Source organism: Paenibacillus sp. NPDC057934, from assembly GCF_042887565.1.
In the GTDB taxonomy this organism is placed as follows: domain Bacteria; phylum Bacillota; class Bacilli; order Paenibacillales; family Paenibacillaceae; genus Paenibacillus_AQ.
Map to the genome: position 1 here is coordinate 1 of NZ_JBHVPB010000022.1, position 45,311 is coordinate 45,311.

A 45,311-nucleotide genomic window follows, 5' to 3' on the forward strand; every position below is an offset into this window, starting at 1 on the left:
ACGCGTACCCATCCCGAACACGACCGTTAAGCCCTCCAGCGCCGATGGTACTTGGACCGAAGGGTCCTGGGAGAGTAGGACGCCGCCAAGCACATGAGCCCTTGTTGATTTAATCAACAAGGGCTTTTTTGTGTTTTAAGAATAAAATAAATAAGAAATGATAAAGGTTATTTTTGTTAAATACAGGTTGTATTACCTTTTCGACGTGTTTGAAGGGTGGATAGAACCGCTATCTTTGTCCGCCTACTGTGGACTTTTGTCCAAGAATTCGCTTACCGGTACAGGCAAATTTTAATCCTATATTTGATGATGTAATATTCTTGACAGTGCAAATGCCCTTTGCTAAGATAGGCAATAATATATTTTTGGACATGCATCTCAAACCTATACTGAAGATACGATTTCGTACAACTTTTGTTGCTGTACTTTTGTCTGTCGTGAATGGACTCGATCGAGTTTTTCTTCATTTATAAAGTTTGCGGGCGGGTAGAATAAATACAACTATCAAGGAGGAATGACCCAGGTGTGGGAAGACAAGTTTGGTAAAGAGGGCTTGACGTTTGATGATGTGCTGCTGGTTCCGCGTAAATCCGAGGTGCTACCTAAGGAAGTAGACTTGACGACTGTTCTGAGCAAGAATGTAAAGCTGAATATACCGCTTATCAGTGCAGGAATGGATACAGTTACTGAAGCGGCTATGGCGATCGCTATCGCACGTGAGGGCGGTATAGGTATCATTCACAAGAATATGTCCGTAGAGCAACAGGCGGAAGAAGTAGACCGTGTAAAGCGCTCTGAGAGTGGAGTTATTACTAACCCGTTCTCGCGTACTCCGGACCACTGGGTCTCTGACGCAGAGCATCTGATGGGTAAATACCGCATATCCGGTGTACCTATCGTCGATGAGAACAAAAAACTGGTAGGTATCCTTACCAACCGGGATCTGCGCTTTATCCACGATTATAACATTCAGATTAAAGAAGTAATGACTCGTGAGAATCTTGTGACCGCTTCTGTGGGCACAACGCTTCAGGAAGCTGAAGGCATTCTCCAGCGTCATAAGATCGAGAAGCTGCCGCTTGTCGATGAGAACAATATCCTTAAAGGTCTAATCACCATCAAGGATATTGAGAAAGCGATCCAGTTCCCCAACGGTGCGAAAGATGCGCAGGGCCGTTTATTGGTAGGGGCGGCAATCGGAATTTCCAAAGATACTTTTGAGCGTGCTGAAGCACTGGTCAATGTTGGTGTCGATCTGATTACGGTCGATTCTGCACATGGCCATCACATCAACATTATTGATGCAGTTCGTAAATTGCGTGAATTGTATCCTGAACTGACCATTGTTGCAGGTAACGTGGCTACAGGCGATGCAACACGTGAGTTAATCGAAGCTGGGGCTTCTGTCGTTAAGGTCGGTATTGGTCCAGGTTCGATCTGTACGACGCGGGTTATCGCCGGTATCGGCGTTCCGCAAATTACAGCGATTTATGACTGTGCGACAGTTGCCCGTGAGTATGGTATTCCAATCATTGCTGATGGAGGTATCAAGTACTCCGGAGAGATTACCAAGGCGATTTCCTCTGGTGCTCACGCGGTTATGATGGGTAGTCTTTTCGCAGGAACAGAAGAAAGCCCTGGCGAATCGGAGCTCTATCAAGGACGCAAGTTCAAAGTATATCGTGGTATGGGCAGTATGAGTGCTATGAAACAAGGCAGTAAGGATCGTTACTTCCAAGACGACGATAAGAAGCTCGTTCCAGAGGGCATCGAAGGGCGTGTAGCTTTTAAAGGACCTCTTTCTGACACCATTCACCAATTGATTGGCGGTCTCCGCTCGGGTATGGGCTACTGCGGAACGAAGAATCTCGATGAGCTTCGTAATGACACTTCATTCATCCGGATCACAGGTGCTGGATTGCGGGAAAGTCACCCACATGATGTACAGATTACAAAAGAAGCGCCGAACTATTCCTTATAATGGAATGGAATGACTAAATAATGGACAGACCGGGCGATTTTCGCCGGGTCTGTCTTTTTTTGCAGGTACCCCTGTGTTAGAATAGAACAAGCATTGAAATGAGTTTCAAAGGAGAGTAGTAATCATTGAAGCACAAGAAAAAACAATTCAGCGGTAAACAATTCGTGATTAAGACAGCAACGGTAGGTTTGCTTTTAAATATGCTTTTGGCACCTTCGATTCCGGCTGCTTTGGCCGAAGCGGCGAAGACGCCAGCTACATCAGATTCGGGTAAAGCGCCCACCACGAAAGCTGTAACGAGTACAGCCTCCAAAATTCCTTCTGTAGATTCCCTAGGTCTAAATGTACGGTCGGCCGTTCTAATGGAACCTACTACAGGTGAAATCCTAATGTCTCTAAATGCCGATGTTCCACTTCCTCCGGCAAGTATGACTAAGATGATGACGGAGTATTTGGTTGCTGATGCTGTGAAGAATGGGCAACTGTCCTGGGATCAAAAGGTTGTCGTGCAGGAGAACGCTTCCAAACAAGTCGGTTCCCGCATTTTCCTCGCTCAAGGTGATGAGCATACAGTTGAAGAGCTGTATATAGCGATGGCAGTTGGTTCGGCCAACGATGCTACCGTGGCTTTGGCTGAACTGGTATCCGGTTCGGAGCAGCAATTTGTAGAGTTAATGAACCAGACGGCACAAAAAATGGGCATGAAGACGGCGTATTTTATCAACTCTACAGGCCTTAGCCGGGCGGATATGCCAGCGAAATTCCGTCCAGAAAGTGACCGTGAGACTGTAATGTCTGCTATGGATGCTGCGATTCTTGCTAGATATATTGTTACCGATCACCCGGATTTTAATAAGTTCACAACCATTCAATCTTATAAATTCCGCGAGCGTGATAAGAAGCCGATCGTTAACTACAACTGGATGCTAGAATCCAATAAGGATATCGCCAACTTCAAGGCTTATGCTTATCCTGGTCTTGACGGACTTAAGACAGGTCATACTGCCAGCGCTGGAAACTGCTTTACTGGTACGGCTGTCCGTGATGGCATGCGCTTGATCAGTGTGGTTATGGGAGCGAATACTGAAGCGCATCGTTTCACTGAGACGAAGAAGGTCCTTGACTATGGATTTAACAATTTTGAGATTAAGCAGGTTATTGCACCAAAGGCCGTGATTCAAGGTACTGAAACAGTGCCAGTGTTAAAAGGGAAGAATAAAGAAGTACCGGTAGTTACAGATCAAGGTGTAACATTTATCGTACCTAAAGGAACGACTTCTCCGAAAATTGAATCCATTGCTCAGACTAATGATCCGGCGACTCTGGTTGCTCCTATTGCTACCTCCTCCAAGGTCGGCAAGGTGACGTATACTTACAAGGTAGACGGCATGGATCTTGTTCAACAAAAGACTGTGAATCTGATTACGGCAGAGGAAGCTGAGAAAGCGGGCTGGTTCAAGTTATTTCTTAGAGCAATCGGCGAATTTTTCGGGGACCTCTTTAGCGGAATCAAGAACTTGTTCTAACGAATTTTTTGTCTAATGAAGTAGATAATCCGAGTTAACGGGTTGTATATTTACGCTTCATGCAGTAAAATTACAAGTTAGATTAATGATAGTCAATCGGGAGGCATGGACATGGAAACAGGAACATCGCGAGTGAAACGAGGCATGGCAGAAATGCAAAAAGGCGGCGTCATTATGGACGTCATGAATGCAGAACAAGCAAAGATTGCCGAGGCCGCGGGTGCAGTTGCCGTTATGGCTCTGGAACGCGTACCTTCCGATATTCGTGCAGCAGGTGGCGTAGCGCGGATGGCTGATCCTACTATTGTTGAAGAAGTTCTCAAAGTGGTAAGCATCCCTGTTATGGCAAAAGCGCGGATCGGTCATTATGTTGAAGCGAAGGTCCTGGAGTCCTTGGGCGTGGACTATCTTGACGAGAGTGAAGTGCTGACTCCGGCTGATGAAGTGTTCCATATTGATAAACGTGAATTTACCGTTCCATTCGTTTGTGGCGCGAAGGATCTGGGTGAAGCTCTTCGACGTATTAATGAAGGAGCATCCATGATTCGGACTAAGGGTGAACCAGGAACAGGAAATATTGTTGAAGCGGTGCGTCATATGCGCTTTATCAATAGCCAAATCCGTAAAGTGACTAACCTTTCCAAAGATGAGCTTTATAATGAAGCAAAAACACTTGGTGTTCCTTATGAGCTGCTGCTTGAAGTTCATGAACTGGGCAAGCTTCCGGTGGTTAACTTCGCCGCAGGCGGTGTAGCTACGCCGGCTGATGCTGCTTTGATGATGCACCTGGGTGCTGATGGTGTGTTCGTCGGCTCCGGTATTTTCAAATCGGACAACCCTGAGAAATTCGCCCGTGCTATTGTGGAAGCTACTACACACTACACTGACTACAAATTAATTGCCGAAGTGTCCAAGAACCTTGGTGCACCGATGAAGGGTATCGATATTGCGACGCTGACACCGGCTGAGCGTATGTCGGAGCGTGGCCGTTAATAGAGAGAGGGTTCAGGATGAAAATAGGAGTGCTGGCGCTTCAGGGCGCAGTAACAGAACATATTGTCAGTATTGAGAAGACTGGTGCAGTAGGCTTACCGATTAAACGGGTAGAACAGCTGGAAGAGGTTGAGGGGCTTATCATCCCTGGCGGTGAGAGTACTACGATTGGAAAGCTGATGCGTAAGTACGGCTTCATTGAAGCGATCCGTGACTTTTCTAGCCAAGGCAAGCCCATATTTGGAACCTGTGCCGGTCTGATCTTACTCGCAAAACGCATTGCCAGTGGTGAGCCTGGGCATTTGGAGCTGATGGACATTACCGTAGCTCGGAATGCATTTGGTCGCCAGCGGGAAAGCTTTGAATGTGATCTGGAGGTCAAAGGGATTAATGAAGCGGTTCGTGCCGTATTCATTCGTGCCCCTCTTATTACTGAGGTGGGGCCTGAGGTCGAGGTTCTTACTGTCTATAACAATGAGATTGTAACTGCACGCCAGGGCAATCTGCTGGTCTCCTCTTTTCACCCGGAATTAACTGACGATTACAGGCTGCATCAATACTTTGCAGATATGGTTCAGGCCGTCGGTATAGCTAATAAATAGAACTGCATATAAGAACATCTTGACTCTTTCAATGCTGTAACAGGCTATTGAAAGAGTTAAGGCTGTTTTCAGGAGGGAAACTTTGTGTTGGATGTAAAAATATTGCGCAGTGATTATGCCCGCGTAGAGGAAGCACTTGAGAAACGTGGGAAATCGCTGGATTTGATTGCAGAATTCCCGGCGCTTGATTTGCGCCGCCGTGAGGTACTGCAAGAGACGGAAGGTCTTAAAAACCGTCGGAATACTGTATCTGCAGAGGTAGCCAAGAAGAAGAAGAACGGTGAGCCTGCAGAGGATCTGATTGCTGAAATGCGTACGGTATCTGACCGTATTAAAGAATTGGATGATGAGGTACGTGAGCTGGAAGTCAAAATCTCCGAGCTGACGATGAATATTCCTAATATTCCTCATGAATCCGTACCGGTTGGAAAGTCTGAGGAAGAGAATGTCGAAATTCGCCGGTGGTCTGAGCCGAAGGAGTTCGGGTTCACTCCAAAATCCCACTGGGAGCTGGCACAGCAACTTGATATTATTGATTTTGAAGCGGCAGCGAAAGTCACAGGCTCGCGTTTTGTTTTCTACAAAGGTCTCGGAGCTCGTCTGGAGCGCGCGTTGATCAACTTTATGATGGATCTGCACAGCGGAGAACATCAATATGAAGAAATGCTGCCACCTTATATTGTCAATAAGGACAGCCTTTATGGTACTGGACAACTTCCTAAATTCGAGGAAGACCTCTTCAAGCTGCGCGACACAGAGTATTACCTGATCCCGACAGCTGAAGTTCCAGTTACTAACTACTATCGTGAAGAAATCCTGACAGCTGCTGATCTGCCCAAATATCATGTGGCATACAGCTCTTGCTTCCGTTCTGAAGCCGGATCTGCTGGACGTGATACGCGCGGCTTGATTCGTCAGCATCAATTCAACAAGGTAGAACTGGTCAAAATCACCTCAGCTGAGACTTCCTATGAAGAGCTTGAGAAAATGACGGCTGACGCTGAGCGTGTCTTGCAACTGCTGGGTCTTCCTTATCGTGTGCTAGGACTCTGTACAGGCGATATGGGCTTCACCGCGGCAAAAACGTACGATTTGGAGGTTTGGCTACCTGAAAGCGGAATGTACCGCGAGATCTCTTCCTGTTCCAATACAGAGGACTTCCAAGCCCGTCGTGCCAATATTCGTTACCGCAAGGAGCCTAAAGCTAAGCCCGAATTCGTACATACGCTGAACGGATCGGCACTGGCAATCGGTCGGACGGTCGCTGCTATTTTGGAGAACTATCAGCAGGAAGATGGCAGTGTGCAAATTCCAGAATGCCTGCAGCCGTACATGCGGAATGTGAAATCCATTACCCCAAAATCGGCTCAATAATAATATAGTTGCGCAACCTTTAGGTTATGTGATATAATTCTTATTGCTTGTGATTTAAGTTTTATTGGAGAGGTACCGAAGCGGTCATAACGGGGCGGTCTTGAAAACCGTTAGGGTGCAAGCCCACATGGGTTCGAATCCCATCCTCTCCGCCATTTCTTTTCAAGAACATCATTTATATAACGAATCGAAGCTGTCTCCTCTGGAGGCGGCTTTTTTTGTTTGGTTTCATTGGGGAATAAAAAGATGGGTTTCTCGGCAATGTATTAGAGAAGGAGGGTGATTATAACAATGAACCGAGATTTGCAATTGGACCAACAGCAATTGGTCTCTGCTTGGCAGGAACGTTTGCCCGCGCTTATGGAGGATGGTGACAGCTTCACCGTGCAGGGAGACGCCGCAGACCGCACCAGCCTGCTTATTCATTTTAATGCTGCAGGACATCAGGATTACTCACTGGATTTTCGCTGCACGTATGTGGACAGTAGGGAGGTAGCTGTGAACCTGATTGATGTGGAGCAAGCAGGACGGCATATAGATGAGCATACGGATGCCGTACAGGGCCTGGCACAGCAATATGCGCGGCAGATACATGAATGCGCACAAGCCTTGAAAGATATTACTAATCCTTAGGAGGAGAGCACATGAGCAAACCTAAAACGATTCAAGTTCCAGGAACGCAAAATTCAGGAAGAAGTCGCAAGGAGGAGCCTAAATCTAATGGACAGGAGCCACTTTCCGGTTCGAAAAAGGTGAAGCAGGCTAACCATGTGGATCATCATAATCCACAAGGTTAAAAAATAAACTGACTTTAGTTCTTGAGTAATGTTTCTCAAAATTGTCAAATGGTTTATCATTAGGGGAGGGAAACATTTCTTTGCATGGGAGAGGAGATATATAATGTTTAAAAAATGGGGGCTATCCGCGGCAGCATTGCTGGTTGCAACAGCTGTAATTCTGCCAGGATGTGCAAGTAAACAAGAACCACCGAAAGAGGCACTAAAGAATGCCGCAGCTAAAGCGGTAACACTCAGCTCTTATGAGCTGAATACCAAATTTGTGGTCAATAATTTGTCTATTGACGCACCTACGGATGATCCATCGAGTGCGATGGCTGCGCAGGTAATCAGTATGCTGAAGAATGCAGAGATTTCCGTGGACAGTGTGTATCAAGCGGATCCGATGCAAACCGAAGCTACGCTGGTGCTTAACCTGAAGGGCGATATGGCTATGAGCTTTACTATTCCTATCGTTGCTACTAAAGAAAAAGTGTATATTAAGATTCCATCTATACCGTTCTTCCCAATTCCAGAGAACATTGTCGGCAAATTTGTAGAGCTGGATTACAAAGAGCTGGCTGAAAAATCAGGCCAAGAGATCAACACTGCGGCACTAGATACGGAGAAAGCCCGGAAGCTTCAAAGCGAAGTTCTGGACGCTGTTCTGGCACAGTATGATGAAGCTAAATATTTCAAAGACATCAAACCTAAGGATGCAGGGCTTCCCGAAGGTGTAGATGCGAAACAGGTCATTCAGTTTGGGCTGAACAATGACAACATTAAAGAAGCGATCACGATCTTCATCAATAACGCACTTCCCAAACTCTTCGACGTAATCAGCAAGGATGAATATAAGGACTTGCTGCAAGTAGATCCTGCGGATCTAGCTAAAGCTAAGGAGGAGATACTGGCCGGAAAGAATAAAGAAGAAATTGACAAAGATCTGGCCGATCTCAACAAGTACTTAACCATCAACCAATTCCAGTTTAACACCGCGATCAATAAGGATGATTTCCCGGTGTACCAGAATCTCCTGATGGACTTTAAAGTGAACATTCCGGAAGATAGCACAAACATCGGACTGTCGGTCACTGGCAGCAACCAATATAGCAAAATCAACGAAAAAGCCGATTTCAAAATCGGTATTCCACAAGGTGATGCTGTTGTAACATTGGATGAGTTGCAGAAGCAGTTTGGCGGTAGCTCTGATACATTTTAATCGGTAAAATATAAAAATCCCGCATGTGCCCTTTAAAGGCATGTGCGGGATTTTTTAAAATATAAGAATTTATATGTTTTACGCTATAAATCATCCTTATATTTCTTGCTGAAACGGATACCGTCCCTTAGAGGACGGCAAAGCTATTTCTACTTGGCTCTACTTAAATTCATCGGCCAGGATGGAAAAGGTCTGGTGATCCTGGTATTCACCGTTGATCTTGAGGTACTTACGAGCCAGGCCCTCAGACTGAAAGCCGTTCTTCTCAAGTACTCGCCGGGAACCTTCATTGTGCAGCAGGATACCTGCCTGCACTCTGTGCAGACCCAGTGCGCGGAAGGCATATTCCAATACAATTCTGACCGCTGCGGTCATATAGCCTTTTCCTTCAGTGTCCTTATCAATGAAATAGCCGAGGTCTGCATATTGGGCTACTCCGCGGGCTACATTAGACAAAGTAATTTGGCCAATGAGTTTGCCATCCAGCGCATAAATTCCGAACATGTAAGCCCGATCCTGTTCTGCATCGGCAGTCCGTTGGCTGATATGCTGTTGCTGGGTTTCAAGTGTGAAGAAATCATCGTCTCGCTTCGGCTCAAACGGCTGATGGGCGATTCGGTTGCGCAGGCGTAGAGCAAGCAATTCCTCGGCATCTTTAAGGGTTAGAGGGGAGAGATAGATTCCTTTGGATGTGTTTGATAAAGTGAGTGTCATTTTTCTATTCCTTTCTAATATCTTGACTTGCTAAAGGAATTTCTATTTTGTCAGCTGTGGCTGGCTTGCGGCGCAAACGACGGAAGAAGAAGGTCAACAGTTCAGCGCATTCCTCTTGTAGAATGCCCTGTATGACCTCTGTACGATGATTAAATCGTGGTTCCTCCAACAGGTTCATCAGAGTCCCTGCACAGCCCGCCTTAGGGTCCGTTGTGCCGTATACAGTCAGCGGTACTCTGGATTGCACCATCGCGCCTGCACACATGGGACAGGGCTCTAGCGTAACGTAAAGTTTGCAATCCAGGAGTCGCCAAGAATTCAGAGCCTGACTGGCTTCCCGAATGGCTACCATTTCGGCGTGTGCAGTTGAATCCAAGGTGGTCTCCCGAAGATTGTAGCCGCGTCCGATGATTTTATCATCATGTACAATAACTGCACCAATGGGAACTTCCCCAAGCGCCTCTGCCTTGCGTGCTTCTTCGATAGCATACCTCATCCAATACTCATGAGCGGCTTCTGCATCGACAGGAGGTTCATATTCTATCTTACTCAAAAGTACATCTTCCCTTCGGATTTTGTTCCTATTGTTCAACGAACAAATATTCGTTCTGAACAAATTGTGCATAACTCTGTGGATAACCGCCGACTTGTGCACAATTTTGTACACAACACGCTCTGATAATCTGTTTATATGTGCATAAGGTGTGGACGGTTTCATACCCATTGTAGTGAAAGTGTATCTGTATTTCAATCCCCGTTCGGATTGCTACATTATAATGTTCTTTTCAAATGGAGAGGCAAAAGGTATGATAATGATGAACACTCCGCTAGGATTTACCAGCGGTAAGAGGTGAAAAGGGAGCTTGTCCATAAAAACGAAATTATCAGCCATTTTATTTGGTTCAGTGCTGCTTGTTCTGGTACTGAACCTGACACTTAACCTCTATGATGTGCGAAATAATTTACGGAATGAAACGGAAAGAAACATGAGAATGACCGCCATGCAGATTGCCGTTTCTGTTGAACAGAGCAGCTATAGTTCCAATTATGTCGAAGGCCAGATTGCCAACAATTTGCGAATGGTAGCGATCCTGGCGTCACACGAGTTGGACCCTGACATTAAGAATGTGGACAACCGCCAGTTGCGAGAGCTATCCCACAAGCTGGGCGTGTCTAATATTTCGCTGCTCGTCAAAACTAATGATGATATAGTGATTGCCAAATCTTCTGACCCCAAAGAGGTGGGTTTGTCCACCAGGGGCTGGGGTTTTTGGTATATTGCCTTCCTGGAGCTATTCCTTAACCACCAGGTCACCATAGACCAAGGACAGACACTGGACCATTTCTGGTCGGGGCCCTTCGAATACTCTACCTCCAATCCCGAATTTATCGAGAAGTGGGGATATTATTATGATGGGACAAGCAATTATATCATTGATCCTTATGTTCGTAGTACTTCCGTGAGCGATTATGTCAAGATTATGAGCCCAGACGAAATTGTGAAGCAGACACAAGAGGTCAATCCAGGGATTCTGGAGATTACGGGTATTAACCCAGAGACCTTTGCTCTAACGAGTATGTTAGCAAATGGAAGCGATACATTGAATCTGAAGCTGCGTAATCGTCCCATTAAGTATGGTAGCTATAATTATGGCAATGTACAGCAGGACAAGGCGGCTGTGGCTGCGGCCATAAGCCGGCAACAGCCAGTGCTGCTTGATACGGAGGCCCTGGGCAAAAGGGTGCTGAAAAGCTTCATCCCCATTATGCAGCCAGGGAGAGGCTCCTATGTCATCAGTGTGGTTATGGATTACTCGGTCATTTCCTCGGTAATCCGCAAACAGCTGGTCAACAACAGCTCAACTACCCTTCTGTTGCTGGTGATCTTCTTTTTGGGCAGCTATATTCTGTCCGGCTATGTTACACGTCCAATCAAGGCGATCCTGGCCAAAGTCAATGACGTCGCGAGGGGGAAATTTGAGCCGACGCTCAAGGTCAGCAGCCGGGACGAATTGGGGCAGTTGGCGCAGCGAATTAATGCAATGTCTGATCATCTTATGCAGCATACAAGCCGTCTCGGCCAGACACTGGAAGAGAATCGTGCGGTCAAGGAGCACTTGGAATCGGTGATTAACGGAACGTCCGATGCGATACACACGATGGACATGAACGGACAGATTCTTAGCACGAATCGTGCATTTGAGGAGCTGTATGGCTGGAGTGTTAATGAGTCGACAGAGAAAACTCCATATCTTGTTCCCGCAACCGCCTTCAAGCTGGAGACGGAGCGGCTGGAGGAACTAAAGAAAGGGAAGGTACTTCCACCGGTTGAGACCTTAAGATTGAAGAAGGATGGTTCTATCGTTGAGGTCAGCGTCAGTACCTCGGTGATCCGGGATGAGGAAGGCAAGCCGCTGTCCTTTGTCCACGTCTCACGTGATATGACAGAGCGGAACCGGATAGAAGAACTCCTGAGACGTTCAGAGAAGCTGACTACGGTCGGTCAGCTTGCGGCAGGGGTAGCGCATGAGATCCGCAACCCGCTGACCACGCTGCGGGGCTTCCTGCAGCTTCAGCAGGAGAAGAAGGTCCTAATCCCGCTGCATATTGAGCTGATGCTGTCCGAACTGGAGCGGATCAATCTTATTGTCAGCGAGTTTCTGATTCTGTCCAAGCCGCAAGCGGTTCACTTCCAGCAGAAGGATATCCGGTTTATCCTCAGTGATGTCATTTCCCTGTTGGATAGCCAGGCCCATCTGTTCGACATTGAATTCGAAGCCAGGTTCTCCGATGAGCCTGCAACGGTCCATTGTGAGGAGAATCAGTTGAAGCAGGTCTTTATCAATATTGTCAAAAATGCCATCGAGGCCATGCCGCAAGGCGGCATAATTACGCTGGAACAGTATACTGCCGATCATAGCGTAGTCATTGTGATTGCCGACGAGGGCGAAGGAATTTCAGAAGAGATGCTGCCCAAGCTGGGAGAACCCTTTTTCACTAATAAGGAAACCGGTACAGGATTGGGGCTTATGGTTAGCCAGCGTATTATACAGGCCCATAAGGGTACTATGGAGATAACAAGTGAGGTAGGCAGCGGAGCAAAGGTTACGATTACTATGCCTGCCGCGGAAGCTGCTCTCCCCCGCAAGAGCATGAATGAGGAACGGAGTGAATAGCAAGGTGAGAATCAATAAATTCATCAGTGAGACAGGCTACTGCTCACGCCGTGAAGCTGACAAGCTGGTTGAAAGCGGCAGAGTAACGATCAACGGAGAAGAAGCAGTGCTTGGTAGTCAGGCCGAGCAGGGTGATGAAGTAAGGATTGATGGTAATTTGCTGGAGACGGGCAATGCTATCGTTTACATCGCATTGAACAAACCGATAGGCATCACCTCCACAACAGAGGAGCATATTAAAGGCAACATTGTTGATTTTGTAGGGCATTCAGAGCGGATCTTTCCGATCGGGCGGCTCGACAAGGATTCTGAAGGTCTGATTTTACTGACCAATGACGGAGATATCGTCAACAAGATATTACGATCAGAGGGTCGCCATGAAAAGGAATATATAGTAACTGTTGATCGGCCGATCACACCATCCTTTATTACAGGGATGTCGAGCGGCGTCAAGATTCTCGGTGAGAAGACGCTGCCTTGCACCGTTACACGCATCACAGAGCGGGTCTTCCGGATTATTCTGACTGAAGGTAAGAACCGGCAGATCCGCCGTATGTGCAGTGCATTCGGATATGAGGTCAGACGTCTTCAGCGCATCCGTATCATGAACATCAATTTGGGGAGTTTGCCGGTTGGACAATGGCGTGATTTGTCGCCTGACGAAAGATCCGAGCTAGGGGCTATGTTGAACTATGAACTGCTGTAGGCTCATTAACATCGTATAATAGGATAACAAATAAAAGCGGCTCCTAAGGTCAGACCTTTAGGAGCCGCTCTTTGCTTGTCACGACGGATAGTTAATTATCGGATGGTGGAATCCCTGTGAATTGCTTGAACTCCTGATACTTCCGAATGATGGAGACTTCAACCCGGCGGTTCTTCGCACGTCCTACAGCTGTGGAATTATCCGCGATAGGATGGTACTCACCATATCCGATCGGACTGAATTTCTTTGGATCGAGATTAGGATTAATCAGTAGAATCTTCATGAAGTGCAAGGCCCGGTCCACACTGAGATCCCAGTTGGAGGAATAGCTAGTGTTGGAAATCGGGATATTGTCTGTATGTCCCTGAACGACTACATCATAGTCGGGGAATTGCTGCAGCATCGTTGAGATGGACTTGGCCAGCTGTCTGGATTCATCTTTGACTACGGCCTGTCCAGATGCGAACAGGGCATTGTCACTGATCGTAATCATAAGCTGGGATTGGTTCAACTTCGTACTGAGCAGGTCAGTCAGCCCATTGTTCTTAATATATTGATCGAACTGCTTCTTGAGCTTCTCAAGGTCTTCCTGTTCCTTCTGACGCAGCTTGGCAATTTCCGCTTCTCCCGTGTTCTTGGAGATGACATTGTTCATCTTCTGGCCTTTTCCCTGGTCCAGATTACTCTCGGAAGGTGTTGCCGCCCGTTCGGTAAGAACGCCGGTTCCGCCGTTCAGGGCGGAACTGAAGGCCTGGGCCATCTCTTCGAACTTCTTGGCATCGGTAGCGCTCATAGCATACATAACGAGGAACAAGGCGACAAGCAGGGTCATGAGGTCGGAATACGGCAGCAACCAGGATTCGTCGGCATGCTCCTCATGTTCCTCGTGTCTAGTCTTTTTGCTCACTCGAACCGGCCTCCTTGTCCAGAAGCTTGGCGCGTTCCGTAGGTGTTAGGAAGACTGCCAGCTTCTGATTAATAGCAATGGTGGAGACCCCGGATTGAATGGATAACAGACCTTCTACCATCATTAGGCGGATTTCAATCTCCTGCTTGGAGAGGCGTTTGAGCTTGTTGGCAATCGGGTGCCACAGCACATATCCTGTGAAAATACCAAGTACGGTAGCAATAAACGCCCCGCCAATAGCATGGGCGAGCTTTTCCATCTCGGTCATGTCGGCAAGCGCGGCGATAAGTCCGATTACGGCTCCTAGTACCCCCAGCGTAGGTGCGTACATGCCAGCTTGGGAGAAGATCAGCGCCCCGGCTTTATGACGATCCTCAGTAGCACGGATATCCTCCATAAGTACATCGCGGACAAACTCCTGATCGTTGCCGTCGATAATCATCCGCATGCCGTTCCGGAGGAAACCATCCTCTATTTCATCAACCTTGGACTCCAGCGCCAGCAGACCTTCGCGACGTGTGATGGATGCCCATTCCATAAATGTAGTAATTAATTCCGCTTTGCTGACCATTTTCTTTTTAACAAAGATCATTTTGAACAAGCTTGGTACCTTTTTGATTTCTGAAAATGGAAAAGCCATAAAGATTGAAGCGGCGGTACCCAATAAAATAATTAAGTATGCAGCGGGAGTGGCCAAACTCTGGATAGGAGCGCCCTTTAGCACCATCCCCCAAAGAACAGCGACCAGACCAAAGACTAGACCGATTATTGTTGAGATTTCCATTATGCACCTCGTCCATGAGATTTAAGAAGTGATCCGACTTCGCCGCGTTGATCATCCTTGAAGCGCGGCAGGGCATCTTAACCCAAACGGAATAACTTATATTCTTATTTATCGACATCATTCCCTTTTTTGTGAAGTCATTTTTTCGGCTATAATGGATAAGGTAAGTTATTATTCATCAGTGAAGAAAACGGAGTGATACACATGGGCGTTAAACATGGTAGAGATTATGCAGAAATCTTGAACGAACTGACCGAAGGCGTCGGACGTATTACCGACGGATTTTTATTTTTTGAAATGGACCCGGAGGAATGGCAGGAGCTGCCACAGGAGTCGAAGCTTGAGGTATGGGAAGCGCTTGCTGAGGATCTGTTCTATGCACTGGGCAATGAACCGGTCATTGAGGTGGGAAGCGGGGTTGTGATCTACGACAAGGCTACACACCGGATCAATATTTTGCTCGGAGAAGAGGATTTGGCCTCTGTTGTCCTGGTTTGATCGGAATATAGCAGAGCGGAATTTGCTGCAGTCTGCCGCCCGTGGTAAAATTGACGGAGCGAAGTACTATTTACCGGGATTGAAGAATACAATTAAACCGAAAATTGTCTTTATCCTGGCACATCCCTTGGACCTCAGAAGCTAAGGGATGTTTTGTTTAAACAAGCAAAGAGACAAGGCGATCGGAACTTTGCTACTAATTAAGTAAGGGAGGTAACAATGTGCTACTTACAGAGGAAGAACTGATCGAGCAGATCGGCAAGCTGGAAGGCTGGAAGCTAGTGAAAAATACGATTACACGCAAATATATGTTCAGCGATTATATGAAGGGAATTGCTTTCGTCGATGCGGTGGCCGCCATTGCTGAGGCTTTTGACCACCATCCGCATATTACGATTGATTATAAAGCGGTCACGCTTCGCTTGACGACACATGAAGATGGCGGAATTACGCCGCTGGACATTCGTGGTGCACAAGAGTTTAATGAAGCCTTCGAGAAGGCCCGCTAGCCTGTCGTGTATTCCTTTAACATAGCAATGGTACAGTAACTCATACATGCGAAAAAGCCCGTGTAGCAGGATGTAAATCCTGTCACGGGCGTATTTGTGTTGTCTCTCAGCGGCACTTTACTTCTTCTCAGCCAGCCATGTGGCCACGTTCGCAATTTCCTCCGGCGCCAGCTTTTCCTTGAAGGAAGGCATTTGGCCCCGTCCTTTGGTTACTATACTGTAAATCCCAGCAGCGTCGTGCTGGCCACCTTCGTTTTTCAAGCTAGGTCCTACCCCGCCTTGAAGCTGATCGCCATGGCAGGTGATACAATTGGCTTTCACAGTCGCTTCTGCCTTAGCGGCATCAAGCTGAATTTCAGGCATAGTAGGCTTGTTCTGTTCAGCTACCTCTTCTTTACCTGGAAGTGTGAACATTAGAACTACCGCAAAGGCGCAGGCGGCAAAAAACAATCCGCTCATGATCCATTTTTGCATCCCCAATCGTCCCTTCTATGTAAGCTGCTCCCTATATTATAGCGGAAGGTGAAGCGTTATCATAGCATTTGTGGCAAAAAAATGAACGCCCAAGCGATACTTCTTTAAAGTTCCTATAACATAGCATCATTTCTCATAGACCATACAATAAAATGGTTTGCTTCCAGTAGGTGTCATTCGTTCATAAGTGTCTGAAATCGTAAAACCACTCTTTTGGTAAGTCCGTATGGCTCGCTGATTCCAGGTCAGCACCTCCAAATCAACCTCCCGCCCAGGATAGCGCAGAACTGCAGCTTGGACAATGGCGCGGACAAAGTGCTGACCCATTCCGTGACCGCAAAGCTCAGGACGCATACCGATCCCCAAACGTACTACACCTTCCATCGGGAACAGCTGTGCGAAGCCGCAGAGATCGCCTTCATCGTTCAGCACAGATACATACTGCTCACTACGCAGCTGAGGATCGCCAAACTCAATGCCGAGCTCCTCCATCTGTTTCCAGGGCATCCAGCCATATATATTGTAAGGAGGCTCATAGCTCCATTGGCAGATGTCTTCAGCATGGCTGTTCTCCATGGGTACCACATGGAACGTAACAGGTAAATGAATCATAGGATCGTGAGTCCTCCTTTCCATAGGATAAAGTTCTATAATTTAATTATATACAAAAAGCATAAGATCGGGCGCAGAAAGTCGGGAAAATGTTGTTTGGTGAATTTCAGGAAGGGTAATGAAGAGTAACAGAGACGACAAAAAAAGCCCTTCTCCAGATTTCGATAAAATCGGGAAAAGGACTCACTTATAACTTATTGTACATCGTCAAAATCTTGAGTATCCGTTGCAAGCGCCTGATAAGCATCCGTACTCATCACGCGTTTAGCACCCACATAACGACTAACATAATAGCTCTCGCTCAATGAACTGATCGTTACACCACGAGAAGATGAAGCATGGGCGAATTTGCCTTCGCCAACATAAACGCCAACGTGGGAGATTCCTTTGCCACTGGTATTGAAGAATACCAGGTCGCCTGCTCTAAGTTCGTCACGTGACACCGTGGAGCCCATCTGATATTGGGAACCGGATTGGTGTGGCAGATCAATACCAATCTTGTTGAAGACAAACATTGTAAAACCAGAGCAATCAAATCCACTTGTAGACGTGCCACCAGCTACGTACTTGGTGCCGATAGCCTTGTCAATCACCTTATCCATCTTGGAATCGGCGAAAGCGCTTCCTGCTCCAATAGCGGTAAGCATCATAGAAAAGCCAAGCACTGCTGCTGCTAATTTCTTCTTCAAAAGTGTAAACCCCTTCCAATGCCTACGAGGTTAGCTTAAGGGTTCGGTTGAAGGTCCCCTATGACCCCTCTTCGAACAGGAGGTCAATTCACCCAAAGTGGTTCCCCCGTTTCCCTAATGGTTAGGGAACTCGGCATATACTGTTGATTAGAATTAGACTGCTATATGAATACATGACAAAACCTTATAAAAAGGTGACTCAATAATTACAAAAATGTTACTAAAAACTCACTGCGCTAATTGTAACAAACACAGCGTCGCTTGGCAATCATTTATAGCATATTTGTACGCAAAAAATGGGATTTTAAGAGCGGATTCTCACTATTAACGTTGAAAATAGAGGACAAACTGAAATTTCCAAAATTTATTGAGTTTTTTGGCACAAAGATGATTCATCTGCTCCCCTGAGGTGTATACGTATACTATAAAATAGGAAAAACCCGGAAATTGACTATGATGATAATCAGTCTCCAGGCACAATATAGATATGAAGTTAAATAGAATGGTCGTAGTGTAGAGGTTTGTTTAGTCGTAGGCAACCGCTTTATAAGCAGTTGTGCTCATGATGCGTTTGGCACCAATGTAGCGGTCAGCCCAGTATTTCTCACTCAGTGAGCTAATAATGACGCCACGTGAAGATGACGATTGGGCAAATTTACCATTTCCGACGAAGATGCCGACATGAGATACACCGTTACCAAGTGTGTTGAAGAATACGAGGTCTCCGGGCCGCATTTGACTGCGAGAGATGGAGGTACCTGCGCTATATTGCGATTGGGATGTGCGCGGCAACGAAATGCCGATGCTTTTGTATACATATGTAGTGAATCCAGAACAATCAAATCCCGCAGTGCTTGTCCCTCCAGTTTTATAGGAGGTTCCGAGGGTTTTTGTGATAACCGAGTCCATTTTGGAGTCTGCTGAAGCGCTATTGGTTCCGATACCGATGGCGAGTGCCAAGCCCAGTGTGGCTGTAACAATGATTTTCTTGAAATTCTGTCTGTTCAAAAGATGTACTCCTTCCAAGGCCTGCGAGGTTAGCTTAAGGGTTCGGTAGAAGGTCCCCTATGATCCCTCTCTTACGAGATCAATTCACCCAAAATATGGTTCCCCCACTTCCCGGTGCAAGGAATTCGGCGTTTTATGCACCTAAAGTGTGACGTATCGACAACTGCATACATGACATAAATGAAGTTATTAAGAAGTGCCTTCAAAAGATTACAAAGTTGTTACTAGTAGTACAGAAGCCATTGTATCAAACCCGTTACCATTTTGCAAATCGCTCTGCTGAAGATGACAAAAAAAGAGTCGCGGCTCCTGTTATCCAGGAACAATGACTCTTCTAATATGCCCTGAGTGGGGCGAATTTATTGTGGGAATGCTTTACTCCTCCATAGGTCATATTGAGCCGCTATGCCCCACAATTTAAGCAGTGTGGACGGGAGCGGAAGGAGTTGGCGGATCAGGAGTGCGGGCAGGCCTGGGAAGTAAATAATCCCCAAAGCGTAGATCACCAAGAGAAGCAGACTGCCTGCTCCCATTACGAGCGATACCCCTATCGCGGTGAGGAAGCACCGTAGGGCGATTAGCAGGGAAGAGAACATACCAGTCCCGGCCGTATAGCCGAACTGCATGTACAACAACAGCAAGCGGATAACATACACATAGGCGCACCAGACCAGAATATAGGGAATGCCATTCAGCAGCAGCTTATAGTCCATTAAAGATGACAGCAGCAGTGTATATATCTTGGGTGCGAACCAGTAAACGGGTAGAAGGGCGAATAGCCACTCTACCAGGCTGAAGACCAGCACGGACAGACCATGCTTCTTCATGCCGGGAAAAAAGAACAGACCGCGTTCTCCTGAACGCTCCTGATGCAGCTCATGCAGCAGACCCGCCCGAATGAACGGGGAAATGAGCAGTCGCAGCACGGTCAACCCCAGCAGCATGCATAGCCAGCGCTGTACGTCAGGGTCCGAGGTAAGACTATGCTGACCCTCGATGTAGAACAGCAGCCTGGACATACCGCTGCCCCCCGCGTTGTGTTCAGGATAACGCAGGAGGACTGATACTACGGCCTCCCGTACGAAACCATACATAAAGTAACCCCAGAGCAGCCGGTAGATGAATAGCAGGATCAGAATATAAGTTTGTTCCTTCAAACTTTGCCAACCGCGAATAATTGATGTTTTCAAGCCCATCCACCTCACCAGACCAGAGTTCCAAGCACAGTTTCAAGCAGTTTTGACAAGGTTAGCGTCCAGCGGGAGAGGGTATCCGGCTTGATCTCCGCTAGCCTGAAATTGTTGATATGTTTGTTCTCCAGCAGAAGGGTGTGCTGGGGATCGATCTCTGCGGACAATAGTGGGGAGCTGGAGATCAACTGGAACGCTGTATTCTTGTTGTCCCCATTCCAGACTCGCTCCACAGTGTGGCCATCAGAGAAGGTAAATCTAATGGGGACATTCGCGTAGTGGCTGCCTCTGTTACTCACCTTTACGATGGATTCATAGCCTTGGCCGGTACCGGCATTTTCTTTGGTACGCATCTGGATATCGTCGATCGAGAAATCAGGGGCTCCGCCGTCATAGATATAAAGGTCGAAATAGTTCTGCCATGATTTCTTGGTCACGTTCTCTACGACCTTCTGAAAATCACGGGTAGAGGGGTGGCGGAACCGGTATTTATTCGTATAGGTGGATAGGATGGTATCCATAGTTTTAGTACCTACTTGCCGTTCGATGTCTTTCAGCACTAATTTGCCACGGAGATACACATTTTGGGTATAAGCATCTGCTCCGCTATATTTCCAGGTTTCTAGTGTGAGAGCCTGAGGAGAAGTCACCAGACTGGCCTGAATGGGCAGGTTGGCTACCACACCATACTCTTGCTCCATTAGGCGGTCTTCGGCATAGGAGGTGAAACTCTCATCCAGCCAGGCTTCCTCAAATTCGTTGCTGGCTACCATGCCATAGAAATATTGATGGCCTATCTCGTGGACCACTGTTCGTTCCAATGAGGTGTCTGGGGAAGACTCGGATGCACCAAAGGCCGTGATCAGTGTTGGATATTCCATCCCCCCAGCCCCATTGGCATCCTTGGGCGGAACCACTATTGAAAGTGTGGAATAAGGATACGGCCCGTACCATTTACTAAACGCGCTTAGGGCAGCCTTCGCAGCTTGGAAATAACGCTCCTTGAGGTCTTTATGCAGCGGGTCCAGATATAGCTTGATCCGCACGCCTGGAACCTCTGGCGTGGAGAAGGCCTCCTCAGCGACCACAAAATCAGGCGACGCAGCCCAGGCAAAATCATGGACGTCGTCAGCGTAGAATTGATAAATTTTCTGATTCTGCTTCAGTTTAGCCGTCTTCACCGGGAATCCCGTGGCAGCAACGGTATATTCAGGAGGCACAGTTAGAGTCACGTTGTATATGCCAAAATCGCTGTAGAATTCCGATGTCCCGTGGTACTGATGCAGATTCCAGCCTTCCTGGACTACTCCGCGGGTTCCGGCGGGTTCATAGACGCTAATCTTGGGAAACCATTGTCCGGCCATAACGAAGTTTCCCGAGATCCCCATCCGGGCGAATACTTTGGGTAGCTTGACCTCAAATTGAAGTTTGAGGGTCACACTTTCCCCACCGTTCACGGGTTCCGGCAGATGCACCTTCACCAATGTACGGTCATTGATATTCCCGTCATCGGGTTGAACATACTGCACTCTCTGGATGAGAGAGGTGCCTTCTGTGGTTCGTACATCCGTCAGGGTCATGCTGCCGAACCCATTCTCGGGCATCTTGTCACTTCGGAGCTCACCGCCGGATTCTTTCATAAAAGTCGTATTGCGGGATTCGAAGGCATTGGGGTAGAGATGGAAATACAGATCGCTGACAGGCTTACGGCCGGGATGGTTCCAGGTTACCGTCTCCGCGCCTTTTAAGGTGGCAGTCGCCGGGTCAAGTTTCACGTCGAGATGGTACTCGGCGACTCTTTGGCTTAGCGCCTCGGACACGGGGACAGGTGCGCTCTCCGGGAATGCCTGCTGCGCAGTGCCCTTGCCGGGCGAGATTGCGGGGGACTTGGCCGCTTTTTGGGCAGACATGCCTGCCAAGGCAGGGCTTGCACCTGGGTAGCTCCACAAGCTCCCGCCCAGCAGCGTTAGGGCGGCCAGAGCCAGAATGCTGATTTTGGTTCGAAATGTCGGTGGCTTCATACTGTGATTCCCTCCCGTTGACAAGCATCTACGGGATGTATATGTTTGCAATCGCGAGATTATTAGCTAAAATTAAATTATTCGTAAGAGGAAGGACGTGCATCTGTGGATAACAAGCAACCGGAAGGCAAGAAACAGATTGCCTTGAATATTGTCAACGCGAAGAGCAAACATAAAGGATTTGGAGCAGGCTCAATTGATTTGAACAATGTGTCCCCCGTCATTATTGATAATGGCGAAGCGATCATTGATATCGGAGCTATGCATGCTAAGAGCAAGGTGGAGAAGGGCATTAAGTTCTCCGTGAACCGTGAGGATGTTCCGAACGGGAGGCAAGTTTGGGTCGTATGGGTAGCTGTAGACCGGACATCCGAGGGTCAGCACTACGCCGGAATTACGGCTTGTGAGATGTGGATTGACACCGAAGCCCGTCGGGGTTGGAAGATTTTAGCCGAACATGTGAACAAACTCGATTCGGCTTTAAAACGGAAGGTTATCGTGGAGGGGCTTGGAGAAGCGGAAAAGGCGGCGCTGAAGTCATTGCTTATTTCACATAATGAAGAGTGGTGGGAAGCTTCGAGGGAAGAGCTGAAAGTAGCACTGTCGGAATAATCATCAGAATTTTGCCGGTTTTATCCGTCCACTAAGCGGACATCCCAGCAAAAGGGCTGCATCTCCTGTACTATGGGGATGCAGCCTTTTTAATATTCTATAAATGCTAGTATAGCGGAGTGCAGCGATTCAGACAAATCGAACGATGTGGATTCCGTTCGGTACAGCCGATCAGCCGATCTTGGATTGCCTCGGAGCATTAAGCTTGCGTTTTAATTGACTCACCCGCGCTTGGCTGATTCCCAGGATCTCGGCGAGTTCCTTCTGATTGGCGAATGGATGCTCTTCGATGGCCCGCTCCAGCCGCTGTGTCATTTCTTCAGTCTTCTTCCGCTTGACACTGCTGCCAGGGTCGGCGGTAGCCTGAGGAAGGAGTGGAGAAGGTTCCGGCTCCTGTGGGAGTCGCTCCGGATCACCAAGCTCCTTCAGGCAGCTATTGCAGATAAATTGATCCTTGTAATAGCTCACGTGATCCAGACTCCGGCAAAAGGTGCATTCCGTGGAGGTGTATTTTCTAAGTACAATAACATCCTCATTCATAATGAAAAATTCGATCGGATCCCCAATGTCGATATTGCGTGTCATACGGATTTCCACGGGAACCACAATTCTTCCCAGACTGTCCAAATTCCGAATCATACCCGTATCTTTCATACCATGTCCCTCATTCACATGTTTAGATTTGGTGTTTCTTTTATTATAACAGAAATGTAAATTATTAGAGTGAAGAAAGCGTATACGTGAAGTGAACCTGCCGGTTGTCCTCATAAGACGTCCATGCAAAGGACAGCGTATTGCCCAGACGTCCGGTATATTGGAGCCGGTCTCCCGGATAATCGAAGTCCCAGTTCGGGTACTGCTCCAACCAGACCTGGTCCTCTGACCCTAGAAGCTGCGTATAGAGTGCTGTACTTTCTTTGCTGATGCGATCAATTAGGAACAGTGTTCCTTTCTGGTACGGACGCACCAGCAGGAAGTCCTCTTCGATGGCTTCGAGCGCAAAAGTATCATCAATGCCGGTGAGCTCTGCCAAATTGTATGTTTTGAAAATATGACCGTCCGGATTGACCAGGTACAGAATGCTTTTGTTCACCATGACCAGATTTCCTTGATAGGCGGAGACATTCTCCTTCATACCGAGATTGCGCATTCCCCCGTAGCTGCTCACGGTCTGGCGAACCAGACGTTCATCGTGCAGCAAAATACGATAGTTGCTGACATGAATATGTGGCTCACCAGAGGCATTATTAAGATCAAGCACATAGCTTGTGCTGTTCACCGTATGCACGTTGAGAGTGGCCCAATCCAGCTGACTAACATTAGCGATTCCTGACCGGACAGGCCGTCTCTCGCTTGATCCGCTGTAGACAACCCCCTTCTCCTTATGTAGCCAGAACAATTCCCGCCCAGATACTGCTTTGAGATACCGTTCGGTGTATGGAACAGTAACATCTAGCTTACCGTCCCAGCCAACAGGAAGGCTAAAGGCTTTGGAGAACAGGGTGGCCGGTACATAGGTGATGCCATCTCTAATGATTGTGGGTGCACCTAGACTGATCACTTTATTGTCCACCGTGTAGGCCTTTGATTGTCCAACCTTTAAACTAAGCGCTTGATAAAGACCGGTAACCTCAATACTGGATTTTTCTGAGTTCCACAGCACGTGGAGATCAAGCAGCGGAGCCATTTCTTTTAAAGGTAAGTAGATGGCGCCTTGCTGACGGAAGCCGGCATGTTCCAGCGAGCGCCGGGTTTGTTCTGTTGGTGCAGCCGGAGAGACAGTAGCGGATTCTGTGCCAGCCGAAGCTGCTAGAGCAGAGCCTAATACCAACGAGCAATCCACGCTTGCAAAAAAGATGATTGCGGCCCCATAGACTGCCAGCTTTGAGGGGACCATGGACAGACCTCCTTTATAAGGATACGGAATAATAAGCAGATATCTTCTGTCTGTACGCAGAGGTTGGTTGCGGGGGTTATCCATGCCTTACATCCCAATACCCGGTTATAGGTTCTTAAATAAAAACCTCTCCGATTCAGAAGTCCAAAAGGAGAGGTTGTTTGGGGTTCTATTCTTTTATACCCAATTTTGGGTCGGCGAAACGCTAAAATCCAATTCTTTATACCCAAGTAGGCCTAATTCATCCACCAGCGCTTGATATCCTGCCATAGGGAGTGCCCGTCACCAGAATCATCCTTTCCAGGAGCCGGTTCTTCCGCTCGATGGGCCTTTTCTCCTGCCCCGTGCTGATCGCAATATGCTGTGGGCTCTGTGCCGCTGATGAAGGTCTCCAGCACCTTGTCCGGACATTCGGATGTAGCCAGCTTGCCGGATTGCTTATCAATATAGACACTGACTACCCCGTCTGGAATTGGAAAAATCTTGGGCGGCACATTCTCCAGTGCTTTCTCTGTGTACTGGGCAAAAATCGGGGCAGCGCGCCTGCCATCGGTCGTTGCAATATCTCGGCCTTTGTCGTATCCGACCCAGACAGCCGTCGATAATTCGGGGGTGAAGCCAACCATCCAGCCATCAGTATCGGTTGTGCCGGTCTTGCCAGCAACAGGGCGTTTGATGATGGAAGCCACGCGGTTCCCCGTGCCCCCTGTCTCGAACACGCCCTCCATCAGCCGAGTCAACACATAAGCGGCTGCCGGCTCTACCACTGCCTCCCCCTGAGGCGGAGGTGCTTCGTACAGGACGATCCCTTTGGCGTCTGTGATCTTCAGGATGGCTGTTGCGGGCATCCGGACCCCGCCGCCGCCGATTACGGCGAAGGCTGAGGCCATTTCCAGCGGACTGACCGGTGAAGTGCCTAGCGCCAGGGAGGGTACGTGTTGGAGTGGGCTTTTAATCCCCATCTCCGCGGCCATCTCCGCCACCTTGTCCGCTCCGATCTTCATAATCGTATTCACGGCATAAATATTGTCTGAGGCAGCAATCGCTTGGCGCATATTAATTTCCCCTAGGTACTTGTCACCAAAATTACGGGGCTGATAGGTTTTGCGGTTATTGTCATAATGGAATAGTGTCGGCTGGCTATTGAACACAGAGAGACCGTTCATCGTTTTGGAGGACAGGGCCGTAAGATACATAATCGGCTTGAAAGAAGATCCGGGCTGCCGGGTGTTTGCCAGTGCGTGGTTGAACTGGTTGGTCCGGTAGTTTTTGCCCCCCACCATCGCTTTAATGTAACCGGTACGTGGATCAATGGATACCAGGGCTGTCTCCAATTCACTGGCCGGGTCCATTCCTTTGCCGACGGCATCCTCCGCTGCTTGCTGCATAACCGGGTCGAGAGTGGTGTAGACATTCAATCCACCCTGTTCGAATTCGTCGCTGTCGATATGCAGCAAGTCTATCGCCAAGCCCCGCACATAATCGCGAAAGTAGGGCGCGGCTACGGTGGTGTCTTTCTCCCCTTGTGGCTTGAAGTTCAGTTTCTCCTGCTCCGCCTGCTTGGCTTCAGCCTCTGTAATGTCACCTAGCTCAGCCATAACTGACAAGATAAGCTGCTGGCGATTCTTGGCGTTCTCCATGTGGTTGTAAGGCGAATAGTAAGTTGGCCCCTTGGGTACCCCGGCCAGCATTGCACTCTCAGCGAGGTCGAGATCCGCTGCAGACTTGCCGAAATACATTTTGGCCGCAGCTTCAATACCGTAGGCCCCGTGACCATAGTAGATTTCATTCAAATACATGTTCAGGATCTCGTCTTTGCTATATTTCATCTCGAGCTGCATCGTATAGAAGGCTTCTTTAATTTTGCGAGTCCAAGTCTTCTCATGGGATAGATAGAGATTGCGTGCAAGCTGCTGGGTCAGCGTACTGGCGCCTTGCGAGCGGCCCCCTTCCTCCAGATTGACGAGGATAGCCCGGGCCATGCCTTTCAGGTCAAAGCCGGTATGCTTGTAGAATTTGCGGTCTTCCACCGCCAGGGTAGCCTGAACAAGCAGCGGCGAAATATGACTTAGCTCCACTGGATCACGACTGCGTCCGTCTGAGGTGAAGGTGGCCAGTACATTTCCCCGGACATCGAGTAGTCTGGAGCGGACATCGTCCAGGGTAGGCGGCAAGTCTTTCTGATATAGGTATCCCAGCAGGGCTCCTGCAGCCAGCAAGCACAAGATCGTCAGGGCTGACAGCAGCTGAAAAGCCCGGCGGAGAGGACTTTTACGTTTAGGTGGGTTGGCGGAATTGCTTGGCATTGCACCAGGCTCCTTTCTTGCTCTCATCCTCATTATGGGAAAGGAAGTGACAGGATATTCACTGGGGAGGCCGAGGTTCTGACAGAGTAACGATTGCAACACTGGGGTATATATTAAAAAGAGGTGTTTTCCCTATGAATTGGCTACATCATTGGCGCAGAGCAGCATTGACACTCTTTTCAGCAGGACTTCTAGCGCTTTCAGGCTGGGTAACGGTTGTTTCTTCCGCACAAGCGGCCCAATCCACTGCAGCAGGTACACCGGTTTGTGGAACGGGCGATCATGGTTTGCTGGAAGGGTTGCAACAGAAACATGCCCAGCAGGGAGAAACGCCACTCGCCTTCTCAGACATTGCATTTCTGAATAGTGAGACTGGCCGAGTTGTAGGTAACGGCTTTATGATCGGCACCTCGGACGGTGGCTGTCATTTTCAAGAGATTTATCATGGCCAGTGGAACTTCAAAGGAATTTCTTTTCCCGATAATGTGCACGGCTGGGCAGTTGCTTCTATTGGAGAAGGACAGGCCAACTATCTGATTACTAGCACAGACGGCGGCGGGCAGTGGAGCGGCCCAGCTCAAATCTGGGCCGGCATCTGGAAAGCCTGGCAACATGCGGTTAGTGGGTAACAGCACCGCTTTTCTGGTCGGCTATTCTCTAGCCGGAGAGCAGGTTGCCGTAGGACGCACCGTGAATGGTGGCAAGACGTGGAGCAACTTGAAGCCTATACAGGGATTCGAGGGGACTATCTCTTTCCCGGACAGCAAGCATGGCTGGCTCGCCGTAAGGGAACAGGATCAATCAGCCGTATACGCCACCATGGATGGTGGTTCTACATGGAAGCAACGATTCGCCTTTAAAGATGCTGGAAGGTAGTTCCGGCCCGTTAACTTAAGAGGAAGAGGCGGTTCCAGTCCTACTATATGGCTGGGGCAGCCTCTTTTTGTGGTTGGCATCCATCGTCTAATTAGTGACCATCTTCCGGTTATATGAAGAAGTATTATAGAAGGAAAAGGTTTGTAATATTTATACTGGAGAAAAAGCGAATCGTGCACAAAGCGAACGGAGTCTCAATGAATCCAGATCCGAACAACTCCTGGTTTTCCGGAGATTACTATCGCCGTAATGACTGCTTCACTGATGTGCCCGAGCAGGCGCTCCTTGAGATTAACCATGGCTCTTAAGGACATATCGACAAGAAGAAAAACTGACTATCCCAATGAAGCAATAAATCATCATCTTTGTAATAGCGGGGCAAGTGTCTTTTTTGTGTCGCTATGGTAAAATTAGATTCCGTGGAATCTTCCTCGAATAAGGAATTGAATTGCACCCTTGAACTGGATATAGTAGTACAATGGGAAAGCGAATTCGCCTTTGGTCTGCAGAGGCTTGCAGAATGGAGGAATGCAGGTGCCGGAAATTCAAAATCACAAATACGGCGTTTCAGTTACACTCGTAAGCCAGCATGAAGGTGAGCGTACTGTACTGAATACTACCGGAGAAGTTATAGCCAAGGGACAGCAGCTGTTCATCCGATATGTAGAGCCCGGGCAGGGTCCTCAGGGTGAGGAAGCAACTGTTCGTACAATGATAAAGATTGCAGGCAGCGAATTGAAGCTGATCCGCCATGGCGCGGTTGAGTCCGAGCAGAGCTTTCAAGAGGGACAGCGTCTGCCGGGCTTTTACCGCTCTCCCTATACGAACTTTAATCTGTCCACGGAGACCCGGAAGCTGGAGATTTCCCGAGACGGGCGCTCTATGAACGTAACGTGGGAGTATGATTTATACGTATACGAGGAGTTGTCAGGGCAGTTCGTACTCAGTTTGCATATACAGGAGGAACCAAAATCATGACACAGAGTCAAAATCCGCTCGAACTTATTAATGAACGGGTAAAAGAAGCCATTGCCGATGCAGTTGTTGCTGCGGGGCTGGTTGCACGCGAAGCACTTCCAGCCATCGTGCTGGAAGTGCCAAGAGACAAGGAGCACGGTGATTTGGCGACCAATGCTGCTATGCAGCTCACCAAGATTGCTAAGCGCAACCCGCGCCAGATTGCTGAGGCAATTCTAGAACACTTGGACAAGAGCAGCGCTTCTATTGAGAAGGCAGAGATTGCCGGACCGGGCTTTATTAACTTTACATTGTCCAAGGACTATCTTTATGATGTCATCACCCAGGTTGCCGCACAGGGAGACAACTACGGCCGCATTGGCTTAGGACAGGGTCAAAAGGTAGAGGTTGAATTCGTCAGCGCGAACCCTACGGGAAGTCTACACTTGGGACATGCCCGCGGCGCAGCTGTCGGCGATGCACTCTGTAACGTGCTGGATTATGCCGGTTATCAGGTAACCCGGGAGTACTATATTAATGATGCCGGAAATCAGGTTGCCAATCTGTGCAAATCTATCGAGACCCGCTACCTGCAGGAGCTGGGACAACCGGCAGAAATGCCGGAGGACGGCTATCATGGTGAAGATATCAAGGGATTTGCCAAGGAACTTGTGGCTGAGAAGGGAGATTCTCTGCTGGAGCTGACGCCGGGGGACCGTGCGGCGTTCTTCCGTACCTACGGCTTGAATAAGGAATTGGATAAAATCAAACGTGATCTGGGACGTTTCCGCGTTCCATTTGATATCTGGTTTAGCGAGACCTCGCTCTATGAGAATGGAGCAGTCTTGCGTTCGCTGGACGATCTGCGTGAGCGTGGCGAGGTATATGAAGAGGAGGGCGCAACCTGGTTGCAGACCACCAAGTATGGCGACGACAAGGACCGCGTGCTGATCAAGAACGACGGTACCTATACGTATCTGACACCGGATATTGCCTACCATAATGATAAATACGGCCGCGGCTATGACAAAATGATCAACATCTGGGGCGCCGATCACCATGGTTATATTCCGCGGATGAAGGCAGCGATGTCGGCACTCGGCAATGACCCGGGGAAATTGGTTGTCCTGATTGCCCAAATGGTCAGCTTGTTCCAGAATGGCGAGAAAGTGAAGATGTCCAAGCGTACCGGTAAAGCGGTAACGATGGAGGATCTGATGGAAGAGGTTGGCATCGACGCCATCCGTTATTTCTTCACCATGCGCAGCATGGACTCTCATCTGGATTTCGATATGGACCTAGCGATCTCTACGTCCAACGAGAACCCGGTATTCTATGTACAATATGCGCATGCGCGGATTTGCAGTATCTTCCGTCAAGCAGAGGAACAAGGGATCGCACTGCCTGATTATGCTGAGCTTGATTTCAGCAAGCTCAATGCCCCTCATGAATATGACCTCCTGCGCAAAATTGGTGAGCTGCCAGCGGAGATTGGTTCTGCAGCTGACGCTTACGCGCCGCATCGCTTGGTGCGTTATGTCTATGATTTGGCGGCACTCTTCCACAGCTATTACAAGGCTGAGCGCGTCATTACCGAAGATTCGGCCCAAACGTTGGCCCGTCTTGCTCTGCTTGGAGCAACGCGTACCACTATTGCTAATGTACTGCGTCTTCTGGCGGTATCCGCTCCGGACCGCATGTAATCTATTTATCCCCAAGCCCCGTTTTATCAGGGTTTGGGGATGTTCAGTACACCGCCTCCGGTGTCTCTAGGAGGCGGTGTGCTTGTGTCTACACAAAGAAGATAAGTGCACATGGTTAGCTTCATGTGCTTTGCAGGGCGGCCGCCATTCCTTGGTTTACAGGATGGCGGCCGTTTTGAGCCAGTGGCGCTGCACCACTGGCCCCCGTCAATCCGCGCGCCGGCTGGCAGCATTCGCGGATGGGCCCCGCTTGGCCCTGATGCCTGCGCGTAGCAGGCGAAGGGCATCGGCAGCGCCGCCTCCGAGGGAGGCTCTGCGCTGCCCTTTACGCAGCCGCACCGGGGAAGCGGTGCGGCGCAGCAGGAGCTTCAGCTCCCGGGGGGTGAGCCCTGGCCGAAGAGCGAGCAAAAGGGCAGCGGATCCCGTCACATGCGACGTCGCCATGGACGTGCCGCTCATTTCCTTGTAGCCCTCCTTCAACCAGCAAGATGGCACGCTTTCGCCGGGTCCGTATACATCGATGTACGAACCACGGTTACTGAAGCTGGCGACCCGGCGCTTCTTATCTATGGCGCCCACAGCTATGGTCTCCGGATAGCGCGCTGGGTAATCCCCGCCGCGTTTGCCATCATTGCCGGAGGAAGCGATAATAGCAATGCCAGCTCGGTAGGCCTTTATTACAACATTATGAAGCGCCTTGCTTCTCGTCTTCATGCCGAAGCTCATATTGATGATGTCGATCCGGTTCTGGACGCACCAGTCAATCCCCAGCACAATGTCGGACACATAAGCAGAGCCGTTGTGATCAAAGGCTTTGACGGGATAGAGGGTAGCTCTTGGCGCCACCCCCATCATGCCGCGCGTGCCGCCAGCGGCGGCTAGTGTGCCAGCGATATGGGTGCCGTGGCCATTGTCATCCAGCGGCAGCATCCCCCGCCGCAGCAGGTTCACACCTGTAGCCAGCGAATGGCGCAGATCAGGGTGACGATAGTCGGCGCCTGTATCAATAACGCCAATCTTGACTTGCACACCGGTTGACTTCGACCAGGCCTGAGGGGCATGAATCGCTTTCACGCCCCAGGGCATCACGGCGGTCCCGGTTTTCTCGCTGGGCAGAGCATGGAGCTGTATGCGGTAATCCTCTTCCACACTCAGCGTGTCAGCGAATTTATGCATCAGCTTTGCCGCACCTGCGGCAGGCACAAAAAAAGCGCGAATCAGCGGGGCGACCTGTACCTGCCGCAGTCTCGTTTTTTTCGTACGTAGCGTCCTCCACTCAGATAAGGCTCTGGCGTAATGGCGGGCATCATAAAAGGTAACAATACGCCGTTCGTCATCCTTGGGGGCAGCCGATATCTCATCAAGCAGCATCTGCCAAAATCCGTAATAGTCCATGTGTTTTGCCGTCCCCTCCTTGGTGCCGTACTGAAATATTGTATGAGCGGAGGAGGATAGCCGAATGGGAACTTGCCCTTTTTTAAGGAAATGGGCTGCCCATCGTGTCAAAAGACGGCGCTTCACATAAAATAAACAGAAGAGATTTAACACTCTCTTTGTAACATCCCGTAAGGAGCCATTCCTTGGCGTGGATACAGTCATGCGCGGAGGAGATTCCTCCGCCTTTTTTAGAGAGGCTCTTGCCAATAAATGCAGGCTTAGTTATTCATAAAAGTACATATTGATCGTTACCTGCGAAAAAAACGTTTCCCTGTCGGAAAATGCTGACGTTTTTTTTGCGTTCGAAGCTTGCCCCTTTTGACTTGCATTTTGTTGCTAAATAGGTTTTACTTAGGTTTGTTACTGGATATTATTGAATTAAAGCCGTGAATAGTGAACAATGCGTGAGAGGAAGTGTCCTTTAATGAGTACGCCACTCAATTTAAAGTTGGACCCCGAGAAAGTAAAAGAAATGCCGATGGTAGACCTGGCTTTCCTGGTGCTGAAGGCGGCTAATACGCCGTTTTATTACCGTGACCTGATGGTCGAGGTGGCCAAGCTGCGCGGGATGACCGAAGAACAAACCAACGATACCATTGCCCAGTTATATACTGAGATTAACATCGACGGACGTTTTGCCTGTGTAGGGACGAATCTGTGGGGGCTGAAACGCTGGTATCCGCTGGAGCGCTCCGATGATCCAGTCGGTAATTCCAAACGTCCGCGTATCATCAACGACGAGGATGACGATTTGGAAGACGATGATTTCACTGAAGAAGATGATAACTACGCATCTGAAGAAGAGGATTTCGACGCTATCGACGAAGATCGCGACGACCTCTATTCCGACGACGACAGCGAAGAAGAAGTTGACGACGATGTGGTTATTGACGAAGAAGACATCGATGAAGATGACGTGGACGATGACGATTCGGACGCGGAAAGTGAAGAAGATTCAGACGATGAGGACGAGGACGATAAATATTAATCCCGTTCTTTGAGGTAGCATAATTCTGCCCTTGACAGTGGAGAACCGTCAGAGTAAACTATTGCATGGGCTTATGATGAAAGTTAATATGTGTTTTCTAAAATAAAAAGTGCCCCGGTGCTACGGGTGTCACTTTTTTGTTTTTTTAGATGCCAAGGAGCCGGAATTTCCGCGATTTTAAAGGGGCGGAGGAAGGTCTTTGTGCCGGCTAAAGTAACTTTTGATTTCCCCCGTTTGACGATAGAAAAACGGGTTACGATAAACATCATGCGTCGCCTGAATTTCTGGACTTTATTTAGGAGGGTTTTACAGTGACAAAGTATATTTTTGTAACGGGTGGGGTTGTGTCTTCCCTTGGCAAAGGCATTACCGCTGCTTCGCTGGGTAGGCTGCTTAAGAACAGAGGTCTAAAGGTGACGATTCAGAAATTTGATCCGTATCTTAATGTGGACCCTGGAACAATGAGTCCTTATCAGCACGGTGAAGTATTCGTGACAGATGATGGCGCGGAAACGGACCTTGACCTTGGACACTATGAACGGTTTATTGACATTAACCTGTCCAAGAACAGCAATGTAACGACAGGTAAAGTGTATTCTTCAGTAATCAGCAAGGAACGCCGCGGTGAGTACTTGGGAGGAACGGTTCAGGTTATCCCGCATATTACGAATGAAATCAAGGAACGTGTCTTCCGTGCAGGCCGCGAAGCCGGTTCGGACGTCGTGATCACGGAGATCGGCGGTACAGTGGGGGATATCGAGAGTCTTCCGTTCCTGGAAGCGATTCGTCAGATCAAGAGCGATATCGGCCGGGAGAACGTAATGTACATTCACGTAACGCTGATTCCTTATATCAAGGCAGCAGGCGAAGTGAAGACCAAGCCGACCCAGCATAGTGTAAAAGAGCTGCGGAGCATCGGAATTCAGCCGAATGTGATTGTTTGCCGTACGGAGCATGAACTGTCTTCGGACATGAAGGCGAAGATTGCCCTGTTCTGCGATATCGACGCCAATGCCGTAGTGGAATGCCGCGACGCTTCCACCTTGTACGAGGTTCCGTTGAACCTGCGTGACGAGGGCTTGGACGAGATCGTAGTTAACCATTTGAAGCTGACTACGCCTGCACCGGATATGCGGGAATGGGAAGGCATGCTGGATCGAATCAACAAACTGGAGCATACGGTTGAAATTGCCATTGTCGGCAAATACGTTGCTCTGCACGATGCTTATTTGAGTGTAGTTGAATCCCTTTCGCATGCAGGCTTTGCATCGAACGCAGAAGTTAAGCTACGCTGGGTGGATGCGGAACTGGTTACCGATGAGAATGTGGACGAGCAGCTGCGCGGTGTTGGCGGCATTCTGGTTCCAGGCGGCTTCGGCGATCGTGGCATTGAAGGCAAGATCTCAGCTATCCGTTATGCACGGGAAAAACAAATTCCTTTCTTCGGCATTTGCCTGGGTATGCAGGTGTCCGTCATTGAATACGGCCGTTCCGTATTGGGTCTGGAAGGAGCGAACAGCTCAGAGATTGATCCGTCTACGAATTATCCTCTGATTGATCTGCTTCCTGAACAGAAAGATATCGAAGATATGGGCGGTACAATGCGTCTTGGCCTTTATCCTTGTAAGCTTTTGCCGGGTTCCCTGGCGATGTCTTGCTACGATGATGAGCTAGTGTACGAGCGTCACCGTCACCGGTATGAGTTCAACAATGCTTACCGTGATGAGATCGAAAAAGCGGGTCTAGTGATTTCTGGTACATCCCCAGATGGACGTCTGGTAGAAATCGTGGAGCTTCCGGGTCATCCGTGGTTCCTTTCGGTACAATTCCATCCGGAATTCATTTCCCGTCCGAACCGTCCGCAACCACTGTTCCGCGAGTTTGTCAAAGCTTCTCTTACTCACTACAGTGCTCAATAAATAGTATATACAGCGCCTTACAGGTGTTCGTAGGAGCCTCCATTTGGAGGCTCTTTTGCTTATGCCAGAAGCCTGCCCGACCTCCAGAATGGTTTTACTTCTAATGTATGTTCGTCTTACGATATATTTTTACATTTCCGATCAGAAAAAGTCGATGACAATACCCCATTTTATGGCATAGATTTACGCATTTTATCCATTTAGCAGGATTTTGAATCTACACCACGAATTATAGGTTTCGTATGGACTAAGTTATAAAGGGGCCGTTAGCTGTGGAGAGCGCGGTATGGTCAATCTGCCTTAAATTCTGGGAGGGTATTGATAATGGAGAAAAATAAAGTGTTGATTGTCGACGATCAGAACGGGATCAGGATTCTTCTTATGGAAGTGTTCAACAGCGAGGGTTACACTACATTTCAGGCGGCGAATGGTAAACTTGCACTGGAAATTGTTCGTACCGAATCCCCAGACTTGGTCTTGCTCGATATGAAAATCCCGGGAATGGATGGACTTGAGATTCTCAAGCATCTGAAGGAGATCAATCCGGAGATCAAGGTGATCATGATGACAGCGTATGGAGAGCTGGATATGATCAAAGAAGCAACGAAATTGGGCGCGCTTATGCACTTTACCAAACCTTTCGACATTGACGAGATGCGTGTGGCGGTAAATATGCATCTTCGCAATAAATCGGTCGATCAGTGCAGCTGAAGCAAGGATTCTGCTAAATGGCAGAATCCTTTTTTCGGAGGGGAAAACTTGGAAAAGGGCGTATAACAACAGGGGTGGATAAATATCGTCCCACCGGGACATTTTTTTGTTAGTGCTATTTAGTATTTGACACTGGATGTGCTATAATAAGCCTGTATGTGATAAACGGTTCTATAAATTATAGCGAAAACATCTTTAGGAGGATGAACCATGCCATTAGTATCTATGACAGACATGTTGAACAAAGCACTTGAAGGAAAGTACGCAGTAGGTCAGTACAACATCAATAACCTTGAATGGACTCAAGCTATTTTGGGTGCAGCCGAAGAAGAGAAATCTCCGGTAATTCTTGGTGTATCCGAAGGCGCAGCCCGTCACATGGGCGGTTTCACCACTGTTGTTAAGATGGTGGAAGGACTTATCCACGACCTGAAAATCACTGTTCCTGTAGCGATTCACCTGGACCATGGCTCCAGCTTTGATAAATGTAAAGAAGCCATCGATGCTGGCTTTACTTCCGTAATGATCGACGGATCCCACCACCCAATCGACGAGAACATTGAAATGACTAAGAAAGTCGTTGAATATGCTCACGCTAAAGGTGTTTCTGTAGAAGCAGAAGTAGGTACTGTTGGTGGACAAGAAGACGACGTTATCGGCGGCATCCAATATGCTGACCTTAATGAGTGCGTACGCATCGTTAAAGAAACTGGCATCGACACTTTGGCTCCGGCACTTGGTTCCGTACACGGTCCTTACCATGGCGAGCCTAACCTCGGATTCAAAGAAATGGAAGAGATCCGTGACGCTGTTAAATTGCCACTCGTTCTTCATGGCGGTACTGGTATTCCTGTACATGACATCGACAAAGCGATCTCCCTGGGTACTTCCAAGATCAACGTTAACACTGAGAACCAAATCGCATTTGCTAAAGTAGTTCGCGAAGTTTTGGCTGCTAAACCGGATGCTTACGACCCACGTACATTCATCGTACCAGGTCGCGACGCTATCAAACAAACCGTTATCGGTAAAATCCGTGAGTTCGGTTCCAACAACAAAGCGTAAGATCTTTTACTTAAGTTTTGAAGGACAGCAGTCCATGAAGTTTTGAATAAGCCTATCGGACAGGTCATACTGTCCTTTTCAGTTGAATATGATGATGTGGAGAGTACACCGCATAGCCGGTGTCTTTCCATTTTCATCACCTTTATCATCAGAAAAGCCACAGCACGTATTGTCGACCAACCGCAATACACGTAGGGGGAACCTGTTAATTTATGGAAAAATTAATGATTGGCGGTGGACGTCCGCTGCAAGGTGTTGTCACGATCAGCGGAGCCAAGAATAGCGCGATTGCGCTTATTCCTGCGGCGATTTTAGCCGAATCTGAAGTTGTGCTGGATAATCTACCGTCCCTTAGCGATGTTGCAGTTTACTCCGAAATACTGGAAGAGCTTGGCGCGAATGTATCCTGGTCAGGCAACCAAATGAGAATTGACCCCTCCCGTATTGTGTCCATCCCTATGCCTAATGGGCCTGTGAAGAAATTGCGGGCGTCTTACTATATGATGGGAGCGCTCCTTGGAAGATTCAAGGAAGCGACAATAGGGCTTCCCGGTGGCTGTAATTTCGAGCCCCGTCCGATTGACCAGCACATCAAGGGATTTGAAGCGCTGGGCGCAACAGTGACTAATGAACACGGCTCTATCCACCTGTATGCCAAGGAATTGCGCGGGGCCAAGATTTATCTGGATGTATCCAGTGTCGGGGCCACGATTAATATCATGTTGGCGGCTTCAAGAGCCAAGGGCTCTACTATTATTGAAAATGCGGCTAAAGAGCCTGAGATTATAGATGTAGCTACACTCCTTAATTCAATGGGTGCCATCATTAAAGGTGCCGGTACGGAAACCATCCGGATCGAAGGCGTTACGGAAATGCACGGCTGCCGTCACTCCATTATTCCTGACCGGATTCAAGCTGGAACATATATGATTGCTGCTGCGGCGACGCGTGGCAACGTCCTTATAGATAACGTCATCCCTAAGCATCTGGAGGCTTTAACCGCCAAGCTATTGGAGATGGGCGTAGATATTGAAGAGCTTGATGAGAGCATTCGCGTAATTGGCAGAGCCAAGTATGAGCATGCTGATGTTAAAGCGCTGATTTACCCAGGCTTTCCCACTGATCTGCAATCCCCGATGACCAGCATGCTGACGCAGGCTGAAGGTGTTAGTGTACTGAGTGACTTCGTATATAGCAGCCGTTTCAAACATGTGCCGGAACTGGTTCGCATGGGGGCTAAGATTCGTGTCGAGGGTCGCTCGGCAATCGTGGAGGGCAGCAAGCTTAATGCAGCCAAGGTCAAGGCTGCAGATCTGCGGGCTGGTGCGGCTCTTGTAATCGCCGGTCTTACAGTAGAGGAAGGTATCACCGAAGTAACGGGTGTGGAGTATATTGATCGCGGCTACGATCATTTGGTGACTAATCTCCGTAATCTGGGGGCTGACGTTTGGCGCGAGAACGAATAGAATGAATTTATGGGGATTTCCCGGTGAATGGAAGGAGTTTATTTTGCAGGAGTAATGCATATCTCCTTCCAATTCGGGTAATCCTATTCTAATGAGGATTTTGACGGACTCTTATTTTTTGTTGATATAGTTCAGTTTATATAGAACTATGTTCACGGACTCATTATAAAAATTGAATAGGTGGTTATTACATGGATCTTCAAATTTCCGATCTGGAAGAAATGAAGCTGACCGACTTGTACAAGCTGGCCAAGAAATACCAGATTCCTTACTACGGGCAGATGAAGAAACGGGAGCTGATCTTTGCTATCCTTCGGGCGCAGGCGGAGCAAAGCGGGCTCATGTTTATGGAAGGTGTACTGGAGATTCTGCCGGAGGGATACGGGTTCCTAAGGCCGATCAACTACTTGCCAAGTGCGGAGGATATTTATATCTCAGCCTCCCAGATTCGCAAGTTTGATCTTCGAAGCGGAGACCTAGTATCGGGGAAATGTCGGACCCCCAAAGAAAATGAACGTTATTTTGGATTGCTTCAGGTTAATGCCGTTAATGGCGAGAACCCTGCCAGCGCAGCGGAACGCCTGCATTTCCCGGCGTTAACGCCTCTTTATCCGCAAGACAAGCTGCCGCTTGAAACATCCCCTACTCATTTATCTACCCGAATAATGGATTTGCTCGCTCCTGTAGGTCTGGGGCAACGCGGTTTGATTGTAGCGCCTCCCAAAGCAGGGAAGACGCTCCTCCTAAAAGAAATTGCCAATAGCATTTCCACTAATAATCCTGAGATAGAACTGTTTGTGCTTCTAATCGATGAACGTCCCGAGGAAGTAACTGATATGCAGCGCTCTGTGAAGGGTGAAGTTGTGGCCTCAACTTTTGACGAATTGCCGGAGAATCATATCAAAGTAGCTGAGCTTGTGCTTCAACGTGCACTTCGTTTGGTAGAGCATAAGAAAGATGTTGTTATTCTGCTGGACAGTATTACGCGTCTGGCGCGTGCATATAACCTTGTCGTGCCTCCATCCGGACGGACGCTAAGCGGAGGTATTGATCCTGCTGCTTTCCATCGCCCTAAACGGTTTTTCGGATCGGCGCGTAATGTAGAAGAGGGCGGCAGCTTAACAATTCTGGCTACAGCATTGATCGATACAGGTTCACGTATGGATGACATTATTTATGAAGAATTTAAAGGTACAGGTAATATGGAGCTTCATCTGGACCGCAAGCTTGCTGAACGCCGTATTTTCCCTGCGATTGATATTCGTCGTTCAGGTACGCGTCGTGAAGAGGTATTGCTGAGTAAGGAAGAACTGGATACCATTTGGGCTATCCGTAAAAATATGAATGAGTCCTATGATTTTGTGGAAGGATTCCTCAAAAAGCTGCGTGACAGCAAGACGAACGCCGAGTTCCTGGCATCATTTGATGTTGCAGGTAAAGAGTCTGCCAGTGGCACGGCCAGCAGCGGTGGTACATCGAACAGCGGAGCATCCGCACGTCGTACGACCCGCCCGAAGGCACCCACCGTATCCACAACCTAGAACGAGAATAAGAGGAGACTAACATGTATTTGGTATATGCCGATGAGAAAGGTAACGTATATGATCACCCCGAGCTGTACGGGCTAGCCCGTAGCGGGGATTTGATTGTTGAAATGCTGGAGGAAGAGCTGATTCCACTGCCTGAGGGTGCTACACTGGTCGGTCTGCCTAACACGCGGGCCGTGGGCATGAATCCGGCAACCGGTGAAATGCTGCCACTGCCTGAAGGTTCTCAAGCGGTTGGGGCATTGATGCCACAAGGTTATACACGGTTATGCCTTCCTGGCTATGTCAAGACAGATAAGTCTTACAAGCTGCCCCTGTTCGGTTATTCGGCAGTGGTATGGAAGGACGGGCGTTTCTATGTAGGCGCAGAGCTTACAGATGATCCTGAACAATGGAACCCGCTCAATTGCGACCGGGACCTTGTGAAGAAGGGTGTAGGCAATCTGACAGCTAAGTACCCGGAGAACCGTCTCTTCGGGCACTTGTCCAATTGTGCACTCGGCTATGAATGCCTTACCTCCTCTAACACCTTCTTGGGACGTTGGGAGGGCGCTGTGCCTGTTTCCTATTCTTGCAATGCCGGCTGCTTCGGCTGTATTTCAGAGCAACCTGATGATAGTGGTTTTGTTTCCCCGCAGACACGGATGAACTTCCGGCCGCGTGTAGACGAACTGGTAGAAGTGATGTTGGAGCATTTGAAGACGCCACAGTCCATTGTTAGCTTTGGACAAGGGTGTGAAGGGGAGCCATCTACGCAAGCCAAGATTATTATCGAAGCTATGCGAGAAGTGCGTGCTACTACCGACATGGGTTACATTAATATCAATACGAACGCTGGTTTAAGTGACCATATTCGCGGAATCGTCGATGCTGGACTTGATTTGATGCGTGTAAGTACCATAAGTGCGTTGGATGATCACTACAATGCCTATTACAAGCCGCGGGGTTACACCTTGGCCAATGTTGAGAAATCTTTGAAATATGCAGCATCCCAGGGTGTGTACACGTCAATCAACTATCTAATCTTCCCTGGTGTGACCGATCGTGAAGAAGAGATCGAAGCCATGGTAGAATTCGTTAGACGCACTGATCTCAAGTTGATTCAGATGCGGAATCTGAATATTGATCCGGAGAGCTATCTGGAACTCATCCCTCCAGCTCAAGGGGAAATCCTCGGAATGAAGACGATGCTGGATATTTTCCGGGAAGAACTTCCTGATGTAGTTATCGGTTCATTTACCCATGTGCCGCCTGCTAATTTGACCCGTGCCAAGTCTGGGCGCATACACGTTTAGCATTGGAAATGTAAATTTGAAACATATTGCCCATTTGCATGTTTCGTGCTAAACTATGCTCATGTGTCTATTAACTCTGAGTCCGCATGAGGCTTAGGGCAAGAGAGGTGAAATTCAAATGCAAGAAGCAATTCAACCAAAGTACAACATTACTAAGGTAACCTGCGCATGTGGCAACACTTTCGAATCCGGTTCTGTTAAACAAGAGCTGCGCGTCGAAATTTGCTCCAACTGCCACCCGTTCTTCACTGGCAAGCAGAAGTTCCTGGATGCCGGCGGTCGCGTTGATAGATTTAAGAAGAAATACGGTATCTAATTCAATTAGCCCGTATGCGGCATAATTATTAGATCTAGCCCCTGGCTTAATGCCGGGGGTTTTTTCAATGACCCCATTTATAGAGCTGTACTATTCTTACGATGTATGTAATGGGAGAACTGTTAACTTCTCTGAGGTTGATTTTTGTCCGAGCGTAGGATATACTTAACTTCGCCGTGCTAGACGGGGAGGTAGCGGTGCCCTGTAACTCGCAATCCGCTGTAGCGAGGTTGAATTCCTGTTAGAGGTGCTGTCGATGTGAGGCCTTGGTCCCTATGGGCTGTGTTGACGGTTGGGTCCTCCGCAATGAGTGCTTGTGAACCTGGTCAGGTCCGGAAGGAAGCAGCCATAAGCAAGTTTGCTCTTGTGCCGGAGGGTGGCCTAGCCCGAGCAGTCAGTAGGGTTGCCGCTTGGATCGCAGCCATCAATAACAGGTGCACGGTTTATATGAATAAATGACAGCATCTTTGCGATAAGCGAGGATGCTTTTTGTTTTTGGTCAAAGTCTGGAGAATATAGTATAATGAGTTAGCGACAAATGCCAAGAAAGTGGCACTTGAAAGAGGGTAATGCATAGTGGAACATATCGCGCTGTACCGTGCTTGGCGGCCGCAGTCGTTTCAGGACATGGTAGGACAACAGCACATTATCCAAACGCTGCAGAATGCTATACGGGAAGATAGGGTCTCACACGCTTATTTGTTCAGCGGTCCTCGGGGAACTGGTAAGACCAGTGCTGCTAAGGTGCTGGCTAAGGCGGTCAACTGTGAGCGCGGCCAGGGGCCGGAGCCTTGCAACGAGTGTCCATCCTGCCTGCGGATTACTGCTGGTAACGTCATGGATGTGCAGGAGATTGATGCGGCGTCCAACCGGGGTGTGGAAGAAATTCGTGACCTGCGGGATAAGGTGAAGTACGCGCCTACCGAAGTGCGTCGTAAAGTGTATATTATTGATGAAGTGCATATGCTGACAACAGAAGCGTTCAATGCGCTGCTGAAGACGCTGGAAGAGCCACCGCCCCATGTAATGTTCATACTGGCGACGACAGAGCCTCATAAACTGCCGGCCACGATTATTTCCCGTTGTCAGCGGTTTGATTTCCGCCGAGTATCACTGGAGGAGCAGACGGGCCACCTGAAGCAAATCTGTGAGAAGGAAGGCATCACTGCAGATGATGACGCTCTGCAATATATTGCACGTCTCTCCGATGGGGGGATGCGCGATGCGCTCAGTATTCTCGATCAGATATCTTCTTTTACAGAAGGCCAGGTTACTTACCAACAAGTGCTGGGTATGACTGGAGGAATACCTTCGGAACAGTTTGCCCGTCTGGCCAGAGCAATTCTGGAAGGTGATATGGGACTTCTTCTGGAGCTTGTCGAACAGCTTATGCATGAGGGCAAAAGTGCCGATAAATGTCTCGAAAATCTATTGTATTACTTCCGGGACTTGCTTATGATCAAAATGGTGCCCAGCGCCGATCACTTAACCGACCGTGTTCTGAACCCGGCGGATTTTAAGGATATGGCTACCGCCTTCAGCCGTGAGCAGCTGTTCGGAATTGTGGAGACGCTTAACCGTTATCTGGGTGAGATGAAATATGCCACCCATCCGCAGACACTGTTTGAAGTAGCGCTCATGAAGCTCTGCAGCTTGCAGGAGAGTGCCTCAGTTTCGGCTAATACAGATGTTTCGCCTGGCGGCTTCCAAGGAGCTGCAGTGGGTGGGAGTGCCGTTACTGAATCTGGTGAACTAGGCGTGCTTAAGAAACAGATCGCCGCGCTGGAGAAGAAGTTGGAGCAGGCCCTGCAGTCAGGTGGCATTTCCGGAGGGCGCGAGGGTGCACAGGCGAGACCTGCCTCTGTGCCTAGCGCTGCTCCGCGGATTACCACGGCTTCCAAGATGCCGCCGCAGGTGGATAAGTTCATCGCTGGTAAGGATAGTGCAGACTTTGCGTCTATTTATAAGCAGTGGAGCCTAGTGCTACAAGGTGTGAAGGAAGAGAAAATCACCGTTCATGCCTGGTTCGTTGATGGAGAGCCTGTATCGGTTATGGAAGACGCAGTGCTGGTTGCCTTCAAGAACACCATTCATCGGGATACTACTGAGAAGCCTGCTAACCGGCAGGTGATTGAGGGCGTTCTGGCTGCCCGTCTGGGTAAGCCGTACCGACTTGTAACCATTATGCTTCGCGACTGGAACGAGGCTGCTATGAAGTCTGCCGAACAGCCTGGCAAGGAAGAACTGCGCCTGGAGCATGAACACGAGGCGGGAGTAACAAAACAAGAACCTTGGATTGATGAGGCGATCCAGCTTTTTGGAGAAGACCTTGTTGTCATAAAAGAGTAATGCTTTCAGCAGATTAGCGCCAAACGGCGCATTCCAAAGGAGAGATCGATTATGAACAATATGAACCAAATGATGAAACAGGTTAAGAAAATGCAGGAGCAAATGCTCAAAGCCCAAGAAGAGCTTGGTGGCAAAACAATTGAAGGTTCATCTGGTGGCGGCGTAGTAACCGTGCAAGTGAACGGACACAAGAAGTTGCTGTCCATTCAGATTAAACCAGAAGCGGTGGATCCAGATGATGTAGAAATGCTGCAGGATCTCGTGATTACTGCTGTGAACGATGCATTGACACAAGCAGAAGATCTGGCAAACAACGACATGGGTAAATTTACTGGCGGAATGAAGATTCCTGGTTTGTTCTAGACCATTACTCCATTTAGCCTAAAGGAGAAACGTTATTTTGCATTATCCCGAACCGTTAGCTAAGCTGATCGATGCTTTTACGCGTTTGCCGGGGGTCGGTCCGAAGACGGCTGCCCGTCTTGCGTTTCATGTGCTGAATATGAAAGAGGATGAAGTCATTGATTTTGCCAAAGCGCTGGTAAGCGTCAAACGCAATCTTCACTATTGCTCGGTGTGCTGTAACATTACCGATACTGATCCGTGCCGGGTCTGTCAGGATAAGACACGCGATGCGTCCGTAATCTGTGTGGTTCAGGATGCCAAGGATTTGGTTGCCATTGAGCGAACTAAGGAATTCAATGGCTATTACCACGTCCTCCAGGGAGCGATTTCACCAATGGAGGGTATTGGGCCGGATGATATCCGTCTAAAGGAGCTGTTGGTACGTCTCAGCGACGAGCGGGTGAAGGAATTGATCATGGCGACAAATCCTAATATTGAAGGGGAAGCGACAGCTATGTATATATCCCGGCTAACGCGTCCTTTTGATATTAAAATCACTAGAATAGCCCACGGCTTGCCTGTAGGTGGCGATCTGGAGTACGCAGACGAGGTCACGCTGTCTAAGGCCTTAGAAGGCCGTCGTGAGCTGTTTTAGTTCGTAAGTGCTGCAGGTATGTAGAGAAGTCCCAAGGAAGCTGTGGGGCTTCTTTTTTGCGTTCACAGCTAATACAGGGTATCTCAGCATAAAAGACTATAGATTTGTGGTGGTCTTTTGGTTCTAAGTTTGTCCCGTTCCTTATATGAATGAGAATGAACGAATGAGAGGAAGTGTTCTTGTTGTTCACACTTATTCGGAAGGGGAGCTGAGTATGGGTTGGTGGGCTGCATGGCGGGGGGACGCGGATAAAGAACGGGAGTATGATGAGGGTTGGAGTACGTTTATGGAAGTACGCAAAGCGCAAATGGAATGGGAGCGGGCTTATCTGATGTTCGACGAGGCCCTGGGGCAGGATCAGATAGATTATGCTATTTATATCTTAGAGGCGGCAGAGCGCAAATATCAGATTCATTTAAAACATGCCAAAAGTTTGGGGCTTAACCGGACACAGCTATAACGAAATGGAACAGAGTGGATAAAAGGAGGAGAAACATTGTTAAGATTATTAGCTATTGGAGTATTGGCTATATCTGTTCTTTTATTGTTTCTGATTGTATTCCGCAAAAAAATGGGCTTTGGCTGGCTAAGTTTATTCGGCACCCATTTAATCTTGGCAGCGGTGGGCATTTACTTAGTGAATTTCTCAGGCTTTGTAACCGACGTGCATATTCCCCTTAACCCGGCAACTATAGGCGCAGTAACGGTTTTGGGGCTGCCAGGCGTACTAATGTTATTCGGTTTGAAAATAATTTTGTTTTAAGGGTTGACGCAGATCCAAAAAATATGGTACATTAATTCTCGGCCCTACGGACAAGATATTCTCGAATAACTTGCTCAGTAGGAAAGCGAAAAAGAAAAAATAAAAAACGCTTGACTAAAACATGGTCGCCATGATATATTATAAAGGTCGCTGCTGAGACATTAAGCGACGGACAAGCAAGACATTGATCTTTGAAAACTGAACAACGAGTGAGTATCGAATTCACGAAAGTGAATTCAAAATGAGGATTTTTAATTCTCGTCAGATGTTTCAAAATGAGCAATCGCTCTTTCTAAATACCAATTTGGAGAGTTTGATCCTGGCTCAGGACGAACGCTGGCG

44 protein-coding genes, 1 tRNA gene, 1 rRNA gene, 1 other RNA gene and 2 riboswitches are annotated in these 45,311 nt (G+C 48.5%); of the genes, 33 read left to right on the top strand and 14 right to left on the bottom strand.

Annotated features, from left to right (window positions below; genetic code table 11):
- The 10 genes from rrf to ACFVRY_RS29055 form a co-directional block, all read left to right on the top strand.
- Window positions 1-91, top strand: a 5S ribosomal RNA gene (gene rrf, locus ACFVRY_RS29010); the annotation flags it as partial.
- 432 nt (window positions 92-523) lie between these two features.
- Complete coding sequence (gene guaB, locus ACFVRY_RS29015; protein WP_387503739.1) at window positions 524-1,981, top strand: IMP dehydrogenase; 1,458 nt, start codon at window positions 524-526, stop codon at window positions 1,979-1,981.
- A gap of 125 nt (window positions 1,982-2,106) precedes the next feature.
- Entirely contained in the window at window positions 2,107-3,507 is a 1,401-nt protein-coding gene (locus tag ACFVRY_RS29020; RefSeq protein ID WP_387503705.1) for a D-alanyl-D-alanine carboxypeptidase family protein, read from the top strand.
- Window positions 3,508-3,618: 111 nt separating this feature from the next.
- The gene (gene pdxS, locus ACFVRY_RS29025) at window positions 3,619-4,500 is read left to right on the top strand and encodes a pyridoxal 5'-phosphate synthase lyase subunit PdxS (RefSeq protein ID WP_175369932.1); all 882 of its coding nucleotides are present in this window, start codon (window positions 3,619-3,621) and stop codon (window positions 4,498-4,500) included.
- Window positions 4,501-4,517: 17 nt separating this feature from the next.
- Window positions 4,518-5,102, top strand: coding sequence for a pyridoxal 5'-phosphate synthase glutaminase subunit PdxT (gene pdxT, locus ACFVRY_RS29030; RefSeq protein WP_387503706.1), 585 nt, complete (start codon window positions 4,518-4,520; stop codon window positions 5,100-5,102).
- Between the two features lie 84 nt (window positions 5,103-5,186).
- Entirely contained in the window at window positions 5,187-6,476 is a 1,290-nt protein-coding gene (gene serS / locus ACFVRY_RS29035; protein WP_387503707.1) for a serine--tRNA ligase, read from the top strand.
- Between the two features lie 66 nt (window positions 6,477-6,542).
- Window positions 6,543-6,631, top strand: a tRNA-Ser gene (locus tag ACFVRY_RS29040).
- Between the two features lie 136 nt (window positions 6,632-6,767).
- Complete coding sequence (locus ACFVRY_RS29045) at window positions 6,768-7,109, top strand: hypothetical protein (RefSeq protein ID WP_175369929.1); 342 nt, start codon at window positions 6,768-6,770, stop codon at window positions 7,107-7,109.
- Window positions 7,110-7,120: 11 nt separating this feature from the next.
- On the top strand, window positions 7,121-7,273 hold the full coding sequence (locus ACFVRY_RS29050) for a small acid-soluble spore protein P (RefSeq protein WP_066368058.1): 153 nt from the start codon (window positions 7,121-7,123) through the stop codon (window positions 7,271-7,273).
- A gap of 103 nt (window positions 7,274-7,376) precedes the next feature.
- Window positions 7,377-8,474, top strand: a complete 1,098-nt coding sequence (locus tag ACFVRY_RS29055; protein ID WP_387503709.1) for a hypothetical protein — start codon at window positions 7,377-7,379, stop codon at window positions 8,472-8,474.
- 159 nt (window positions 8,475-8,633) lie between these two features.
- Here the strand turns inward: ACFVRY_RS29055 and ACFVRY_RS29060 are convergent, their stop codons facing one another.
- Both ACFVRY_RS29060 and tadA read right to left on the bottom strand, forming a co-directional pair.
- Window positions 8,634-9,188 carry a GNAT family N-acetyltransferase gene (locus ACFVRY_RS29060; protein WP_387503710.1) on the bottom strand — a complete coding sequence of 185 codons (555 nt, stop codon included), beginning with the start codon at window positions 9,186-9,188 and terminating at the stop codon, window positions 8,634-8,636.
- A 4-nt stretch (window positions 9,189-9,192) separates the two neighbouring features.
- Window positions 9,193-9,741: a tRNA adenosine(34) deaminase TadA gene (gene tadA / locus ACFVRY_RS29065; RefSeq protein ID WP_387503711.1), complete on the bottom strand. Its 549-nt coding sequence runs from the start codon at window positions 9,739-9,741 to the stop codon at window positions 9,193-9,195.
- 433 nt (window positions 9,742-10,174) lie between these two features.
- On the opposite strand from tadA, the gene ACFVRY_RS29070 reads away from it, so the two are divergent.
- Together ACFVRY_RS29070 and rluF are read left to right on the top strand one after the other, a co-directional pair.
- Window positions 10,175-12,364 carry an ATP-binding protein gene (locus tag ACFVRY_RS29070; protein WP_387503712.1) on the top strand — a complete coding sequence of 730 codons (2,190 nt, stop codon included), beginning with the start codon at window positions 10,175-10,177 and terminating at the stop codon, window positions 12,362-12,364.
- Window positions 12,365-12,368: 4 nt separating this feature from the next.
- Entirely contained in the window at window positions 12,369-13,070 is a 702-nt protein-coding gene (rluF, locus tag ACFVRY_RS29075) for a 23S rRNA pseudouridine(2604) synthase RluF (RefSeq protein WP_387503740.1), read from the top strand.
- A 91-nt stretch (window positions 13,071-13,161) separates the two neighbouring features.
- Here rluF and motB read toward each other — a convergent pair whose 3' ends face one another.
- A complete protein-coding gene (gene motB / locus ACFVRY_RS29080; RefSeq protein ID WP_387503713.1) occupies window positions 13,162-13,977 on the bottom strand; it encodes a flagellar motor protein MotB in 816 nt (271 codons plus the stop codon).
- A complete protein-coding gene (motA, locus tag ACFVRY_RS29085; protein ID WP_387503714.1) occupies window positions 13,961-14,761 on the bottom strand; it encodes a flagellar motor stator protein MotA in 801 nt (266 codons plus the stop codon). The genes motB and motA overlap by 17 nt, the downstream gene beginning before the upstream one ends.
- Window positions 14,762-14,965: 204 nt before the next feature.
- On the opposite strand from motA, the gene ACFVRY_RS29090 reads away from it, so the two are divergent.
- Complete coding sequence (locus ACFVRY_RS29090) at window positions 14,966-15,259, top strand: hypothetical protein (protein WP_066368088.1); 294 nt, start codon at window positions 14,966-14,968, stop codon at window positions 15,257-15,259.
- Between the two features lie 221 nt (window positions 15,260-15,480).
- Window positions 15,481-15,768 carry a 4a-hydroxytetrahydrobiopterin dehydratase gene (locus tag ACFVRY_RS29095; protein ID WP_387503715.1) on the top strand — a complete coding sequence of 96 codons (288 nt, stop codon included), beginning with the start codon at window positions 15,481-15,483 and terminating at the stop codon, window positions 15,766-15,768.
- A gap of 117 nt (window positions 15,769-15,885) precedes the next feature.
- Here ACFVRY_RS29095 and ACFVRY_RS29100 read toward each other — a convergent pair whose 3' ends face one another.
- The 6 genes from ACFVRY_RS29100 to ACFVRY_RS29125 form a co-directional block, all read right to left on the bottom strand.
- The gene (locus ACFVRY_RS29100) at window positions 15,886-16,242 is read right to left on the bottom strand and encodes a c-type cytochrome (RefSeq protein ID WP_066368099.1); all 357 of its coding nucleotides are present in this window, start codon (window positions 16,240-16,242) and stop codon (window positions 15,886-15,888) included.
- Window positions 16,243-16,368: 126 nt separating this feature from the next.
- Window positions 16,369-16,854: a GNAT family N-acetyltransferase gene (locus tag ACFVRY_RS29105; protein WP_387503716.1), complete on the bottom strand. Its 486-nt coding sequence runs from the start codon at window positions 16,852-16,854 to the stop codon at window positions 16,369-16,371.
- Between the two features lie 194 nt (window positions 16,855-17,048).
- Window positions 17,049-17,543, bottom strand: coding sequence for a C40 family peptidase (locus tag ACFVRY_RS29110; RefSeq protein WP_387503717.1), 495 nt, complete (start codon window positions 17,541-17,543; stop codon window positions 17,049-17,051).
- Window positions 17,544-17,547: 4 nt separating this feature from the next.
- Window positions 17,548-17,689: riboswitch (cyclic di-AMP (ydaO/yuaA leader) on the bottom strand.
- A 379-nt stretch (window positions 17,690-18,068) separates the two neighbouring features.
- Entirely contained in the window at window positions 18,069-18,551 is a 483-nt protein-coding gene (locus ACFVRY_RS29115; protein ID WP_066368112.1) for a C40 family peptidase, read from the bottom strand.
- Between the two features lie 3 nt (window positions 18,552-18,554).
- Window positions 18,555-18,692, bottom strand: a riboswitch (cyclic di-AMP (ydaO/yuaA leader).
- A gap of 218 nt (window positions 18,693-18,910) precedes the next feature.
- Window positions 18,911-19,741, bottom strand: a complete 831-nt coding sequence (locus ACFVRY_RS29120) for a hypothetical protein (protein ID WP_387503718.1) — start codon at window positions 19,739-19,741, stop codon at window positions 18,911-18,913.
- Window positions 19,742-19,752: 11 nt separating this feature from the next.
- Window positions 19,753-21,762: a M1 family metallopeptidase gene (locus tag ACFVRY_RS29125; protein ID WP_387503719.1), complete on the bottom strand. Its 2,010-nt coding sequence runs from the start codon at window positions 21,760-21,762 to the stop codon at window positions 19,753-19,755.
- Window positions 21,763-21,867: 105 nt separating this feature from the next.
- Here ACFVRY_RS29125 and ACFVRY_RS29130 point away from each other — a divergent pair, with 105 nt between their 5' ends.
- Window positions 21,868-22,374, top strand: coding sequence for a YwhD family protein (locus ACFVRY_RS29130; protein WP_387503720.1), 507 nt, complete (start codon window positions 21,868-21,870; stop codon window positions 22,372-22,374).
- Between the two features lie 171 nt (window positions 22,375-22,545).
- Here the strand turns inward: ACFVRY_RS29130 and ACFVRY_RS29135 are convergent, their stop codons facing one another.
- The 3 genes from ACFVRY_RS29135 to ACFVRY_RS29145 form a co-directional block, all read right to left on the bottom strand.
- Window positions 22,546-23,028, bottom strand: a complete 483-nt coding sequence (locus ACFVRY_RS29135; RefSeq protein WP_387503721.1) for an AbrB/MazE/SpoVT family DNA-binding domain-containing protein — start codon at window positions 23,026-23,028, stop codon at window positions 22,546-22,548.
- A 64-nt stretch (window positions 23,029-23,092) separates the two neighbouring features.
- Complete coding sequence (locus ACFVRY_RS29140; RefSeq protein WP_387503722.1) at window positions 23,093-24,271, bottom strand: copper amine oxidase N-terminal domain-containing protein; 1,179 nt, start codon at window positions 24,269-24,271, stop codon at window positions 23,093-23,095.
- A gap of 236 nt (window positions 24,272-24,507) precedes the next feature.
- Entirely contained in the window at window positions 24,508-26,577 is a 2,070-nt protein-coding gene (locus ACFVRY_RS29145) for a transglycosylase domain-containing protein (protein WP_387503723.1), read from the bottom strand.
- A gap of 134 nt (window positions 26,578-26,711) precedes the next feature.
- Here ACFVRY_RS29145 and ACFVRY_RS29150 point away from each other — a divergent pair, with 134 nt between their 5' ends.
- From ACFVRY_RS29150 to argS, 4 genes are all read left to right on the top strand, one after another.
- Entirely contained in the window at window positions 26,712-27,206 is a 495-nt protein-coding gene (locus ACFVRY_RS29150; RefSeq protein ID WP_387503724.1) for a hypothetical protein, read from the top strand.
- Window positions 27,190-27,453, top strand: a complete 264-nt coding sequence (locus ACFVRY_RS29155) for a beta propeller repeat protein (protein ID WP_387503726.1) — start codon at window positions 27,190-27,192, stop codon at window positions 27,451-27,453. Before ACFVRY_RS29150 ends, ACFVRY_RS29155 begins: the two co-directional genes overlap by 17 nt.
- A 534-nt stretch (window positions 27,454-27,987) precedes the next feature.
- On the top strand, window positions 27,988-28,431 hold the full coding sequence (locus ACFVRY_RS29160; RefSeq protein ID WP_387503728.1) for a YwiB family protein: 444 nt from the start codon (window positions 27,988-27,990) through the stop codon (window positions 28,429-28,431).
- The gene (gene argS / locus ACFVRY_RS29165) at window positions 28,428-30,113 is read left to right on the top strand and encodes an arginine--tRNA ligase (RefSeq protein ID WP_387503729.1); all 1,686 of its coding nucleotides are present in this window, start codon (window positions 28,428-28,430) and stop codon (window positions 30,111-30,113) included. Before ACFVRY_RS29160 ends, argS begins: the two co-directional genes overlap by 4 nt.
- A gap of 207 nt (window positions 30,114-30,320) precedes the next feature.
- Here the strand turns inward: argS and ACFVRY_RS29170 are convergent, their stop codons facing one another.
- Entirely contained in the window at window positions 30,321-31,508 is a 1,188-nt protein-coding gene (locus ACFVRY_RS29170; RefSeq protein ID WP_387503741.1) for a S8 family peptidase, read from the bottom strand.
- Between the two features lie 466 nt (window positions 31,509-31,974).
- Between ACFVRY_RS29170 and rpoE the strand changes: the two genes are divergently transcribed.
- The 14 genes from rpoE (at window position 31,975) to ACFVRY_RS29240 (ending at window position 44,969) form a co-directional block, all read left to right on the top strand.
- Entirely contained in the window at window positions 31,975-32,538 is a 564-nt protein-coding gene (gene rpoE / locus ACFVRY_RS29175) for a DNA-directed RNA polymerase subunit delta (protein ID WP_066368159.1), read from the top strand.
- 311 nt (window positions 32,539-32,849) lie between these two features.
- Window positions 32,850-34,457: a CTP synthase gene (locus ACFVRY_RS29180; RefSeq protein WP_387503730.1), complete on the top strand. Its 1,608-nt coding sequence runs from the start codon at window positions 32,850-32,852 to the stop codon at window positions 34,455-34,457.
- 324 nt (window positions 34,458-34,781) lie between these two features.
- Window positions 34,782-35,168, top strand: a complete 387-nt coding sequence (locus tag ACFVRY_RS29185) for a response regulator (RefSeq protein ID WP_066368165.1) — start codon at window positions 34,782-34,784, stop codon at window positions 35,166-35,168.
- A gap of 210 nt (window positions 35,169-35,378) precedes the next feature.
- On the top strand, window positions 35,379-36,233 hold the full coding sequence (gene fba / locus ACFVRY_RS29190) for a class II fructose-1,6-bisphosphate aldolase (RefSeq protein WP_066368169.1): 855 nt from the start codon (window positions 35,379-35,381) through the stop codon (window positions 36,231-36,233).
- Window positions 36,234-36,445: 212 nt separating this feature from the next.
- Complete coding sequence (locus ACFVRY_RS29195) at window positions 36,446-37,699, top strand: UDP-N-acetylglucosamine 1-carboxyvinyltransferase (RefSeq protein WP_066368171.1); 1,254 nt, start codon at window positions 36,446-36,448, stop codon at window positions 37,697-37,699.
- A 191-nt stretch (window positions 37,700-37,890) separates the two neighbouring features.
- A complete protein-coding gene (gene rho, locus ACFVRY_RS29200; RefSeq protein WP_387503732.1) occupies window positions 37,891-39,240 on the top strand; it encodes a transcription termination factor Rho in 1,350 nt (449 codons plus the stop codon).
- Between the two features lie 23 nt (window positions 39,241-39,263).
- Window positions 39,264-40,541 carry a radical SAM family protein gene (locus ACFVRY_RS29205; protein ID WP_387503733.1) on the top strand — a complete coding sequence of 426 codons (1,278 nt, stop codon included), beginning with the start codon at window positions 39,264-39,266 and terminating at the stop codon, window positions 40,539-40,541.
- A gap of 118 nt (window positions 40,542-40,659) precedes the next feature.
- Entirely contained in the window at window positions 40,660-40,857 is a 198-nt protein-coding gene (gene rpmE, locus ACFVRY_RS29210) for a 50S ribosomal protein L31 (protein WP_066368182.1), read from the top strand.
- 174 nt (window positions 40,858-41,031) lie between these two features.
- Window positions 41,032-41,299, top strand: an RNA gene (gene ffs / locus ACFVRY_RS29215) — signal recognition particle sRNA large type.
- Between the two features lie 134 nt (window positions 41,300-41,433).
- The gene (gene dnaX, locus ACFVRY_RS29220) at window positions 41,434-43,206 is read left to right on the top strand and encodes a DNA polymerase III subunit gamma/tau (protein ID WP_387503734.1); all 1,773 of its coding nucleotides are present in this window, start codon (window positions 41,434-41,436) and stop codon (window positions 43,204-43,206) included.
- Window positions 43,207-43,257: 51 nt separating this feature from the next.
- Entirely contained in the window at window positions 43,258-43,569 is a 312-nt protein-coding gene (locus tag ACFVRY_RS29225) for a YbaB/EbfC family nucleoid-associated protein (RefSeq protein WP_387503735.1), read from the top strand.
- Window positions 43,570-43,606: 37 nt separating this feature from the next.
- Window positions 43,607-44,206: a recombination mediator RecR gene (gene recR, locus ACFVRY_RS29230; RefSeq protein WP_066368195.1), complete on the top strand. Its 600-nt coding sequence runs from the start codon at window positions 43,607-43,609 to the stop codon at window positions 44,204-44,206.
- A gap of 145 nt (window positions 44,207-44,351) precedes the next feature.
- On the top strand, window positions 44,352-44,666 hold the full coding sequence (locus ACFVRY_RS29235; RefSeq protein ID WP_387503737.1) for a hypothetical protein: 315 nt from the start codon (window positions 44,352-44,354) through the stop codon (window positions 44,664-44,666).
- Between the two features lie 36 nt (window positions 44,667-44,702).
- A complete protein-coding gene (locus tag ACFVRY_RS29240) occupies window positions 44,703-44,969 on the top strand; it encodes a pro-sigmaK processing inhibitor BofA family protein (RefSeq protein WP_387503738.1) in 267 nt (88 codons plus the stop codon).
- Window positions 44,970-45,311 lie beyond the last annotated feature (342 nt).

Bases quoted from the DNA above. Each gene is read 5' to 3' on its own strand.
- ACFVRY_RS29125 (WP_387503719.1), bottom strand. From the start codon at position 21,762: ATGAAGCCACCGACATTTCGAACCAAAATCAGCATTCTGGCTCTGGCC.
- ACFVRY_RS29205 (WP_387503733.1), top strand. From the start codon at position 39,264: ATGTATTTGGTATATGCCGATGAGAAAGGTAACGTATATGATCACCCC.
- motA (WP_387503714.1), bottom strand. From the start codon at position 14,761: ATGGAAATCTCAACAATAATCGGTCTAGTCTTTGGTCTGGTCGCTGTT.
- ACFVRY_RS29050 (WP_066368058.1), top strand. From the start codon at position 7,121: ATGAGCAAACCTAAAACGATTCAAGTTCCAGGAACGCAAAATTCAGGA.
- ACFVRY_RS29235 (WP_387503737.1), top strand. From the start codon at position 44,352: ATGAATGAGAATGAACGAATGAGAGGAAGTGTTCTTGTTGTTCACACT.
- ACFVRY_RS29070 (WP_387503712.1), top strand. From the start codon at position 10,175: ATGAGAATGACCGCCATGCAGATTGCCGTTTCTGTTGAACAGAGCAGC.
- pdxS (WP_175369932.1), top strand. From the start codon at position 3,619: ATGGAAACAGGAACATCGCGAGTGAAACGAGGCATGGCAGAAATGCAA.
- ACFVRY_RS29225 (WP_387503735.1), top strand. From the start codon at position 43,258: ATGAACAATATGAACCAAATGATGAAACAGGTTAAGAAAATGCAGGAG.
- fba (WP_066368169.1), top strand. From the start codon at position 35,379: ATGCCATTAGTATCTATGACAGACATGTTGAACAAAGCACTTGAAGGA.
- pdxT (WP_387503706.1), top strand. From the start codon at position 4,518: ATGAAAATAGGAGTGCTGGCGCTTCAGGGCGCAGTAACAGAACATATT.
- ACFVRY_RS29145 (WP_387503723.1), bottom strand. From the start codon at position 26,577: ATGCCAAGCAATTCCGCCAACCCACCTAAACGTAAAAGTCCTCTCCGC.
- ACFVRY_RS29150 (WP_387503724.1), top strand. From the start codon at position 26,712: ATGAATTGGCTACATCATTGGCGCAGAGCAGCATTGACACTCTTTTCA.
- ACFVRY_RS29195 (WP_066368171.1), top strand. From the start codon at position 36,446: ATGGAAAAATTAATGATTGGCGGTGGACGTCCGCTGCAAGGTGTTGTC.
- ACFVRY_RS29155 (WP_387503726.1), top strand. From the start codon at position 27,190: ATGCGGTTAGTGGGTAACAGCACCGCTTTTCTGGTCGGCTATTCTCTA.
- ACFVRY_RS29100 (WP_066368099.1), bottom strand. From the start codon at position 16,242: ATGCAAAAATGGATCATGAGCGGATTGTTTTTTGCCGCCTGCGCCTTT.
- ACFVRY_RS29060 (WP_387503710.1), bottom strand. From the start codon at position 9,188: ATGACACTCACTTTATCAAACACATCCAAAGGAATCTATCTCTCCCCT.
- ACFVRY_RS29090 (WP_066368088.1), top strand. From the start codon at position 14,966: ATGGGCGTTAAACATGGTAGAGATTATGCAGAAATCTTGAACGAACTG.
- ACFVRY_RS29045 (WP_175369929.1), top strand. From the start codon at position 6,768: ATGAACCGAGATTTGCAATTGGACCAACAGCAATTGGTCTCTGCTTGG.
- ACFVRY_RS29170 (WP_387503741.1), bottom strand. From the start codon at position 31,508: ATGGACTATTACGGATTTTGGCAGATGCTGCTTGATGAGATATCGGCT.
- ACFVRY_RS29055 (WP_387503709.1), top strand. From the start codon at position 7,377: ATGTTTAAAAAATGGGGGCTATCCGCGGCAGCATTGCTGGTTGCAACA.
- argS (WP_387503729.1), top strand. From the start codon at position 28,428: ATGACACAGAGTCAAAATCCGCTCGAACTTATTAATGAACGGGTAAAA.
- ACFVRY_RS29135 (WP_387503721.1), bottom strand. From the start codon at position 23,028: ATGAAAGATACGGGTATGATTCGGAATTTGGACAGTCTGGGAAGAATT.
- rpmE (WP_066368182.1), top strand. From the start codon at position 40,660: ATGCAAGAAGCAATTCAACCAAAGTACAACATTACTAAGGTAACCTGC.
- ACFVRY_RS29105 (WP_387503716.1), bottom strand. From the start codon at position 16,854: ATGATTCATTTACCTGTTACGTTCCATGTGGTACCCATGGAGAACAGC.
- ACFVRY_RS29185 (WP_066368165.1), top strand. From the start codon at position 34,782: ATGGAGAAAAATAAAGTGTTGATTGTCGACGATCAGAACGGGATCAGG.
- rho (WP_387503732.1), top strand. From the start codon at position 37,891: ATGGATCTTCAAATTTCCGATCTGGAAGAAATGAAGCTGACCGACTTG.
- rpoE (WP_066368159.1), top strand. From the start codon at position 31,975: ATGAGTACGCCACTCAATTTAAAGTTGGACCCCGAGAAAGTAAAAGAA.
- ACFVRY_RS29140 (WP_387503722.1), bottom strand. From the start codon at position 24,271: ATGGTCCCCTCAAAGCTGGCAGTCTATGGGGCCGCAATCATCTTTTTT.